The sequence below is a fragment of the Pseudomonadota bacterium genome (assembly GCA_039028155.1).
GTDB lineage: Bacteria > Pseudomonadota > Alphaproteobacteria > SP197 > SP197 > JANQGO01.
This window is the reverse complement of record JBCCIS010000039.1, coordinates 1-47,084: the sequence shown is the minus strand read 5'-3', so window position 1 is coordinate 47,084 and position 47,084 is coordinate 1. Positions and strand designations below refer to the sequence as shown.

Below are 47,084 nucleotides of genomic sequence, written 5' to 3'. Positions count from 1 at the left end.
CACGGGGCCGGCTGCGGTCACCGACACGGTGGACATGCCGCGTGCGTCACGCTGACAGCGTGGCGGCTGCTTCGACCGGCGAACCGCGCGCGCTGACGCTAGTCGCTGCTCTCGGTCGATCGTTTCAGAATCATGCGCCCGGCCAGGGCGAACTCACCGGACTCCAGCATGGTCATCGCCATGGTGTCGTCGTCGATCAGCACGATCCGATGAAAGCCTATGTCGGGCGTGTCAGCAAAAAGAATGGTTTTGCTGTCCCAGTCAATGACGCCGACCAGTTTTTCCGTTGCGGTTTCGGTGAGGTCCTCGCCGTCGTGGCCGTGCACGCCCGACGGGTTTGTGTAGACCATGACAGCGGATAGGAGCGCACCTATCTGTTCGTCGATGTCGATACGCATCGTGTGACCGTCTCGCGCCACCTCCATGGGCGTGCCGTGCCAAAAGTGCAACTGCCCTTCGGTGGCGACCCAACTGCCGACCAGATCGGGCAGATCGGGCAGATCGTCCGCACGTACAGCGCTCACTGCAAAGTTGGTGGAGATGACTATTACGGTCAGCGCGCAGGTGCCCACGATCAACTGGCGGATAAATCTCATTGTCGACCTCATGCAGTTGGTGTTTCTGGAGCTGACTGCTCACGCGTTGTGCGTTACGCCGCCTCGGCTTCGGTCATTCCGCGGCACGACGCATCCAGCGATGACCTAGCTCCTTCTCAAAATCCCCTCTGCACTCTTAGTTTGCAGCACATGATTGGGTCGTGTCACGCGCTTGGGGTCAACCATGTACTTGCGACAGCGTGCCGCGGCCTGCGGTTGCATGCGATCGGACGAGACGATGCACCCACCCGGCTGATGGCCCAAAGGGCGGCCTTCGCCCGGCCGGGTGCGTCCGCCAACACGTTGGGCATGTCCCGCATGACATGAAACAGAAGACGGTCGCGGTGGGCTGGCGGGCCCGACGCCCCGACGCCGACCACGCCCGCAAGGAGGTGATCCACGGCGTGGGCTACGTGGGAGGATGCAGGATGCGACGTCCTAGACAATCACGGCAGGGGCTTGCTCGTGGTCCCTGGCCGCCATGGCTTTCAGCGTGACTCGGTCGACCTTCCCGGTGGCGTTGAATGGCATCTCGTCGAGCACGACAACCACTTCCGGTGCTTTGTAGCCGATACGCGCGCGGGCGAAGTCAATCAACTCTTGCTCCTTAAACGTCTCCACATCGTCTTTCAGGGTTACGTAGGCGCGAACGTTCTCGCCGTGCACCAAGTCATCCACGCCGACAACGCCGGCCAGTTCGACAGTCTCATGCTCCAGAAGGACTTCTTCGATCTCCTGCGGCGAAATGTTCGAGCCGTCGTGAATGATGATCTGCGACTTGCGGCCAGCGAACCAGTAATAGCCGTCGTCGTCGACGTACATCACGTCACCAGTATCCAACCAGCCGTCGACGAGTGTCGTCGCCGTGGCCTCAGGGTTTCCCCAGTAGCCGATCATGTTGGCGGGCGAACGCACGAAAAGCCGCCCCTTTTCGCCACTCGGCACCTCAATGCCATCGTCGTCGCGAATTGACAGCTCAAAGCCCGCACAAGGGAGGCCGACCGAACCGTCACGACGCTTCTTTCCGTAGCAGAGCGTAGCAAAACCAATCTCGGTCATGGCGTAATTGGTGGAGATCTTCAACCCCGTTAGCGCACCGACCTCATCCTCAAGGACGTGCGACACCTTGTCGCCGCCGCTCAGGCACATGCGAAGCGATGTAAAGTCCTCAGGCTTGGCGTCATGGTCGCGTATCAGGCGGAACAGAAACGCCGGCAACATGCCCAATATCGTCGGGCGTGTCTCGCGAAGTAGCCGCAAGAGTTCCTCGTCTACGTAGGTTCGCGCAATATCGACGCGCGCCCCGGCCGCGAGTGCGGCCAACCCGAACCCGATCCCGCCCATGTGCGATATTGACAGGCCGGGCAACATGATGTCGTCGGGTGTGAGATGGAAACTGACGACCGTGCTGGCCAGGACATTACCGATCGTCTTGTGGGTATGGGTGACCCCCTTCGGATTGCCGGTACTGCCCGACGTAAAAAGTACAAACGCCGGCAAATCCGGCGCGGGCGTCGGCAGGTCCGGCATAGCGGAATCTGGGTCCATCAGGGTATCGAACGTCAGGCCGCCTGATGCGGGCTGACCGGGGTCGTCGTACCAAATGATACCCTTCGGCAAATGCTCCGCCAGTTCGCTCGCGGCGACGTCACCGGCACGTTCCCGGTGAACCAGAATCACGGACGCTTCACTGACGCGAAGGGCGTGATCCACCTCCGGTGGCATGTAGCGATAGTTGAGGGGTGTGGCGACAAGGCCCGCCTTCAGGCAGGCTAGATAGTGAACCACCAAGACGACACGGTTGGGCATCAAGGATGCGACCCGATCGCCAGGTCTCAACCCAAGCCCCAGGTAGTTGCCGGCAAGTCGACGGGCCGCCACGTCCAGCTCGCGCCAAGTCCACCGGACCTCTGTTGAAACCAGAGCCGGTTCGTCAGGTTTGAGTTGCAGACCGATCTCCAGAATATCACTGACAACGACCCGCCTATCGAGCGAGGGCCCGGAATGCGGCATGTTTCCCCCCTTTATGAACCGCCGGCCTAACGGGACACTATCACGGCTCATTGTCGCGCCGCAGCCCGGCTCAGCGTGATATGACGATAGAAAGGCCTATCCGGGCATACTCGCTCGTTGTTGATGGCCCATCTGATCCAGGCAATCCGCATGCCGCCATTGGGGGAAACATGAAGCCGATAAAGGGCGTCTACCTGAGCGATACCCTTGACTTGAACGCCTACTACTCGGACGCCTTCGCGCCCTATGACGGCGACGTCTTGATGCACGACCCATCGGAGATTGAGGCCACAGGTGACATCGAGTTTGCCCTGTGCTGGGAACCTGCCGACGACGCTTTCAACGCCTATCCCGCGCTCAAGCTGGTTTCGTCAATTGCCGCGGGCGTCCACAACATCCTGCGATGCTCCAGTCTGCCAGAGACGGTATTGGTCACACGCGTCCGCGACCCCCAACAAGCCAGAGACATGGCGGCTTTTGCCGTAAGGCAGGTTGTTGACGTGCACCGCCGTATGGCCGAGCTCACCCAGCAGGAAGCCGCACGGGTCTGGAAACGGATGCCATATGCGTCGACACAAAGCTACCGCATCGCGGTTCTGGGCTATGGGCTCATGGGGCATGCGGTTTCGGATACTCTGTCAAACCTTGGTTACCATGTGGTTGCGTACGCCAAGAACACGCGCAGCCCCACCGGATCGGTCCGGGTCTTTTCTGAGAGGGAAGGTGTGCTGGTCGCGGTTCGTGACGCGAATGTCGTCATCGATCTGATGCCGGCGACCGACGACACCAACGGGCTTTTGAATGCCACCCTGTTTTCCGCTCTCGCGGACAGCGCGACGCTGATCCAACTGGGCCGCGGACCGCACTTGGTGGAAGACGATCTCTTGGCGGCCCTCGAATCAGGCAAGATCGGCCATGCTGCGCTTGATGTTTTTGCAACGGAGCCACTGCCGAAGGACCATATCTTCTGGTCTCATCCAAAAATCTCCGTCACCCCGCACATCGCCGCTGAGTCGCGCAAAGACAACGTCGCGCGACTGGTGGTCGACGACATCCGCAGCGTATGGAGCGGCGCGCATCCCGTCGGGCTCATCGACCGGTCCCGCGGTTACTAAACCCTCGGGCACTGTCACCGCGGCCAAGGATCCATGGTGCTTAACGTGATGATTCCGGTCCCCGTCGAATGACCGCATTGAGTCGTCAATCGTGGGCCACTGCGGGCCCAATCCACGCTGACGTTCCGACATGGGCAGGCGATATCACGCCACCTGGTTCGTGCGGTTCAGGCGCAATGCGGCCTGCCGCGACGTCATCCCAATGCCGCGATCACCTCTCGCGCCGCGCGTTCGCCGCTGTCCCAGGCGCCGCCGCAGGTCGCGTAATAGGCACCGGCTGCTGCTTCGCCGGCCCAGAACAAGCGATCATCAAGCGGGCGGGCCAGTTCGGCACGTGCACCATGGGCGCCAGGCCGCAGCGCCGCATAGGCGCCCAGCGTCAGCGGATCGCTCGCCCAGTGGGTCAGCGTACCTTTGACAAAACTATCACGCGCCTTGCTGCCGACCATGGTTTCGACCTCGCCGAGCGCAAAGTCGACGGCGGCATCAGTACCTGCCTCCGACATATCCCAGGCGAAATCGCCACCCATGAACCCGATCATGAGGTTCTGATCGAACGGCCAGGTCAGGAAGAAGCTGGCCTCGGCCGGTACTTCCTCGGGCACGAGGTAGGTCAGCCACTCGTTGGGGCGGAAGCCGAGACGCGAACCCTCGAACTGCAGCGCGACTTTGGCCAGAAGACCCATCGGCAGGTCGGCGATGGCCTGTTGTTTGGCGGCCGGCAGGGCGGGGTCGAAATCGATGGAGCCGGCATTCAACACGCCGGTGGAGACGGTGACGATGCAGGCCTTCGCGCGAATGTCGCCGGAGGGCGTGGTGACCGTTACGCCATCGCTACCCCACGCGATCTTGGTGGCGGGTGTCGAGAGCATGACCGGGACATCGGCGCCCAGGCGCGAGACCAATGTGCCAAAACCCTGCTTGATCAGATAGGTCGTTCCGGCATCCGCGCCCGACCACCAATCGAGTGTCGACATCTCGTCCATGTCGACGCTCATTCCCATCGCGATCCAGGATTGGGAGGTCACCGAGAACGGCATCTTGGGCATCACCGTCGAGGCGGCGACATCCTGTCCGCTGCGGCCGGCATCAGAGATGGCGCCGACCACCGCATCGTATGCGTCCCCGTACTGGCCATACTCGGTATCGTTCGCCTCACGATCGCCGACATAGAGTGCTTCATCGGCGCCGGAGTGTGGCTGAACGTCGAACCCGTAGGACTCGGCTGCTTCAAGGAACATGTCGACCTTCGCGGTCTGGATCCACGAACAGCCATGGTCGAAGGGTACGCCGAAGGTCTCCGATTCCGTCCAGGCCCGGCCGCCAATGCGGTCGTTGGCCTCCAGCACCACGACCGACCGGCCGTCTGCGATAAGCCTCTTGGCCGCGGCGATCCCGGCGGATCCAGCGCCAATCACAACGACATCAGGCTCGGACGTGACCTGTGCTCGCGCCACAGCCGGCAAGGCTATCGCCGCGAGGGAGGACGACAACAACATGCGTCGGGACAGGTTCGAGAATGGGTTGCCTGGTGTCATCGGTGAGCCTCCTTCGCCGGTCCGCACGGGCCAAGCCCCGTAATTCTACACCGTAGAAATAGTCTCATTCAGGTGTGATTTCAACCCTCATACGCCACATGGGCTCTCGCGAATGTCTGATGCGGGCGTCCCGGCATCGATCGTGTCATGGCGGCGGGAAGGGTGCCGTACTTGCCCTTAAGGCCGCAGTTAGGTCTTGTCGGCACCAGGGGACCGCGCTCATAGTTCTTGTTCTACAGGGCGCCTTAGCCAATGGGGGTTCGCAGTCCCATGCTTATCGTGTCGTCTGTTAAGCGAATCATCGTCGTCCTGGTCGCTGTTTTGCTCGCTGGCTGTGGCCAGGAGATTTTGGTCTTCGATGGCACGCGTTATACGCCAGAAGATTCGACCGATGGACCGATACCCGGCGATCCCGATGGCGACCAAATCATTCTGACCGAATGCTCGCCTGATCCGGAGATCACCTTTTTCCCGACAACGCTGACTGAACCAACGCTCGGTCTTGAAATCCGAAAGCGCTGCCAAGCGTTCTTCGAGGTGGTGCCGCACGACTTTGCCAACACAAGTTCGCAAGTCTATCGCATCAGCTGGCTTGGGCAGGGAGACGAAGCAATCATAACACCCATCTTCGCGGGGACGACCGATAACTCGGATGCTACGATTGAGTTTATTGCGGGTTTCCATTTCGCGTATTGGCCGCCTGGACATAACGCGCCGGAAGCCTTTGCAAGCATGGATGGCTTGGGTGCTGCACACAGAATCACCATCACGGTTCCAAGGGTATCAGGGCGCGTCGAAGTGCGCGCTGAGAGTTTTGATGAAGGAGAGCTTCAGAACGACGCCGTTGAGTTTGAGATGGTTAAACCCAACAACGCACTGAACCTGGCGGGACTCCTGATCCTCGTTCCGTCTGGGTCAAACAGGCCTTACGTCATTGCCGACGTCTTTGTGACCATCGACAGCATCTAGCCCGCGGTACCGTTGGGAGATTGACAAGTGGGACCCAGGTTAGGTCGCCATTGCCTGCCGCCCAGCAACGGGGCAGATTGCAGACAAGGGAGTGCGCAATGGCAAGAGTAAGGATCGCCAACGGTCTAATGTTGGACTACCTGGAATGCGGCGATCGCCAGGGTGCCGCTATTCTATTCGTTCACGGTTACCTCGACAGCTGGCGGGTTTGGGAGTCAAGCTTGCCGTTCTTGCCCCACAATCATCGTTTGGTCTTTGTGACGCAGCGCGGATTCGGTGACTCCGACAAACCCGAACAGGGCTATCGGCAGATTGATTTTGTCGAAGACATCAAGGCCTTCATGGACGCCGTCCAACTCGACCACGCCGTTATCGTCGGCCATTCGATGGGCGGGCTGATCGCCCATTACCTCGCACTCCTGTACCCAGAGCGGGTCGATGGCCTGATCCTTGTCGCCACCTCGGCAAGCGCAAGCGAACTAGTCGAGGACTGGAGTATCGGCGACCATGACGTCATGTCGCTGACGGATCCTATCGATCCGGACTTCGTCCGGCAGGCGCAATCCGAGGACGTTCGCGCACCCGTGCCGACCCATCGTCTCGAGGGTCAAATCTTTGAAGCTATGAAGGTTCCCGCTCGCGTGTGGGGCCAGTCCATGCAAGGCATGTTTGACGAAGACCATCGCGACCGGTTGGGGGACATTAACGTACCCGTACAAATCCTCTATCCCGAACTGGACATGTACTTCACACGCGACCAGCAAGATGAGCTCTTGGCCTTGTTGCCCAACGCATCGCTCAAGGTCTATCCCGGCGCTGGGCACGGCTTGCAATGGGAGTTCCCGGAAGAGTTTGGCGCAGATGTCTCGGCGTTTGCCAATGATCTGGCTCGCCGCATCGCGTAGCCTACTAGCTCGGTGCGATGAAGTAACCGCGCATGATTGCGTGCTGCAAACCGGAGGGCGGCCCCTTTGGATTCTCTCCGGTATCGACGCAGAGCTGCGCGGTCGGGGCCAGGACAAAGCCGCTGGTCATGGCTTCGCTGGTTCCACCTTCGCCCTCGTCATTCAAGAAGATCGTGGATTCGAACACACGCTCGCGTTCGTTCGGGTTCGCGAGGTTCTGTATGAAGACACGAAGGACAACCCGCGTACCGGCCTCCGCCGCGCCGTTGGGATGTCTGTACTGCCAATCGACATCGGTGACGACGAGCGACCTGTCCGGCGGCATTTGAAACGGCTGGAGGGCGCCGTTGCCATCCTGAAAGACGCGCCGGAATGTCGTGCCGGCTGTTGAGCCTGTGCACCCGGTATCCCCCGATGCCGACTCAATGACAACATGTGCATCCGAGGTCTGGCCGAGGTGGGTGCCCCCGGCACATCCGGCTAGTAGCAGGAATCCAAAGATCGACACAATGCGGGTCGTGGACATCACCAATTCCCCCGACGTCATCTGTCCCTCGGCTGAACGATTATCGGCCACGATCTACCTTGTGTCGAGAATTCGCCGAGGTTGACCGGTTGCCGCCTGAACATCGCCGTCACCCATCATCCAGATAGTCGTCACGGATGTCATACTGTTCATAGAGAACGTCGTAAAAGGCCGGGCCGTCGTCGTCGGCAGCATAGTCATTGGCCAGCTCTTCGCCTGTCTCGATGTCCCGTGTTGCGACCAGTGAATAGCGGTCGTCGTGAAGCGCCGCGGCCACCTCGTCAAGATAGCGGGGAGACCTGACATCGAGCGACACCCTTGCCGGGCCGGATTTGTTCGTGGCCAGGTTCGGTTGGCTTGAGTGGTTTATCAGGATGCCGTCATCGAGAGCTCTGATCAGGCAACCGGGAAACTCTTCAAAAGCGTGGACGTGCGTTAGCTCATAGATCACGTCCGCAGATGCCATCCCTTCGACCTTCGCCAAAAACGACGGCTCATCGTAGACGACAAAGACACCGGGACTGTGGCGCCAAACGACACTTCCCTTCTTGATCGGTTCACCAGCAAAGACACCAAGGCCCTTGTCCTCTGTCTTTTGGACGCTGTAGGAAAAGCGAAATCCAGTTTCCGTGTCGGGCATGTCAGACACTCCTGAGGTCGGGAGAACTCAACCGGCCTGGACACTGGTGTACCGTGACCCTTGGCCAGGGGACAGCGTTGAACGTTGCGGGCGGTCAGCAACCATGTTCGCCTTTCGCCATCAAGGCCGATGAGACACGCGCGTCTATCCCACCTTCATGGCGCTGTTGCACGTTAGACCATGACGCACGGCTAAAGCGCCCGCGTCATCAGCAGAATGTCACCGCCGTAGCGAATCTTCTCATGGGCGACGGCCGGTGCGCGCGCGCTTTCCTTATAGCCAAGCGATTGATAGAGCCGGACGGCGCCCCGGTTCTCGGCGAACACGTTGAGACTCATCTCCTTGAAGCCCTTGGTCTTCGCCGCCGCCTCGACCTCCGCCATCAGACGTTTGCCGACGCCGGCGCCTTGAAACTCAGGATAAACCGCCAAGGCCATGACGTAATAGCTGCCGTCAGCGTGCATGGCCATGAAGGGTGCGTAGACATAGAGGCGATCGTCGGGCGCAAGCGGATCGGGAGGGCCATCGCCCATCGCATCCATGGGAAAGGCGTGCACGGAGCCTAGAACGCTCTCGTCGTTTTCTGCGACCATGCAGTTCGAGAAGGCCGTTGTCGCACCGGACCGGGAGAACAGATGTTCGACAATGACGTTGGCGCTGCGGCCCGGGATGACACCATCGTAAACGGCTTCCACCAAACCACCCGACGCCTCCATGAGAGCGTGGGCCAAATGCGGGATGTCGGCAACTGCCGCGGGTCTGATTGAGGTGCTCATGGCGGTTGACTCTCACGTTGAAGAGATCGTGGCGGTCTCTCTACAGTGCGACTCTAGCGCGGCGCTGGATCGAGATCTAATGGGAAGCCCCGCCAGTTTCCTCGTCGCCACTTGACAGGTCAGCAAGCAGCCATCGCAGGCGGCTCCATTGAACAAGCGAGCGCACACCATATGTGTCGCCGCCTTGGCAGTACGAGAAGGCCGTTGAGACCATGGCGTCGCTTAGGCAACCCGCAACAACGCGCTGCCAGCCGGACAGTCGATGACAGCGCGCCTGGCGCGTAGTTAAATGCTTGAGCAACGAAACCGAGAAACAGTAACGGCAAGCAGGGGTAATCATGTCGGGAGCAGCAATCGCGCCGGCCGTGTCGACAGGCGCGAAGAGATTCGAAGGCAAGTCCGTCTTGGTGACGGGCGGCGCGGCAGGCATGGGCCTGGCAGCCGCGCGGATGTTCGCCGCGGAAGGCGGCCGCGTGGCCGTCCTCGACATACAGGATCAGGCCGGTCAGGCGTTTGTCGAGGAGGTCAAGCAGCTAGGCGGCGACGCGTTCTTTCACCAAGCCGATCTTTCCAAGCCGGCCGAGGTCGAGCGTGGCCTTGGCGCCGTGATCGAGGCGATGGGCGGCATCGATGTTCTCTTCAACCACGCCGGCAGCATCATCGTGAAGCCGTTTCATGAAACGACGGACGAGGATTACGACCGCTTGATGGATACAAACCTGCGCTCTGCCTTCGCGGTGACGCGTGGGGTCGTCCGGCACATGATGAACAACGGCGGCGGATCGATTGTGTGTACGGCGTCGATCGGCAGCGAGCGGGCGTTCGTCTTTGAATCGCTGTACTGCATGACAAAGGCGGCCGTGCTGATGCTCTCGAACTCGATCGCCGTCGAGTGCCGCGATTACGGCATTCGCTGCAATGCCGTCTGCCCGGGTTTCGTCAAAACGGCGCACGGGCTTCGCGAGATCGACGAACTGGACGGTCTCGGCCAGCAGTGGCAGGAGGCCGATCTGGCGGCGACCCAGGTTCGGATCTGCGAACCGGAGGAGGTCGCCGCGGCGGCGCTGTTCTTGGCGTCCGACGAGGCAAGTTTTATCAACGGTGCGTCGATCTATGTCGACAACGGATGGTTTGTGAAAGGGTGAGGGTGCAGGTCGCGCGTGGTGGTCAATGCGAGAGCCGGGAGCGTCGATCATATGCAATCTACCGAAAGCAGTGGTAAACGCAGGTGGGTGAAAGCATGACGTGGGATGAGGGTCATGGCGGTTTCACGCCGACCAGTTGGACCAATTGGGTCGGCAATCAACGGTGTGAGCCCGCCAAGATCGTTGAGGCGGGCGATGAGGACGCGATTGTCGCTGCGGTAAGACAAGCGGCCGACCATTCGCTTGCCGTAAGAACGCCTGGAACCGGGCACAGTTTCACGCCGAATGCGTTGAGCGATGGGATCCTGTTGAACACCCGTGGGCATAATGGGATCGTCGCGATCGAGCCAGAGGCCAAACGCGTCATCGCGAAGTCGCATACGACGATCGGTCAATTCGGTGAGCCTCTGTGGGCGTCCGGTCTCTCGTTGAAGAACCAGGGCGACATCGATACGCAGGCTATTGCCGGTGCGATCGCGACATCGACGCACGGCTCCGGCAAGGACTTTCAGAGCTTCTCTGGCGCGCTCAGGGCATGCCGCCTTGTCGACGGACGGGGCGAGGTTCGCACCCTGTCAGTCGAGAGTAACCCGGAGCTTTTCGGTGCGGTTCAGACGTCGCTCGGGATGCTGGGGATCATGACCGAGGTAACGGTGGAGGTCATGGACGCCTACCATCTTCACGAGCAGATCGTCTTCATGCCAGCGGGTGAAGTCATCGAACGATGGGACGACCTGATCCAGACCTACCGGCATTTTTCGTTCTTCTGGATGCCAACGGATGGTTCATCGGTTCTCTACGGCTTTCCCGAAGCCGAAGCCGACATGTGTATGGTCAAGCTCTATCAGGAGACCGATGAAGAGCCGGGCGCTAACGAGCTGCCGGACGGCGAGAGAACCGACCGGGCCTACCGGATCTATCCGCATGTGTTTGAACCGAACTTTCATGAACTCGAGTACTTCATGCCGGCTGAGGAATCCTTGGACGTCTTCCTCGCGCACCGCCGACTGATGCTCGACTCTCTGCCCGACAGTGTCTTTCCCATGGAGGTCCGCTTCGTCGCCCGTGACGACGCCTGGATCAGTCCGAACTACCAGCGCGACAGCCTGGTCATCTCCGTTTCCGGTAAGCCAGGGACCGACTACTGGCCCTATCTCAGGACGTGCGATCAACACCTCTTGGAACGCGGCGGACGGCCGCATTGGGGCAAGCTGCATTTCTCGACGGCCGAGCGCCTGTCGGAGAGCTTCCCGCGCTATGAAGACTTCAAACGGGTGCGCCGGGAGTTCGATCCGAAAGGGATCTTTCTGAACGACCACCTTCGGCCCCTGTTTGAATAGCGCCTTGATGTGAACGCGGCATCGTCCAAAGCGCCTCGCAAGCGCTTGTCGCGTCACAAGGCCACGGGTCTCTCCACAGACCTCAAGCGCCATGCTGACGTCGGTCTGACAGCCAAGGCTGCTATTGGGTTGCCGCTCTCGCGCGATGGAGCCCCGTCGTTGTGCAGCGCAGCAACAAGACTGGGCATTGATCCATGCTCGTCAAATGGTCTAGCGTGGCAAAAAAACAAAGGGGAGGACTGATCGATGTGTCAGATCTTTGCGGGGCAAGATCCCGAGGTCTATGAAAGTGAGACGCGTTCGCTGCGCCTGAACGGCCAGTGCACGTCCATTCGTCTGGAGACCGCTTACTGGGAAATGCTGGACGGCATCGCCGAGGCCGAGGGCTTCAGGACGCCGGCGTTCATTTCTAAGCTACACTCCGAAGTGCTTGAATTGCATGGCGAGGCGCGCAACTTCACATCGCTCCTGCGTTGTGTCTGCCTGCAGTTTCTCAGACGCGAGGCCGGGCTTCTGGATGGCCCATCCGTTGCCGCCGAGTAGTAGCAGCGTAGTATAGGAGTAACACCAAGTACGTGTTTCGCCGGCCATACTGAACACAGTATCAGGCGGGGCGGGCGAACCTTGGCTAAAGCAATCCATTCCATGATCCGCGTCTTGGACGAGGCGCGGTCGATTGAGTTCTACAAGACGGCCTTGGGACTGGACGTCGCCGATCGAATGGACTTCGACGGCTTCACGCTGGTCTATCTACGCAATGCCGACGCCGACTTCGAGGTCGAACTGACGGTCAACAAGGGCCGTGAGGAACCATACGACCTCGGTGATGGCTACGGGCACATCGCTTTTTGTGTCGACGATGTCGATGCCGAGCATGAGCGCATGATCGCAGCCGGCCTTTCTCCACGAAAACTGGTCGACTTCGCGCCGGGTGGCGACGTCATCGCCCGCTTTTTCTTCATTCAGGACCCCGATGGTTATGAGATCGAGGTCCTGCAACGTCACGGGCGCTATCGATGAATCGCCCCAACCAAAACTCTACGGAAAAGGGAGGAGAGCTATGAACCTGTCTCGACGTGTCGTGTTGCTGGGGACGGCATCGGCGGCGGTCATGACATCCGCGATTGCCGGCATCAAGGCGGAGGCGGCGATGCAAGTGGGGTCGGACGCAGAAAGCAAGACGGTCCTGTTGCGCATGGTCAGGGTGATGTATCCCCACGACAAGTTCAGCGATGCCCCTTATCTGCGCACGTGCGATGCGGTGATCGGGGCCGCCAACGGCAGCGTTGGTCAGGCGCTCATGTTCTCCGACGGCATACAGGATCTGAAGGCCTCAGGCTTCACCGACATGGACGATGCCGCCGCCCTGGCGCATCTGACGTCGATCGAGGGCACACCGTTCTTCCAGCTGGTTCGCGGCAACGCCGTTGTTGCGCTCTACAACGATGGCGAGGTCTGGGAAGCCCTCGGCTACGAGGGCGCCAGTTTCGACAAGGGTGGCTACATCAATCGCGGGTTTAACGACCTCGATTGGCTGCCCGAACCGCGAATCACAGAGGCCTGAGATAGGGGGATATCATGAGCACGATTGCACACGATGATGCCGTCGTCGTCATTGTCGGCTCCGGCGCCGGCGGCGGCACGATGGCCTATGAGTTGACCAAGGCCGGAATCCCCTGCGTTCTGCTTGAAGCCGGTCCGTTCCTGAAACCGGCGGACTACAAGAACGATGAATGGGAGGCTTTCGGCCAGATGGCGTGGCTCGATCCGCGCACGACCAGCGGATCGTGGCGGGTGTCGACGGATTTCTCCGGTTTGCCGGCCTGGCTGGTCAAGGCAGTCGGCGGCACGACGACCCATTGGGCCGGTGCCACGCCGCGCTTCCTTGGCTATGAGTTCGAGGCGCTGACGACCTATGGCGAGGTCGACGGGGCGACATTGATGGATTGGCCGATCTCGTTGTCGGATATGGAGCCGTACTACGACGCCGCTGAGAAGGCGATCGGGTCGACCCATGTGCACGGCCGGCCGCCGCTGCCGGCCAACAACAATTACAAGGTCTTCGCCAATGGCGCCGAGCAGGTTGGTTACACGCGCTATGCCACCGGGCCGTATGGCACGAACGCCGAGCCTTACGACGGCCGTCCGGGCTCGGTCCAGGACGGGTTCAATTTCCAGGGCGACAAGAATACCTCGAAATGGAGCACGGCCGTGCGCGAGATTCCGCGCGCGGTGGAGACCGGACTGTGCGATCTACGACCTGAATCCCATGTCGTCAGGATTACCCACGACGCCTCCGGCAGGGTCGACGCGGTGCTCTATGTCGACAAGGACGGCAACCTGAACCGTCAGGCGGCGAGGGCGGTGTGTGTCGCCGGTAACTCGATCGAGACGCCGCGTTTGCTGCTGCTCAGCGAGTCCAACATGTTCCCGAGCGGTCTGGCCAACGGCTCCGACCAGGTCGGGCGCAACTACATGCGCCACATGACCGGCTCGATGTACGCCTGGTTCGATCAGCCGGTGAAGATGTACCGCGGCGAGACCATGGCCGGCATCATCAAGGATGAGGTCCAGAATGACCCGTCCCGCGGCTTCGTCGGCGGGTACTACATGGAGACGCTGTCACTGGGCCCGCCGTTCCTGGCCAGCTTCATCGAACCTGGCATGTGGGGCCCGGACTTCACCAACATGATGGATCACTACTCCAGCATGGCGGGCATGTGGATTGTCGGTGAGGACATGCCGCAGGCGACCAACCGGATCACGCTGTCAGATACGGTGACCGATCAATGGGACCTGCCGGTCGCGAACGTCCACTTCGACGATCACCCCAACGATGTCGCCATGCGCAACTATGCCTACGAGAAGGCCGAGGCGCTCTATCAGGCGGTCGGCGCGGTCGGTACGCATCGCACGCCGCCCTATCCCTCAACCCACAATCTGGGCACCTGCCGGATGAGTGCGAACGCCGAGGACGGCGTGGTCAACAAGTGGGGTCAGGCGCACGAGGTGCCGAACCTCTTTATCTCCGACGGATCCGTCATGACCACCGGCGCGGCGGCCAACCCGACACTGACGATCGTCGCATTGGCCATCCGTCAGGCCGAATATCTGACGGGAGAGGTCAACAACGGCAACATCTAGTCTGCCATTGGAGTCGATATAGCAGGGCCGGTGTGGCTGTTGTGGCCACATCGGCCCGCTTTTTTGGCCGCGGCAACGGCGATCGGCCGCGACCGGGATCGCCGGGCGGATGCTACTTGTCGGTGCTGGTGGCGGGCGACTAGTGCTGACCCGACCGAGCGATTGTCAGGTCCTACCGCTGAATACGTCATCATTTGATCAGCTCATACGATGAATCGTTTGGTTGCACAGGGTGTACGGTGCGGCGTTTGCAAACGGGACACGCTTCGGTACTGTTTTCGACGTACTCTACCGCGTGATTGACGCCATCGCGGCGGCCACGCGTGCGCGACCGGGTTGGACGAGAGGTTTTGTTACGTGCGGGAAAGTCGTCATGGATGACATCGACTACAGTGAAAAGGTTCGGCTGGTCGCATCCTGGTTGCCCGAGGGATATGAGGACATCAGCCTGGCCGAGGCGGTGATCAAGGTAATGGCGCTTGAATCGCTGCGCGACGACATGAACGTCGGTATTGTTTTGAAGGGTCGCACGACCCTGACCACACGCAAGCAGATCAAGGCGATTTTCGACAGGCCCGACTTCCCCTCGGGCGCGGAGCGCAACCGCTAGGGTGCCGTTGCGACTGCAGGCCGGCACAACAAGACAGAGTATCCGTCGCCTACTTTTCTGCGAGTTTCCGGTGTTTTCTTCGCGTTTTCTTTGGGCGGAGTTAATCTGAAGTTTCGCGATGACTTGGTGATTGCCAAGATCTGCTGTAAAACAGACCACATGTCTCATGCTGGGAGGGGCGAAGATGTCCCAGTTGAAGACGTTCAAAGTGGTGTTGATCAAGCCGTCGCACTACGACGATGACGGCTATGTCATCCAGTGGCTCAAGTCCATCATTCCATCGAACACACTGGCGGCGCTCTATGGCGTCATCGGCGATTGCGCCGCGCGCAAGGTGCTGGGTGATGATGTCAGAATCGAAATCGACGCCTACGACGAAACCAACACCGTCATCCCAATCAAAAAGATTATTCGTTCTCTGGGAGCTTCTGATGGCGGTTTCGTCGGGCTGGTCGGCGTGCAGTCGAACCAGTTCCCGCGTGCCGTCGATCTGGCGCGTCAGTTTCGCGCCCACGACCTGACGGTCATCATCGGCGGGTTTCATGTCGCCGGCTGTCTGGCCATGTTGCCCGAAATGCCGCCCGAAATCGGCGAAGTCCAGGAGATGGGGGTTTCGCTCTATGCCGGCGAGACCGAAGGCCGGATGGACGAGGTGCTGCTTGACGTTTGGAACGGCATCGTCAAGCCGCTCTATCGCTATATGTCGGATCTGCCGGACATGGACGGTACGCCGGTGCCCTATCTGCCCGATGACTTGATCGCCAAAGCAGCCGGCAACTACACAAGCTTCGATTCGGGCCGCGGTTGTCCGTTCCAGTGTTCGTTCTGCACCATCATCAATGTTCAGGGCCGCAAGTCCCGTTACCGCTCGCCGGACGATATCGAGCAGATTATCCGGATCAACGAAGCCCAAGGCATTCGTCGCTACTTCATTACCGACGACAACTTCGCGCGGAACAAGAATTGGGAAGCGATCTTGGATCGCATGATCTATCTGCGCGAAGAGGAGAAGTTCCGGTTCAAGTTCATTATACAAGTCGACACGCTGTGCCATCGAACGCCCGGCTTCGTGGAGAAAGCGGCGCGCGCCGGTTGCAACCGCGTATTCATCGGGTTGGAGAACATCGACCCCGACGCGCTGATGTCGGCCAAGAAACGCCAGAACAAGATCTGGGAATACCGCGACATGATGCAGGCCTGGAAGCACGCGGGCGTCATCACCTATGCCGGATACATCCTGGGTTTTCCCGACGACACGCCGGAGAAGATCAAGCGCAACATCGAGATCATTCAGCGTGAACTGCCGCTTGACCTGATCGAGTTCTTTTATCTGACGCCGCTGCCCGGTTCGGAGGATCATCAGACCCTGCACCGCGACGGCGTGTGGATGGATCCCGATCTCAACAAATATGACCTGAACCACCGCGTCTCACATCACCCGGTCATGACCGACGAGGAATGGGACCGGATCTACCTTGACGCCTGGAAGCTCTACTACACGCCCAAACACTTCGCGACGGTGATACGACGGCAGGCGTCGCTGGGTTTGAAAACCAAGTCGCTCTTCCATGGCATGGGCGGTTTCTACGCGTCGATCATGTATGCGAATGTCCATCCCCTGGAGGCTGGTTTCTGGCGCCGCCGGGTGCGCAAACAACGCCGGCACGGTATGGCGCTGGAAAACCCGCTGATCTTCTATCCCAAACGAACGTGGATGGAGTTCTGGTCACACGCCAAGTTCCTGGCTCTTTATCTTCGGCTGAAGTGGATTCACGATCGTGTCGTTAGTGATCCATCCGTACGCGACTATTCGGATCTGGCGATGACACCGACGGCGGCGAACGAACGCGACGACCTCGACCTGATCCGGGTTTTCGAGGATCAGATTCCCGACACTTATGGCGCTCCGGTGAAACGAAAGAAAAAGGATAGCGCAGCAGAGGCCACAGCGGTCCCTGCCGAGTAAACCCTTCGCCTGTACAAGACATGGGCTGGGGGATGGGTCGGTCTGTGGTACCTTGGCCATCGCAAGCAGCATGGGTCGGGGTAGATATGGCAAGATCGTTCGTGACGCCGGCAAACAACATGCCGGTACAGGCGCCGCTCATTCCCGATCCTTTCGTGCCGTACCACTGCCCGGGCAACCGGTCGGTCTATGCGGTCTGCCGCGGCGATGAAGCGTCCCTGCGCGCTATTCTGGAACCCACGCCCTTCGACTTTGTCGACGATCGGTTTGTGGTGTCGGTTACCGATTTCAGCAACTGCGACAAGGTACCGTTCTTCGATGCGGCGATCGTGCTTCCCGTGCGCTACGGCGACATGGTGGGCGGTCACTATATCTTCGAGTATGAGGACGATGATCGTGCGATCGCCGCCGGTCGCGATCTGTGGGGATACCCGAAAAAGTACGCTGCGATCTCGTTGGAACGGCATGACGATCTGGTCCGCGGAACGGCGGTGCGCCACGGCGCCACCGTGATCGATATCGAGGTCCCACTTGAATACGGCGCCAAGGCGCCGGCCAAACCGACCGTCGTGCCGCACCTCAACATTCGCTCGGTGCCGGCGCCGGACGGGCCGGGAACGTCGTTGCGTCAGGTTATCGCCAGGGACACATCGCCCGACTTCGTGCTCTCCGAGGAACTCTTCGGCCGTGCCAAAGTCTCGCTCTACGCCATACCGGGTTGTCCCCTGGACATCTTTAAGCCGGTCCAGGTGTTGGGCGGCGGTTTCATCACCGGCGATTTCCACGCGACCGAAGAAAACGGCTGGGGCCGTGTCGTCGCAACGCTTTAAGAGTTAGCGCGAGAGCCGCCAGCTGGGTGACATCCACGACAAGTCAGATGGCATTGCTGCCCGCGTTGATCGCCCAGCCAGCTCTGCTGCAGTTGAGCGGCCAGGTTACGATGTCGATGCGATGGGAAGTTCCGCCTGCGGCCGCTCGCGCGACAAAACAATGATGCCACACATGGCGCCACAGTGTTCGCGCAACAGCGCCGAAAGATCGGCGATGGCGGCTTCCAGATCACCCGGGCCCAGGCTCTGGATCGTCACCACGGCCCGCGTCGTCTGTGGCGTCACCGGACTACGCGCGTCCTGGTACCAGTTCCAACGCCGGCACAGCACTTTCTCGTCATCGGCATAGACGATCTCACCCAGCTTCGGCGGGTCGTTCGTTTCGGGTTCTTGCCCGAGGGCGTAGAACGTATCGTTCTCGCGCGATGGTCGGAACGACAGGTCACCTGCTATCCGGTCCAGATCGTCGGCGCCGAGCGGAAACACGTGGGCAAGCGACACCGCGTTATAGGCATCGACAAAGGGATTGATGCCGGCGAGTGCGCCGTCGCGCGCGACCTTGCGCACCAGGCGCTCAACGGAACAACGGTAGCTTGTCTTTTTGATGCCGAAGTCCTTGTAGGCTTGGCGCCACACGGCGACACCGGGGATGTCCGGCATGGCGACGTCGCGAAACCGGGCGGCGGCGTCCGCCTCGACCGCTTTGATGTGGTCGTCGAGAACCGCTGGCCGGTGCTCGGGTATGGTGAGCCCGGTCGCCGTTACGAAAGCAATCTGCAAATCTGGGAAGCGGTCGGCGATGGCCGATATGTCTGCGCGCATGGTCGTCCCGATAAAACAGGTTGGCGCGCTTTCCTATCGTCATTCGCGGCGATGTCCAAGCCGTCGTCTACTCCTCTCCTGGCGAATTGGCAGCCTAGGCGAGAGGCTTCTCCATAACGAAATTGGCCAGCGTTTGGCCGCCGCGCGACACCTCCTGACGTTTCACGACGCTGTAGCCGTGTCTCTCGAAGACCGGCCGGGCAGTCAGGCTGGCTTCGGTGGTCATTTTTGAAAGACCGTGGGCTCTGGCCTCGTTCTCCGCATGGGCCAGAAGAGCGGAGGCAACGCCACGGCGTTGCCGGTCCTTGGCGACGAACAGCATCTCGACATGCCCGGTGGAGGTGAGTTCGGTGAAACCGGCGAGCGAACCGTCGATCTCCGCCAGATAGCAGGTGTTGGCAGCGATACGTTTGGCCCAGACCGTCTCGTCGATGATGTCGGGCGCCCATGCGCGCACCTGGTCTTCGGTGTAGTCGCCAAGGTTCACCGAGCGCACGGTGGTGCGGAACAGGTCGATCAACGCCGCGACGTCGCCGTCGAAGGGCCGGACTGTGAGCATGTTCGTGTCCACCGGTGTCATAACGGCCGGACGTTACCGGCACCTTGTCTTCGCGTCGACGAGAACGACAATTGGCCCCGCCGGCAACCGGCGAGGCCATGTCATCGATGCAGATCGGTACCGCTTATTGGGGGTGGGCGATACCGTGGGGGTTGTAGTCGGGATAGTCGGCGTGGCGCGAGATTTCGGCCGCGCCTTCGGAAAGGCCCGTCTTCAGGCCGGGCCAGTTCTCATGCGCGCTGGCAATCCGGTCATCGGCTTCCTCCACGAACGCATCTTTCGTGTCGACGTCCCAGTTCAGGTAGAGCTTGCCGTCCTGGATCGACCAACCGTCAATGACATCGACCTCGGCGATATAGTCATCCGACGCCGCATAGGAACACCAGCCGCCGTGCTGCGGCGCATAGGCCGCGGGGTCGGCAGTGAAGGTGTCGCGGTTTTCGGCGGAGGCAAAGTGCCAGGTCGCGCCTTCCCATTCTGCGGTGTAGGCGGCGTCACCCTTGGTCGCGGCGCCGGTCGTAAAATAGGCGACGGTATCGTAGCCGTCGATGGCGACACCTTCAGGCGTCGTGTTGATGTGCTGGTTGGATCCGGCTTGAGCCGTGGCAGCAAAGGCGATGACGGCCGCGGCAGCAAGCGCCGTGGTCGTGCCACGCGCCCAGTTCAAAACACCTAACATGTTATGCAGTTCCCAATGGCCTGAGTGAGTGTCAAGCCACCCGATCGCTTGATAGATAGGGGAATTGTGTGTGGCTTGTCATCACAAGGTGATGGCAGCTTCTCACGAATGCGCGAGGGAAAGCCGCCATGCGACCACGGCACTGGCGTTGATCCACGTCAACGCGCGCGATGGCGTCAGCAGTCAGGATCGGACCATGACGAAGGATCTCATCGCGCGATATGGCCGGCGCCTGCCGCGCTATACCAGTTACCCCACCGCGCCCCACTTCCATGATGGAATCGGCGGCGAGGTTTACGGCACCTGGCTCGATGCGTTGGCAGCCGATGAGCCGCTGTCCCTCTATCTGCATGTGCCGTTTTGCGACAGCCTGTGCTGGTATTGCGGCTGTCACACCAAGGTCGTCAACCGATACGCGCCGATCGCCGGCTACCTCGCCGATCTGATCGACGAGATTGCTCTGGTTGCCGACCGGCTGGGCACCCGCCATCCGGTCACACATATCCACCTGGGTGGTGGCTCGCCAACTGTGTTGCGGCCTGATGATCTGGAGCTGCTGGGTGACGTCCTGCGCGAGCGGTTCGAGATCAACGACGACGCGGAGATCGCCATCGAAGTCGATCCGCGCGGCCTGAGATCAGCGACTGTTGCCGCGTTGCGCGCCATCGGGATCAACCGGGTCAGTCTGGGCCTGCAAGACATCAACCCGACCGTGCAGATGGCTATCAACCGGTTTCAGCCGCCGGCGACCAACCGCGATGCCGTGACCATGGTCCGTGACGCCGGGATTAAGGACCTCAACCTCGATCTGATGTACGGCCTGCCGCGTCAAACGTTGGAATGCGTCCTGGCGACCGTCGATCACGCGCTTACCCTGAAGCCGGACCGTATCGCGTTGTTCGGCTACGCCCATGTTCCCACCATGAAGCGTCATCAGCGCCTGATCCCCAAAGCCGCCTTGCCGGACGCTGCCGCGCGTCTGCAGCAGTCTGAGGCAGCGGCGAGGCAGCTGGTCGACGCAGGGTTTGTGCGCATCGGCTTCGATCACTTCGCACGTCCCGAAGATCCCATGGCCCAGGCGGCGACGGGGCGGGGCCTGCAACGGAACTTCCAGGGCTACAGCACCGATGTGTCGGAGACCCTGCTTGGCTTTGGCGCGTCATCGATCGGAACATTGCGGCAGGGTTACGTCCAGAACGCCACGGATGTCGGGAGCTGGCGCGACAACGTGAGGCGCGGGGCACTGCCGACAGCGCGTGGTATCGCCTTGACACAAGACGACCGGCGGCGGCGCGCGATCATCAACGACCTGATGTGCCATCTCTCGACCACGCTTGTGTCAGGTGAGTTCGAGACGGAGCGACAGATGCTGGCGCAGTGCGAAGCAGATGGTCTCGTCCGCCTGAACGGCGACACGGTTTGTATCACCGAGCGTGGCCGCCCCTTGGTGCGCAACATCGCATCGGCCTTCGACGCCCATCTTAGCCAAACCGGTGCGCGACACGCCCAAGCCATCTAAGGAAGAGATAAATTCGTTCCGGGTCCAACTTGAATGGGCTTGGCCGACCGCGTATCCGTGTTTGCACCATTCCAGTCAGGGGGTTTGCAGCCATGGAACAACGCAGTATCAACGCGCCGGACGCACCCGGGGCAGCGGGCGGCTATGCCCAGGCGCGTGAGGTCTCCGGCGAGCGCCGCACGCTCTACATCAGCGGCCAAATCCCGGTGCGGGCCGACGGCACCACGCCGGACGATTTCGTCGAGCAGGCCCGCGTTGCCTGGACCAATGTCGAGGCGCAATTGCGCGCCGCAGGCATGAGCCTGGAGAACATTGTCAAACACACGACGTTCCTTGCTGACCGCCGATACCGAGACGATAATCGAACGGTCAGGAACGAGGTTCTCGGCGATCTGGATCCCGCACTCACCGTGATCATCACAGGCATCTTTGACGAAGCCTGGCTGTTGGAGATCGAGGCGGTCGCGGTCGCCTGAACAAGCAGGTTGTCGGCCAGATACCGGGCAGGCAGGTTGGCCTGCCATTTCAAAGGAAGGGTTGATGACGTTCTACCACGAAGGCATGCGCGAACTTCAGGACCGTTACGAGGGACGCGCCGTACCGGACAAGCTCGAAGAACACCGCTTGCGCACGGTTTTCAATGACGAGGACCGCGAGTTCATTGAGGCGTCACCGTTTTTCTTTCTCTCGACGGCCTCGCCGGACAGCGTCGACTGTTCGTTCAAGGGCGGCGAACCCGGTTTTGTGCGCGTGACCGGCGACAATACGCTGGCGTGGCCTGACTATGACGGCAACCGCATGTACCGCAGCCTCGGCAACATCATGCGGAACCCGCGTGTCGGCCTGCTGTTCATCCGCTTTGACGGTAAGCTCTACAACGCCGGGGCCCGCCTGCGCATCAACGGCCATGCCCAGATCGACGATTCGCCGGAGGCCATCGAGGGGCTGCCCGGCGCCAAGCGGCTGCTTCGTGTCACGGCCGAGCACATCTTTCCAAACTGTCCGCGCTACATTCCCAAGCTGGCGATCGAGGAACCGTCTGTCTATGCGCCGCGCGACGGTTATCAGCCGCCAGACCCCGACTGGAAGTCCAGACCGTACCTGAAGCCGATCTTTGACAAGGAGCGCGAGCGCTCCGACCGTGACGGACGGTAGCGGCCGTCGCCGAGGGGCGAGGAACTATGGCAACACCACACGCCGAACAGCTACGCGAAGAAGGCTACGCGATCGTACGCGGATTCGTGCCGCCCGATGAGATGGCCGCGATCGAGCGCGCGGTCGATGACGTCTATGCCCAGGGGATGAAACACCGCAAGACCTTCCGTCACGGCAACCTGATGTTCGAGCTGTTGAACGATCCGGACGCGGGGAAGAAGATCGTCCTGCAAGCCTATTGGTTCGCCTGGATCAACCGGATCCTGGAAGAGCAGCGTCGTCATCCGCGTTACTTGGAGGCGCTGGGACCTATGCTGGGGCGCGACATCAAACACATCTCGAACCAGATCCACTGGAAGCACCCGGGTGCCAAGTACACGTTCTACCGCTATCACCAGGACGTCCGCTTCCGCGAAAACAAGGCGGTCTATCTGGGCCTCGACGACCTGGAGTCATCGTGGATCACGACCGGCTTGGCGGTGAACGCGCAGGATGGCGCCAACGGCGCCTTGCAAGTGTTCCCCGGCAGCCACAAGCGCGGTTACCTGGGTTTGTCCGAAGGCGGCACGATCATGGCCGGCGAGACGCCCGAGCAGCACCTGATTGACGCCGGCCTGGATCCCGCCGACATGGTGCAGTGCAAACTGGAACCCGGCGACCTCGTGCTGTGGACGCTCTATACGGTCCACGGCTCACCGCCCAACACCTCGGACCGCGAGCGCAAGTTTATCCTGAACGGCTATGCCCGCGCGTCGGCGTCGCCGGAGCGTGGCGAATGGGCGTTTCGCGACGGCATCTCGACACCCTTGGGCGACGAACAGCAGATCTGCAAGTTCGAACGCCTGCGCGAGGAACCCGACCCCGTCTACATCGACGACACCTGGACCGACGAGGCGCGACAAGTCTGAGTCGAAAGCGTGCTCTAGTCACGGGATCTACAGCGAGAAGAGCCAATTCCTGAGCAAGCGGATCGGCGCCCTTTCTTGATCGCCGTTGCGACAAACAAAATAGAGCGCGCGGTCCAGCGACACGATCGTGTCATCCAGTCTGACGACGCGGCCGGCGTCCAAATCATCGCCCACAAGAACACGCCGCGCCAGGGCCGCGCCTTGACCATCGATTGCCGCGGTGATCATGACCGCTGAATCCCGATAACTAACTTCCGCGGTGGCGACCTCTGACGGGTCCAGTCCCGCCGCGACGGCCCATTTGTCCCAGGATGGACTGAATTGATCGTGAAGCAGCGGCAGGCGTGCGATCGCCGACGGCGTCATTGGTAGCGTTTCACTCGCGACCAGCGAAGGCGCGGCGACAACGATCTGATCTTCACCGAACAGGCGTTCGCAGTGCAGGCCTTGCCAATCGGGAACACCGAACCGAAGGGCGACGTCGACTTCGCTGCTATCGAGGTCAATTACCTCATCGTTGGTATCGAGAAACAGAGCAATGCCTGGGTGCTGTGCTCGAAAGGCGGGGAGCCGCGGCACCAACCACTTGATGGCGAGCGACGCCGACAAGGATATCGTGACCGTGCGACCATCGTGCGCGCGTTGGACGTTCCTCAGGCCGCTTTGAAGCGCGGAAAAGGCTTGCCGGGTCGCCCTGTGCAACTGCTCGCCCGCCTCGGTCACGTCCACCCCGCCGGGGTGTCGATGGAGCAGTTGAACGCCGAGATAGGTCTCGAGCTGCTTGATCTGCCGGCTGACGGCGCCATGGGTGACGCCCAGGGACTGAGCCGCTTTGCTGAGGCTCATATGCGTTGCGGCGGCGTCGAAGGCCTGCAGCGCGCGAAGGTGGCGAACATCCGACATCCTATGAGTTTTTCTGACAGTGGTGTTCCATAAACTCGATTTACGCTGCTGGATCTCCTGCTAACCTGTTGAGGCATATGTTCCATTTTCTCATAGGTGAGACAATGAAAAACGGTAAGCTGAGCACGAGCGATGTTGGTGACGCTGGGGACCAGCACGCTGGCCCGTCAGGCATCAAGGTCGCACTCATGACAGGCACCGGGCAGGGTATTGGTCGGGGTTGCGCCATCGAGATGGCGAAGGCCGGTTACACCGTCTCCCTCATGTCGCCTTCCCGGCGGAGTATGGAGCTCGCCGAAGATCTCGGCGGCATTGGCCGCAGTGGCTCGGTCCTCGACACCGACGATTTGCAGGCGATGGTCGATGAGACCATGAGCCGATACGGCCGCATCGATGCGGTCGTCAGCAACATGGGTCACGGCGGCGGTGTGCCGGAAGCCATCAAAACCGTCGGTTTCGATCCCGACTTCGACGGACCATTGCTCGAACTCACGGATGAGCTGTGGCACGAAAGCCTCGACATGTATGTGCTCAATGTCGTGAAGCTGGCTCGGATGGTCACGCCCATCATGATGGAGCAGGGTGGTGGCGCTTTCGTCAACATATCGTCGATGAACACGGTTGAGCCGCGCGCGCCTTACCCCATGAGCATGCTTCGTGCCACCCTGCACAGCTTCGCCAAGCTCTATGCGGATCGCTATGCCAGACACAACATCCGCATGAACAATCTGATGCCGGGGTTCTGCGAAAACGTGAACCTTTCCGAGTTCGCGCTGAAATCCATCCCGGCCCAGCGTCCCGCAACCTTTGAGGAGATTGGTCACGCCTGCGTCTTCCTGGCATCCGAGAATGCGAGCTATATCAACGGACAGAACATTCTCTCCGACGGGGGAATGAACCGTGGTGTTCGATGAGAGAGTTTGAGTGGAGGTAGTAAATGATCGTTCGATCTCTCGAGGACGTCGTTGGATCAGACAGAGACGTCGAAGGCCCTGGATGGAAAAGCCGGCGATTGCTGCTTGCTTCCGATGGTTTGGGATTCTCCCTCAATGACACGGTTGTTATTGAGGGAACCTCGCTCACCCTGGAATACAAACATCACCTGGAAGCCTGCTACTGCATCGAGGGGCAAGGCGAGATCACGGCACTCAGCGATGGCAGCACGCATCAACTGGAGCCCTTTACCGTTTATGCGCTCGATCAGAACGACCGCCACACGGTGCGCGCGACCAAGGGAGACATGCGGCTGGTGTGCGTGTTCAATCCACCCTTGACTGGCCGGGAAGTCCATCGTGAGGACGGAAGTTACGCACCGCCGCTGCGCGACCCATAAGCCGTGGTCGAAGCAGTTCGATCTAGCTCGCCTGCTCCAGAAGCCTGTCTGCAAGCGCGCGTTTCTGGTCCGCCGACATCTTCTTGATCTCGTTGTCGATCGTGCGCTGGTTGACCATCTGGTTCCACAGATCGAGCGCATCAAAGCCTAAAAGGCCGGCCTTTCCGATAAAGTTGCGGATGACCTCGTTGGTCGGCGCCATCAGCCAGCCCGCCTTGCCGTCGCGCAGGTAACGCTCCAGGCCGAGACCGGCTTTGTAGCCGGTGCCGCCGGCGGCGTGCAGCATCTTGTCGCCGACCTCGGAGACGTTCGCGGCGGCGAAATACTTGGCCTGCCAGCTCCAGGCGGCGGTATCGGCGCGGGGGCAGTTCGTGACATCCGCATGGATCGACCAATCGCAGCCGTTCGTGATGTCGTCCATCAGGCGGCAGACCTCATAGTTCAGCATCCGGCTGGTATTGGTCGCGATAATGGCTTCGCCGACATAGTCCTGAATGGTCGGGTAGTCGCAAACCCGCAAGCCCACATCGACATGCTTTTTGCGCGTCGTGTGTTTCTTCACGATATCGATCATCCCCAACGCGATGCCGTTCCAGCAGGCCGCCGTGCCGAACAGAAAGAAGGGGTCAGTCGCCTCCTCGTTTGATGCCGATCCGTCGCCGACCGGGCCGACCAGACGGTCGGCGGGTACACGCAGTTTGTCGATCTCGATCGGGCCGGACTGATTGCCCTTCAACCCCATGCCGTCCCAAGAGCCCGGGTGGGCGGTAATCTCGTCGCCCATGACGAGCCAGGTCGAGAAGTTGTCGTACTCGCCGTTGAAGTCGGGGCTGGTCGTCTGGGCGATGTACCAGTCGGCGAAACCGCCGGATGTCGTCCACGACGCTTTCTTGGAGATCCGCCAGCCGTCGCCGTCCTTTTCGGCTTTCGAAGAGATCAGGAACCAGACATGGCTGCCGGTCGCCGGGTCCGACAGCGACAGCGTGCCGACCAGGCAGTCGTTGTCGAGCCGGCGCATCAGACCCTGGATTGCCTGATTGTCGTGATGGCGCAGCATGGCGCCGGCGACCGCCGCACAGTGCATGACGTAACACATGGCGGTCGAGGCGCAGCCGTAGCGCGCGATGGTCTCAACCACCATGGCCGTCGCGACGTGGTTCTCGCCCAGCCCGCCGAGCGACTTCGGTACGTTGATGCCGAGCAGGCCGAGGCCGGCCAGTGCCTCGAAGTTCTTGCGTGGGAAGACGAAACCCTTGTCGCTCTCGATGGCATTGGCGCGCAGGGTGGTGCGGCACAGGTCGATAAGCTTGGCGCGCAGATCCTTCTGCGCATCGCTCAAGACCCAGTCTGGATCGAAATCCGATGTCAGGCCGCGATAGCCGTCATCGTCCCACATGTCATCGGCGCTCATGGTGTCTCCCCGGTTCACTCGGGTTGCCTTTGTAGAGGCTTGGTCACCACACGCAAGAGGCGTGGACTAATGGCGGAGGATGTGGGGCAGGCCCATGGCGACAATGCGGTAGAGCAAGCGCCGGTTGGCGGGGTTGTCGGCCGGCCCGATCGGCGCTGCGCAGTGGAGCGTCGCCGTGTTGTCCCAGAGCGCCAGGTCGCCGGCGCGGTACTTGTGGCGATAGACGAAACGCTCTTCGATCGCGTGCAGCTTCAGGCATCGCATCAGGTCGCTGGCTGCGTCGTAGCTCAGACCCTCCACCTCGGTCCATGTCCCGGCGGGTGAATAGAGCACGGTCTCGCCGGTCACGCTGTGCTCCCTAGCGATCGGGTGGCGGCCAGGCGGCGGTAGTTCTTTGGCCTGGTCGTCGGACATGGGATGAACGTCGTGCTCCCATTCCTCGCGTTCACCGCCGCCATAGCGATGCGCCGCCACGAGGCCAGCGATCTCAGCCCGCATGCCGTCATCCAAGGCGTCATAGGCGGCGACGAGATCGGCGAAATAGGTCTCACCGCCTTCCGCCGGCGCGTGTTCGCAGTAGAGCATGGTGACGGCATTGGGATCGGCTGAATAAGCGCGGTCGGTATGCCAGAACGCAGCGCCATTGCGGAACTCCGGTGTTTCCAGAGGGCCGCCGACATTGCCGACCGCCATGACGGCCGGATGACCGGGCTGGGCCATGTTGTCATACGGTTCCAGGAACAGCTCGCCCCAGTTGCTGGCGAACGCCTCATAGGCGTCGAAGTCCAGGTCCTGATCACGAAAGATCAGCAGACGTCGGCGATAGAGCGCGTCCGTCAACGTCCGCATGGCGTCGTAATCGAGAGGCTGACGCAGATCGAAGCCCGAAACAACGGCGCCCAGTGGTTCGTCGATGGTATCGATTTGCGGGTTGTTTCGCGTCATTGCTGGTTGTCCATGGTTCAACGATCTGCGGCGGCCGCCGGTGTCTCCACGTAGTCGCGAACAATCTGCTGCAATCGTGCGGTATGGGTCTCCATTTTAGGCGACAGGATGCCGGTGTCATAGATTCCGGCTTCCAGGTTCTGCTGCACGGTCTGACAGATGCCCAGATCCTCGCGCACAATCGTCTCGGCCCACGCGAAGGCATCGGCGCGGGCCTTGTCGTCCAGGCCACCATACCAGGCCCAACTGGTTGAGCGCAGGGCACCGGGGCCCACCGGGTCGATCCGCTCGGCCTTGAAGCCGGTTGGACCCAGGACGGCCTGGAAGCCGGGGACGCGGTAGAACCAGATACCGCCGCCGCCGCGCACGCCCGTGTCCAACCCGTGATAGCCGACGTGGAAGACAACGAGATGCCCGTTCTGATAAGACCTGATGGCGGTTTCCGTCTGGTCAACGATCTTGGTCAGGCGCTGGTGGACGAAAGGCAGGTGATAGCCTTCGACCGTGTTGTCGCAATAGGTCTTCCAGTTCGCCGGCCCGTCGACGACGAAGCTGCCGTGATAGTCGAGATCATCTGTTGTGGGGTATGGCGCGGCGAGGTCGGGAACATCGCCCAACCAGGTCGTGAGGTCCGGTGCGTCGTTGGAAAGGCAGACGAACACCAGGCCGGCCCACACCGCGACCCGGACCGGGAAGAGGCCGAACACGTCGCGCGAAAACCCGTCGGGATCGCCGAACTTCGGCGTCAGCTTCAGCGATCCATCGAGATCGTAGGTCCAGCCGTGATAGGGGCAACGGATGGCGCTGCACTGCCCGGTCTGGCCATCGGACAGCAGGGCGGCGGCGCGATGGCGGCAGACGTTGTGAAAACCGTTCAGGTGGCCGTCGGGGTGCCGCACCACGACCAGCGGCCAACCGGCCACCGTGTCGGCACGCCATGATCCAGGTTCGGCGACATCGTGCTCGGGCCCAAACAGAGCCCAGTTGTCGCGGAAGATGGTCTCTCGCTCGCGCTGCAGGATCGCCGGGTCTGTGTACCAGGCCGCTGGTAGTGTTCGTGTCATGGTGAAGACCTTGCAGGATAGCCATTCCCAGAGCAAGGTGCCGGCGGGTCCTCAGGAGACACTTCATGGCTTCGTCCAACAACTTTCAACCCGTCGATGCGACGATCACGCCGCGCTTCGGCGATATCCCAACGTTCATGCGCCTGCCTCACGTGAGGGACCCCAGCGAGGTCGATATCGCGCTGATCGGCGTGCCGTGGGATGGCGGTACGACGAACCGTGCGGGCGCGCGCCACGGCCCGCGCGAAATCCGCAACCAATCGAGTTTCGTGCGCAAGGTTCACCATGTCAGCCTTATTGCGCCCTATGACCTCGCGCGTATCGCCGACCTCGGTGATTGTCCGGTCAACCCGATCAACCTGGACGACACACTCGACAGGGTCGAGCGTTTCTACGGCAAGGTGCATGCGGCGGGTGCGGTGCCACTGTCGGCCGGCGGCGATCACCTGATGACCCTTCCGATCTTCCGCGCCATCGCCAAGGACCGGCCGATCGGCATGGTGCATGTCGACGCACACTCCGACACCAACGACCGGTACTTCGGCGAGAACCTCTATACCCACGGCACACCCTTCCGCCGTGCGGTCGAGGAGGGGCTTCTGGATCCCAAGCGCACGGTCCAGATCGGCATTCGCGGTTCGATCTACAGCCCCGATGACATGGCGTTTGCCGAAGAGAGCGGCATGCGTGTGATCTATATGGAGGAGTTTTGTGAACTCGGCGTCGCCGGGACGCTCGCCGAGGCGCGCCGCGTGGTCGGCGACGGGCCGACCTATATCAGCTTCGATGTCGACAGCCTTGATCCGGTCTTTGCACCGGGAACGGGCACGCCGGAGATCGGCGGCCTGACGACGCGCGAGGCCCAGCACCTGTTGCGCGGACTTCAGGGCCTCGACCTGATCGGCGGCGATGTTGTCGAGGTCGCTCCGCCATTTGATCCCAGCGGCAACACCGCGCTGGTCGGCGCCACCATGATGTTCGAGATCTTGTGCCTGTTGGCCGACTCCGTGGCGCAGCGTCGGGGATAAGCGGTCGTGGCGCCGCGCCGTCTGCCGACCCTGAGCGCGCTGCGCGCGTTTGAAGCGGCGGCGCGCCACGGCAGTTTCAAGCTTGCCGCCCACGAACTTGCCGTCACGCCGACATCGATCAGCCATCAGGTGAAGTCGTTGGAAGAGCAGCTTGGTCTTAAGCTCTTCGATCGGTTCAATCGCAGAGTCGAACTGACCCAGGCCGGCGAGCACTACGTCGCCACCCTGACACGGGCATTCGACGACATCGACGCGGCCACGCGTCAGTTGAAAGAGTTTGATGAGGGTGAGGAGGCCGGACAACGCCTTGTCATTGTCTCTAACCCCGGCTTTGTTGATTGTTGGTTGCGCGCGCGGTTGGCCGATTTTCAGTCCCGCCACCCCGGCTTGTGGCCGGAGATAATCCCGTCCGATTCAACCCGCGAAGAATTGGCCGGCGGTGCGCATATGGCCATTCACTACGGTCATCCGCTTAATGGCCTGCGTTGCGACCTCCTGACAAAGACGACGTTCTTTCCGGTTTGCAGTCCCAATCTCATGGCGGGACCGCATGCGCTGACATCGCTCGCCAACCTGCGTCACCACACCCTGCTGCATGAAGCCGCCCCACAGCATTGGGGTCGCTGGTTGAAGGAAGCCGGTGCGCCGGTTGGTATTGACTGGCGTGCCGGGCCGGTCTTCCACAGCTCCGTTCTTGCGATCGAGACTGCTGTGGCAGGGCAGGGCGTCGCGATGGCTGATGAACTCATCGCCGGCGATCATTTGGAGGCCGGCCGTCTGGTCAAGCCCTTTGGTCTAACCCTGGATGCGACGCAGGCTTGTTACCTCGTCGCGCCAAGAGGTGGCGATGTGCCGCAAGGCATTGCCGTGTTCCGCGGCTGGCTGGTCGATCAGATCCGCCAGTTCAAGCCCGTCATGAACGCCCTTGCCAAGAACGCACCCTGCTTTCGAGCTGTCAGCACCACCACCCCGCATGAATTGAACTCACCCGAGCGACTGCGATAAGCTCGTTTGTCGCGACGGGTCGTGAACCCTAGTGTTGGGCCAGCGGATGGGTCGCCGCGGTTCGTGTTGGAGTGTGTCATGCAAGAGAGTTTTGCCCTGCGGGCCGGTATCGCGCCTGAGCGATTGCGGGAACTGACCAAGAAGTCCGATTGGCGCGGCTGGTGTCAGCTTGCCAGTCACGCGCTCGCCATTGTCGCGACCGGCTGGCTGCTGTGGCTGACCTGGGGCACGTGGTGGGGCGTGCCGGTCTTCGTGGTCCACGGACTTTTGATCAACTACCTCTACGCACCCCAGCATGAAGCGAGCCACGAAACGGTCTTTCGCGCCCGGTGGATGAACGAGTGGCTGGGGCGTTTCACCGGCTTCGTCTTGATGTATCCGCGCGACTACGACCGCTGGCAACACATGGCCCATCACCGCAACACGCAAGACCCGGAGAAGGACTCAGAACTGCTGTCGGAAGGAATTGGCAGCGGGTTGTTCGGCTATCTCTTGGCGATCAGCGGTATCAGCCTGTGGATCGGGTTGGGCAAAACCATGATCCAGCACGCGCTTGGCAAGGCGCCTGCCAACAAGTCCGAGTATTACCTGACCGACCAGCAGAAACGGGCGGTGATTGCCGAGGCGCGCTGGCATCTTGCAGGTTATGCCGCCATCGCGATCGTTTCGGTCCTGTTGCAGACCTGGGCGGCCGTCATTCTTTGGGTGGCCCCGACCATGGCGATGGCGTGGTCGCATCAACTGCAGAACTATATCGAACACACAGGCCTGCCGACCGGTGGCAAGGACATCTGGACCAATACCCGCACGGTCAAGACCAACGCCTTCATGCGCTGGCTCTCGTGGGGCATGGTTTATCACGCCGCTCACCATACCTATCCGGCGGTCCCGTTCCACCGTCTGAAAGACCTGAACGACGCCTTGGTCGAAGCGCGCGGAGGTCCGTCGGCGACCGACAGTTATCTCGCGTTCCAGGTCAAGACGATCGGCGGGTTGGCGCGCGGCACAAAGGACGCTGACGCCTACGTTTAGCGACCGGGCGAACCTGAGCGGGCTTTTCGGCGCCCGATCGGTGTCTTCACGCAAAATCTGCTTGCTTTGCGAAGCGATCCATGTCGTTTGAGCGCCGGATTTCCTACTATGCCGGCGAAAGGACAATCGATTGTTACGCAGAGCGTTCTTGAAGTGCGCGGTGGTGCTGTTCGGCATTGCCGTATTGTCGTCCCCTACTACCGCGGAAGATATGGAAAACATGCTCTATCTCGATCTCAAGGATGGCCGCGTTGTCATCAAGCTGCGCCCTGATCTGGCGCCCAATCACGTTGAGCGGATCAAGGAACTGACCCGCCAGGGTTTCTACGATGGGATCGTGTTCCATCGCGTCATAGACGGCTTCATGGCCCAGACCGGCGATCCAACAGGCACTGGCATGGGCGGCTCCGGCCAGAACCTCGACGCCGAGTTCTCCAGCGCACCCCATGTTCGCGGCGTGTTGTCGATGGCGCGCGCCCAGGACCCCAACAGCGCCGACAGTCAGTTCTTCATCGTGTTTGAGGATTCGAGATTTCTTGACGCCCAGTACACGGTGTGGGGCGAGGTGGTCGAAGGCATGGAGTTCGTCGACAACATCAAACGTGGTGATCAGAACAACAACGGCGCCGTGACTGATCCCGACAAGATTATTCGTATGCAAGTCGCCGCCGACGCCGATGCGGAGAGCAGCTAGACCGCTGGTATTGCGGCGCGACGCCAACTAGACTTCGCGTATTCGTTGGGACCGACTTGGCGCCAGCCGGGTCGGTCCCTTTAATTTTTTGGAGATTTTGATGAGCCAGGCAAAAGATGGCGACACGGTAAAGGTTCACTACACCGGCACCCTGGACGACGGCCGCCAGTTCGACAGCTCCGCGGGCGGTGATCCGCTAGAGTTTACACTGGGCGCCAGGCAGGTCATCGCTGGTTTCGAAAGCGCCGTGACCGGCATGACCGTCGGCGACACCAAGACGGTCAGCATCGAGGCCGAGGATGCGTACGGTAACCACAACCCCGCCATGGTGCAGACGGTCGGCCGCGATCGTTTCCCGGCCAATGTCGATGTCGCAGTCGGCATGCAGTTTCAGGCGAGCGGTCAGGACGGCCAGCCCCTGGCCGTGACGGTGGTCGAGGTCACAGACGATCAGGTCACCGTGGATGCCAACCACGCGCTGGCTGGCCAACGGCTGACCTTCGCCCTGGAACTCGTCGAGATAGCGTAGATAGAGTTACTCGCTTATACGCGCCGCGGCGACCGGCTGGTTGACGTGGCGAACCAGGTCTTCGGCCTTGTCCGCGGGCACCGGGCGGCCGAGCAGGTAGCCTTGCGCGAGGTCGCAGCCAAACGCCTCCGCTAAAACACGCTGCGCGTCGGTCTCGACCCCTTCTGCGACAACACTCATGCCGATTTTGTGGGCGAGGTCGGTAATGGCCTGAACGATGACGCGGTTGCCGCGTTTGTTTTCCATATCCGCGATGAAGCTTCGGTCGATCTTCAGCGCGTCATAGGGCATAGCGTGCAGGTGACCAAGCGACGTATACCCCGCGCCGAAGTCGTCGATCGAGATATGCAGGCCCATCGCGCGCAGCGCGTCCAGCGAGACCGACGCCAACTCGGGGTTTTCGACCATAAACGTCTCGGTGATCTCCAAGCGCATCTTCTCGGGCGCGACACCATGCTTTTCAATGATGCTTCGAATGTCGTCGACCAGATCGTTATCGGCGAATTGGCGCGGCGAAATGTTGACGGCGACAAACAGGTCATCGTGGATCTTCGTCCATGCCGCGATTTGCGCCGCCGCCTGGTTCAGCGCCCAACGCCCGAGCGGGATGATGAGATCGCTGTCTTCGGCGATCGGGATGAACTGGTCCGGTGGAATCGGGCCGAGATCAGCGTGATGCCAGCGGGCCAACGCCTCGAACCCGGCCAGGTGTCCGCGCCTTAGATCCAGTATGGGCTGATAGTAGAGCTCAAGTTCGTCGTTCTTCAGCGCCAGGCGCAAATCGTTGTCGATGCGCAGGCGTGTTTCCGTGCGGTCACGCATCTCCGCGTCAAACATGGCGATGCCGTCATGGGATTCATAACGTGCGCACTCCAGCGCTACCCGCGCGCCGCGCAGCAGCTCGTCGAGGTCGGTTGCCTTGCCGCTGCCCAGAACGATGCCGATTGCCGGCTGCAGTGCGAACTCGCCGCTGCCGACTTGGAACGGCTCGCGCAGAGAAGCGTGGACGCGATCGGCGATCTCGCGGCACTCCTCGACGTCGCTGACGTCGTCCAGCAGGCAGGCGAAGGTGCATCCCTGCAGGTGCGCGACCGTGTCATCGGGCCGCAGCACGTGTTCGAGGCGTCGCGCGGCGGCGATCAGACCGTCATCGCCCGGTCCGACCGGCAGGCCGCGCTCCGTCGCCGACCGGCCGGCCAAATCGACCAAGACGATCGAGAACAGGTGGGTCCTATCGCGCACGCAGCGCCTGAGCGCCTGAAGCGCGCGGTCACGAAACAAGGTTGTGTTGGGAAGTCCGGTCGTCGGGTCGTGCAGAATGCTGTGTTCCAGGCGCCGTTCGCGCACCTTTCGTTCGGTGATGTCGCGGTAGCAGATGATGCGGCCGCCATCGCCTGTCATCCGGGTCGAGACGTGCAGCCAGCGCCCGGTTGGCGCCATCTCCTCGTAATCGCATGGCGCCGCTTGGTGCAGGGCCATGCGCCGGACAGCGGCACGCTTGTGGTCTGGAAGATCCGCCGTACCCGCATCGGGCATGCGGATGACCTGGCGCTGGCCGTCACGCATGACAATCACGTTTGTCGGCAATTCGCTATACTGCGCGCCGTGGATCGCCAGTTGCTCGACCAGTTCGGTCATGGTCATACCGATGCGAATGTCGGACGCGGCGCTGCCGAACAGCCCTGCCAAACGGCTGTTGGCGGCGACCACCCGGTCGTCGCGATCCAGGATCAGCAGGCCATCGGGCAGGCTGTCGAGGACGGTGACCAGAGCCTCATGGGGAATACCAGCCAGAACATCGGCCGATTGCGATGCGTTCAGAGTGGGACCAGGCGGACCGTCCGGCGTTGCCGTTTCGGTGCCTTTCGCAGTGTTTTCAACGGACATACGACTATCGATTTTGCTGCGCGTCATTCACGTTTGAAGAACCACGGCAACGACCTGAATGGTGTAGGTCGAATTACTGAGAAGTATTTATACACGATTTCAAGCAGTTAGCAAAGTTTCCTAATATTGTCATCAAAGGGCGCCGTCAAGCGCCGGTCGAAACGCATGCCGCCGGTCCTCATGAGCCCTACCACTTTCGGGTAGTTTTTGGCGGTCGGGACCAGCCCCCGGTGGGCCGGCGCTGCACTACACCGTGCGCTCGGGCTCGGGCTCGGATCAGGCTCGCGGCCGGGGTGGCATACCGCGTCGGTTGTGGGCCAATTCGTGGCCACAAGCGTTGCCTGAAATACCGTAAACTGCGGACTGGACATCAGCCGGGGACGGGGATTTCATGCCGCTATGCGCTTCATCATCGGGGTGTAGCCCATGCTCAACGAGAGGACGTTCCCATGACAGACAAAAAGGGTTTGCCGCTGACACGTCGGCAGTTCGGTAAGGGCGCCGCAGCGGCCGGTGCCGCGGCGGCGGTCGCGAGCGGTGTGCCGAGCCATGTCGAGGCAGCCGACGATACGCTGCGCGTACGGAATTACTCGGATATTCAGGTTCTCGACCCCGGCTACATCCTGGCCGCGCCGGAGACGGACGTTAATCTCTGCATGCTTAACGGCCTGGTCACCTACAAGGCCGGTGACGACTGGGGTTGGCAAAAGGATGCCGCCGCCGAGATCGAGCAGGTCGACGATACCCACATCACCTTCACCCTCAGGAACGATCTGGGCTGGACCAACGGCTTCGGCGAAATGACTGCCGATGACGTCAAGTTCTCCTATGAGCGTATTGCTGATCCGGCCATGGAGTCGCCCTACTCAGAGGACTGGATCGCGCTGGACAAAGTCGAAGTAAATGATGACCGATCCGGCACGATCGTTCTGAAGGAGCCCTATGCGCCGCTATGGACGACGACCTTGCCGACGGGGCGCGGGATGATCGTCAGCCGCAAGGCGGTCGAGGCCCTGCCGAACAAACGTTATGAGGCCGAACCGCCCTGCGTGTCGGGACCATACGAGATCAAGGAATGGGTGCCCGCCCAGAAGCTGACCCTAGGTGCGGTCGACGGTTACGCCGGTCCGTTCGCCAATCCCGACTTCACGTCGATCGAGGTCTATCCCATCACCGACGAGGCGTCCGCCGAGGTGGCGTTCTTGGCCGGCGAATTGGATATCACGACCGTGCCGATCACGTCGCTGCCGGAGCTTGAGTCCAATCCGCCGGAGGACGGCACACTGTTCCAGGCGCCGTCGCTTAAGTATGTCTGGATGGGCATCAACCAGGACAACGAGCAGTTCCAGGATATCCGGTTGCGCCAGGCCGTGCAGTATGCGGTCAACGTCAACCAGATCATGGAGGCCGCCTATTTTGGTCTTGCCAAGCCGGCGACTGGGATCGTGCCGCCTGGATTGGTCGGTCATCGTGACGCGCCCCTGATCGCGTACGAAGGTGACCCCGACTATTCCCGCCAGCTGCTCGAGGAGGCCGGCATGTCCGGCGGCTTCGATTGCCGTATCGACACGCTGAACAAGCAGAGCTATCTGGCGGCCTGTCAGGTCATTCAGGCGAACCTCGCCGAGGTCGGCATCAATGCCGAGATCAACGTGCATGATCCCGGCGTGTGGTGGACCATGGGTGACGAGCAGGCGGGTGAAGACTGGAAGGAACTCCAGATCATGTACAGCCGCTTCTCCTCCAACCCGGATCCCGGCTGGTACACCATGTGGTTCACGCCGCAACAGGTTGGTGTCTGGAACTGGGAGCGGTTCAACAACACCGAGTTCGCCGATCTGCATGCCGAGGCGCTGGTCACCATGGATCCGGCCGTGCGTCAGGGCATGTATGTCGAGATGCAGGACCTGATGGAAGAGTCAGGCTGCTATCGTTTCATCACCAACGAGCTGACGCCGACGCTCTACAGCAACGCTGTCGTACCGGCCTTGGGTCCGGACGGGCGTATGTTCTGGAAGGAGTTCAAGAAGGCGTAGTTCCGGTTCGGTCGATCACGACAACTCGAGTAAGCAAAGGCCGGGAACCCTGGAGTTCCCGGCCTTTCTTTTTGTCTATCGGTGCTTAGCCCATCTTTCCGTCGTCATTACGCCGGACCGAGATGATGGTCGAGCGCGGCACGCTCGAGCCGCCGTCCGGGAAGTGGCTGTTACCCCATTCACCGGGATGTTGTATGCCGACGAACATGGTGCGGCGATCAGCGCTCCAGGCGATGCCGGTAATCTCGCATTCGCGCGGGCCGACCATGAAGCGACGTATCTCACCGGTTTCGGGGTTGGCGACCAGCATCTGGTTGTTGCCCATGCCGGCGAAGTCGCCTTCGTTGCTGTAGTTGCCGTCGGTCTGGATCCACAACAGGCCGACCGAATCAAAGGCGATGCCATCGGGAGAATTGAACATATTGTCGGCGGTGATGTTGGACGATCCGCCATAGGCATCGTTGTGCACCGTCGGGTTGCCGCACAGGACGAAGAGGTCCCAGGTAAAGCTGTCGGCGGTATGGTCGCCGCCGTCAGGTGCCCACCGCACGATCTGACCATACTGGTTCCTGGCCCGCGGGTTCGGTCCGCCTACCGGTGTCTCGTCGCCGCCGGCATTCGGTTTGACGCCGCGGTTCTTGTTGTTGGTCAAGGTACAGTAGACCTCGGCCTTGTTCGGGTTGGCGCTGATCCATTCCGGTCGGTCCATTGTCGTGGCGCCGACCGCCGAACCGGCTTGGCGGGTCAGGATCGCGATCTCGGCATCCGACGACATGCCGGTCGCCTCCGGCGTCAGGGCAAGCCACGTGCCCGTGCCGTCGTCGTTGAACTTGGCAACGTAAAGTTGACCGTTGTCGAGCAGGTCGGTGTTGCTGCCGCCGGTCACGTACGGATTCTCGGTGACGAAGCGGTAGAGGAATTCGCCGCGCTCATCATCGCCCATGTAGACGACGGCCCGGCCGTCGCCGTTGATCACAAGTTCGGCGTTCTCGTGTTTGAAACGGCCCAGCGCGGTGCGCTTCTTGGGCGTCGAGCTGGGGTCGAGCGGGTCGATCTCGACGACATAACCCGCGCGGTTTGGTTCGTTCGGGTTCTTCGAGATATCGAAACGCGCGTCATATGGTGCCCAGCCGTAGCCGTCCTCTTCACGCCCCACGCCATAGCGTTCCATCTCCGGTGTCGGCCTAAAGCTCGGGTCGTTGGACGAGAACATGTCATCGAAGTTCTCTTCACAGGTCAGGTAGGTACCCCAAGGCGTGCGGCCGTTGGCACAATTGTTCCACGTGCCCAGGGATGTTGTTCCCGTCGGATCGGCGTCGGTCTTCACCATGTCGTTGCCGCGCGCTGGGCCGGTCAGGTCCATCGGTGTGTCCGGTGTAATGCGCCGGTTATAGGGTGAGTCGATCACCACGTGCCACTTGCCGTTTTCCTCGGCGATCTCCATCACGGAGACGCCCATGGCCGCCTTGCTCTTGCGGACGTCTTCGGCGTTCTCAGGCTTCAACGACGCGCGATCGCCATGGATGATATCGACGTTGGTGTATTCGTTGTTGGCTGCCAGGATGCTGCGCATGCCATCGGTGAACAGCGCCATGCCGTCTGTGTTGTCGCCAAATGCGAGTTCCTGGCTGGCGCCGTCGCCGCGCGTCACCTGGTCAAAGTGGGGGCCGTGTGACCACAAGGGATCGCCCCATCGGATCAGGACTTGCCAGGAATAGCCCTCGGGCAACGTCACGGTGTCCAAGGTGTTGGCGGGAACCGCGTCAAACCCCAGTCGGTTGGCCGCGCGCGCCTGCAGCGGCGACAACGTCGTTGTTGCCACGACAAAGGCGGCGGCGCCTATGGTGGCGCCGCCCATGAGACGGCGCCGGGAAAGCGCGCGTTCGGTGAGTCGTTCAAAATCGGTCGGCGCCAGGTCGCTGCCGCCCGCAGCGTCCTTCTTGGCATCCAACGCGCGATTGGTTGGTGTGTCGAGCATCGTAGGCTCCCAAGGTTTCGAACGTGTCATGCGTCAGAATGGGGCCGCGTCGCATGACGTTGGGAGCCTAGGACGGGCATGTTGCAGCGCCGTGACACTTCGGCGTCACCTGTGTGGCGCGCCGTCGTAGGCGGTTGAAGCAGGCCTGCCCATAGCGAACCGCCATCTAGAAGTCGACTTGGTCGCCGCCCTTCAGCGCCAGCATCTCTCGCGCCTCGCTGGGTGAGGCGACCTCCAGCGATAATTCTTCCAGGATACGGCGGATCTTGGCGACCTGATCGGCGTTGGATTCGGCGAGCTGGCCCTTGCCGATATAGAGACTGTCCTCCAGGCCGACACGGACGTTGGAGCCCATCACCGCGGCCATGGTGCACAGCGCCATCTGGTGACGGCCACCTGCCAGGGTCGACCAGTAGTACTGGTCCCCGAACAGCCGGTCCGCGGTATCTTTCATGAAGACGACGTTCTGCGGGTCGGCGCCAATACCGCCCAGAATGCCGAAGATGGTCTGCAGAAAGACCGGCGGCTTGACCAGGCCGCGATCGAGCAGGCTCGCCATGTTGTAGAGGTGGCCGACGTCGTAACACTCGAACTCAAAACGCGTGCCGCAACCTTCGCCTAGTTCTTTAAGAATATATTCCATATCCCTGTAAGTATTGCGAAATATGAAATCCTTAGAACCTTCTATGTGTTGGCGTTCCCACTCGTACTTGAACTCCTTGTAGCGGTTCAGCATGGGAAACAGGCCGAAGTTCATGGACCCCATGTTGAAGCTGCACATTTCAGGTTTTGCCTTCAGCGGCGCGGCAAGCCGTTCTTCCGGGCTCATGCCGGCACCGCCGCCTGTGGTGATGTTCACGACGGCATCGCAGTTCTGTTTGATGCGCGGCAGGAACTCCATGAAAACGGCGGGATCGGGGGTCGGACGGCCGTCCTTGGGGTCGCGCGCGTGCAGGTGGATGATGGCGGCGCCCGCCTCGGCGGCGGCAATCGACTCACGTGCGATGTCGTCGGGGGTGATTGGCAGGTGAGGCGACATGGTCGGGGTATGGATCGACCCCGTTACCGCGCATGTGATGATGACCTTCTGCTGTGACTTCGCCATGGCTTCCCCCGGTTCGGACGATTTGAATGCGGGCCAATCCTAGAGCAGATCGCCTTCAATCTGAATCGCTTACGATCCAGATTGAAGGCGTCAATCTGCTCTAGCCAGTTGATCGAGAGCGGATTCACGCGATTAAGCAGAGCCGCTGACTGGCTCTGCTTAATCGCGACCCGCTCTAGCCTCAGCAAGTCGGTCTGTCCGCACCGTTGGCGAGTGGACTGGTGGATCGCACAAACCCTGTGCTGTCGTTGCGGCTGATGAGGTATGCTGATCCTACAAGGCCCATGTGTGGGCTGGGTGGCGGTCAGGCCCGTGGCCGCCTGGCAAGGGGAGGGTCATATGGACTTTGCCGCGATCAATGTCATCGCCGTCGTTGTCGCGACGGTGGCGAGCTTCATTTTCGGCTCGATCTACTACATGGCGGCCGCCAAACCGTGGCGCAACGCGATCGGCAAGACGGAAGCCGAAGTTAAAGAGAACATGAAGCCGATGCCGTTCATCGTGGCGGTCGTCGCGCAGCTTGTCATGGCCTACATGCTGGCGGCGGTGATGATCAGTCTGGGCGAGGTAACGCCCGAAGCCGGCCTCTATACCGGTTTTCTGATGTGGTTCGGCTTCGTCCTGACCTCGATGGCGGTCAACCACGGCTTCCAGGGGGCCAAACGCAACCTGACCGTCATTGACGGCATCCACTGGCTCGCCGTGCTGCTGGTTCAGGGCCTTGTGATAGGCTTGTTTGGAGTTTGACAACGATGCCTCGAGCGGCGGCGTCGGCCCGCGGGCAAATAGATCGACCACGTCTCGCGTCCATCAGGCCTCCACATCGGGCACTCATTCGGCAGGCGCCGTTGAGTTGCCGAAGACCATGAAGGCGCAAAGCGCTGCGGCGCTGAGCGACAAGGCGGCGGCGAGCACGAACATGTGCGGCCATGAGAAGCCTGCGGCGATGCCGGCAAGTACGGCGCCAAGCGCGCCAATACCGTCCAGCAGTGCGAAGGCAAGGCCCAGCGTGGTCCCCTCGCTGCGGCCGGCGTGATCGACCGCTCCGGCGAGAACGGCGGCGCGGATCGCATCTAGCGCGGCGACCGCGATTATCATCGCGGCGAGCATGACCCAGAGCGATGGCTGAAACACCAGAAGACCGATCGCCAGCGCCGCCGTCAGATTGCCAACCACGATAACCGGCCGGTGCCCGACGATATCGGAGATCTTGCCGACCCAAGGCTGCGCCACGGTGCCGACGATCAGCATGGCCGAAAACGCGATGCCTGCCGCCTCCGGGCCGAAGCCATGACGCTCCGCCAGATAGAGCGGGATCATGCTGAGCAGGGCCATGAGCGCCATGTTGTAGAGGCAGATCATGATCACCATGCGCAGCCCGTTGCCCCGTCGCCACGTGTTCAACAGGTGGAGCATGTCTTGTTTGTTGACCCGCTTCCTTTCGACCCGCGGGACCGCGCGCACGACCCAAAAGAAACATACGCCCACGAGCGCCGCGGGGAGAACCGACATTGCCAAGGCGCCGCGCCAGTCGACAAAGGCGAGCAGGAAACCGGCGGCGAGCGGCGCCAAAACCTCGGCCAGCGAGCCGCCGATGGCATGAATGCCGAGCACGTGGGCGCGGCGCCCCTTGTTCTCACGGGTCAGCACACCGGTTGCGATGGGATGCCACGCCGCGTCGCCCATGCCGGCGAGTGCAAGCAGCAGGGCGAGGCTCCAGTACTCCGGCGCCATGGCGGCGAGCAGATAACCGACAACGACCCACCAGAACGTCGCGACCAGCAGCCGGCCCCGGTTGGAAACATGATCGGCCACGATGCCGGCCGGCAGATAGGCAAGCGCGCCGCCGATGTTGCAGATCGTGAACAGCAGGCCGACTTCGGCTGGCGACAGCTCCATGGCGATGCCGACCGTCGGCACGATCAGCCACAGCGAGGCGATCGGCAAGTCGTTGGCGAAATGGCCCAGGGAGAACCATGTCAGGAGGGTGCGGTTTTTCATGACAGCGCAAGACTCTGGCGGGGAAGGGCGGAGAAATCTCCCAAAACTCTTGCGCACACTAGGTCAGAACGGTATGTCGCTCAGTCGATATCGAGACGACTTGGGTCGAAGAATCGTCAAAGACCATGACCAATCCGAGACACCATCCTCTCAGCAAGGCCGGTGACGCGCGCGTCCCGCGTTATCTGGGCGAGACCATCAGGCCGAAAGCTGGCGAAAGCTACGATTGGCACACCCATGACTTCGGACAGCTGATCTCTGCTGCTTCGGGGTCCATGTATGTCGGCACACCGGGCCAAGTGCTGTTGCTCAGCCCGGCGATGGCTTTGTGGATCCCACCCGACGTTGAACACTGGATGCGATACGGTTCGAACAACGAGATGCTCTATGTCGACGTGCCGAAGGACGAAGCCACGAAAATCGGCGCTGAGTGCCGGACCATGGCCATGACGCCGCTTCTGAGCGCCCTGATTTCCGAAACCATGCCGGACAACGGAACTGACCGCGCGAACGATCACAACACCACGCTTCACGATCTCCTGCGCCATGAACTCGTCACCGCCCCGGACGTAACGCTCTCGATCACCATGCCACACGACCAACGCATCCGCCGATTTGCCGAAGCGGCGCTGAACGATCCGGGGGGCATCGAGTCGGTCGATGCCTGGCTTGCCGAAGCGCCTGCCAGCCGCAAGACCATCGAACGGCTGTTCGCCGCCGAAACGGGTATGCCGCCCTCAATGTGGTTGCGTCACGCCCGCATCTTGCATGCGATCTCGAAGATAGCCGCCGGCGAGAAGATCAGCTCCGTCGCGTTCGATATGGGCTATGCGTCTTCAAGCGCGTTCAGCTACATGTTTCGCCGCGCCATCGGGCGCAGCCCGAGCGATTTCTGCGCTTAAGCCTCACGGCGCCGGTTGCCGGCCCGACAAATCAGCAACCAGCCGGAAGGCAATGAAGGGTGTGGGGTCTAGTAGTTCGGCCGTTCCGGGCAGTCCGGTTCCAGCGGATAGATCGGCCGGCGCACCTTTTCGAAGGTGAAGAGCGAATTGTCGCTACTGGTGACGCCGACGCCGTTGCACGGAATCTCGTGGCGCGCGATGGCGGCGAAACCGGCGCGGTGGTGGATGCGTGACTTCAACACCAGATAGCGCTTCTCGGTCGGTTCGATGCCGACGCTGCGGAAGCAACCGAGATCGTAGGGCTCGGTGTGCTGCGATATCACGACGATCTGCACGTTGCCGGTATCGAGTACGGCGGTCTTGCCCATCGACATCGTCGTGCCGCGACCCATGGGCACGGTCACGACAAAGTCGCCGTCGGTCAGCGCGCGCACCTTGCCCGTCACCTCGATGGGTTCGCCCATCTTGCCGATGGTTGGCATGTCGACCTTGCCGCCCAGTGACAGGGTAACGGTCGCGCCGACCCCTGCCGCCGCCATCTCGTCGACCGCCTGGGGATCGCAGATCGCGAAGAACGCGACATCCTCAAGCCCCTGGTCGATGACTTCTCTGAGAACCGCCGTCGTCTCCTGTGTGCCGCCGGAGGCTGAGTTATCGGCATGGTCCAGCAGGACGACCGGACCGTCGCTGAGCGACTTGGCCTGGGCGATCGTGTCGCTGAGGGGCTCGGAGTGAAAGATCCACTCGGCCCGTTCCTGCCACGCCTTCTGCAGCATCGCCTCGCACTGTTGTTCGGCCGCGATCCGGTCGCCGTCGGCGATGGTGACGACCGACAGGCCGGCGTCGTGAAAGTCGGCGAGGGGAAAGCCACCGAAGATCGACGCCGCCAGCAGACCGTCGCTTTCGGCCTGGCGCGCCATGGCCAGCATGGTCTTCATCGGTTCGTCGTCGTGACCCATGCGTAGCGTCTGTGCCAGGATCGGGCGGTTGCCCCAGACCATGACCGGCGACACCTCGCCCGCAAGCGCGCGCACCATGACCTTGCCGGCATGGGCGCCGGCCTCGTACATGTCGACATGCGGATAGGTCTTGTAGCCGACCAGCACTGTGCAGTTGTCGACAATGTCGTCGGTGATGTTGGCATGCAGATCCAGGCTGATGCCGATCGGCAAATCCGGCGCGATGGTGCGGATACGCTTCAGTAGCGTGCCTTCGCCGTCATCGGTCGTCTCGGCGACCATGGCGCCGTGAAGGTCCAGGAAGCAGACGTCGCAACCGGCTTCAACGGCCGCGCAGATCGCGTCGCACATGGCGGTGTAGGCGGCGGCGTCGACCTTGCCGCTGGGTGCGGCGTTGCCGGCGATCGGCGTCACCATCTCCATGCCCGCTTCATCGGCGACATCAAGGAACGCACCCAGGCCCGTTCCGGTCCCCTTGTAACGTTTATAGACGTCCTTGCCGGTTGGCACGTCCGGACTGCCGAAACGCGCCAAAGGTGTCGGCACCGGCGAGAACGTGTTCGTCTCGTGCTCCATCATCGCGATGACCGCGCGCAACGTCATGGTTGTCTTCCTGGTTAAGTGTCTTAGGGGCGGTAGGCTTCGCCGACAGTCAGGGTCCACCGCACGATTTGCTTCAGCACCTTGCCCAAGGCTTCGTCCATGGCCTCGACGATCGGCAGGATACTGTCAGCCCTTGCCGGCTCGATCGCCTCGAAACTGGCATTGGCCACGATCAGGCGGTCCGGCATCTCGACCAGCTTGCAGTTAATGCGGACGTGAGCGTTGGGAACGCCGCCGTTGCTGTACTCCATCTGAAACTCACGAACCTCGACCAACAATACGAAGTCACTGCGCAGGCCGACGGACTGGCGCCCGACCGACGTGATCATGCCGGAGTTCTCGAACGATTCGACGATCAGACCCTGGACCATCAATGGCGCGCGGTCTGTCCAGTTCGAGTTGGCGTAGTACTCGACCTGGATCATGTTGCGCGTCAACGCGATGCGCTGCGTGTTGATGCCTGCCGGCGCCACTGGAATGTCGACGACCAATTGCCAGTTCACCGGCACGAGGTCATCGCCAAACGTGCTCTTTGGCGTCAGGCGATAGAGGTTGGGCGGCGTTTCGATCTTCTGAATGAACGACGATGCGCCGCATCCGGCCAACGGCACGGCAAGCAGTCCGGTCAACATGGTTCGGCGCGCGAGAGATGAAGACTGCATGATCAAAGACCGCTGTTATTGAGTCTGATAGCCGGACTGATTGCCGCCCAGGAGGAACGACGCTGGGTCGCGCTCCAGCTGTTGCGCTATCTGCGTCAGCGACGCAATCAGCGCGCGGCCATCAACCAGGAACTGACCGAACTCATAGAGGCCGGTTTCCGTGAAGTCGCGAATGGCGACACGGTTCTCGTTGAGGATGGCCGTGGCCGTATCGGCGGTCTGCGTGAAGCTGCTCAGCATCGCGTCGAGCTTCGGGTTCGTTTCTTCGACCGCCGTGTTAACCGTCGTCAGTGTCTTATCAAGCTCGCTAAGCGTCGCGTCGAAGTTCTTGGTGATGGTGTCGAGGCTCTGTCTGAAGTCGGCCGTCAGCTCCTTGATCTCCGCGGTCGTCTTTTCGATGTTCTCGAAGGTCTGGCGGCCATCCTCGATGATTTCGCCGATCGACGCCCGGTGTTTCGAGAGCTCTGCGGTAAATGCTTCGACATTTGCCAGCATGTCGGAAACGGCCTTACGGTTTTGTTCGTCGAACAGCATGTTCGCGCGTTCGAGCAGTTCGTGGGCGGACTTCAGCACCTCCGGCGCCGACGTAAAGAGTTGCTGCAGCGCCGACTCCTCCGACTTGATCGTCGCGATGTCTTGGCCGGGATCCGGCTCCAGGTCGGGTGCGCCTTCGGTGCCGGCCTTGATCTGAATGTAGGAGACACCGGTGATGCCCTGCATTTCGACGGATGCCACGGAGTCTGTCTTGACCGGTGTGTCGCTTTTGACCTGCACGACGACGCGGACGAGGTCGGGATCGAATGGATCGATTTCGATCGTGCGTACCGTGCCGACGGGAATGCCCAGATAGCTCACCGTGCTGTCGACGGCTAATCCGGTGACGGCGCCGGAAAACAGGATCTGATAGTTGGTGAAGCGCTCGGTTGTGTCGAACTTGGCAAGCCAGATGACGAAGCCCGCCATAGCCACGACGAGCACCAGCACGAATGTACCGACCAGAGTATAGCTAGCGCGGGTTTCCATGGGTTTTACTCGCCAAAAGCTGCGCGCGCCCGGGGGCCGCGGAAGTATTCCTGGATCCAGGGATGATCCAGCTTCAGGAGTTCCTCGATCGTCCCCACAACGATCTTCTTGTCGATCAGCACGGCAATACGGTCGCAGATCGCGATCAGACTGTCCAGATCATGCGTGACCATAAAGACCGTCAGGCCAAGGCTTTCGCGCAAACTGCCGATTAACTGGTCGAAGTTTG

General features: G+C 61.3%; 47 protein-coding genes. 26 read left to right on the top strand and 21 right to left on the bottom strand.

The window, feature by feature from the left end; all coding sequences use genetic code 11:
- Window positions 1-98: 98 nt before the first annotated feature.
- Window positions 99-596 (bottom strand): hypothetical protein, encoded by a 498-nt coding sequence (locus AAF563_18310; protein ID MEM7123241.1) that lies wholly within the window; start codon window positions 594-596, stop codon window positions 99-101.
- Window positions 597-1,034: 438 nt separating this feature from the next.
- On the bottom strand, window positions 1,035-2,609 hold the full coding sequence (locus AAF563_18305; GenBank protein MEM7123240.1) for a class I adenylate-forming enzyme family protein: 1,575 nt from the start codon (window positions 2,607-2,609) through the stop codon (window positions 1,035-1,037).
- A gap of 50 nt (window positions 2,610-2,659) precedes the next feature.
- On the opposite strand from AAF563_18305, the gene AAF563_18300 reads away from it, so the two are divergent.
- Window positions 2,660-3,724 carry an NAD(P)-dependent oxidoreductase gene (locus AAF563_18300; GenBank protein MEM7123239.1) on the top strand — a complete coding sequence of 355 codons (1,065 nt, stop codon included), beginning with the start codon at window positions 2,660-2,662 and terminating at the stop codon, window positions 3,722-3,724.
- 194 nt (window positions 3,725-3,918) lie between these two features.
- On the opposite strand, the gene AAF563_18295 is transcribed toward AAF563_18300, so the two are convergent.
- A complete protein-coding gene (locus AAF563_18295) occupies window positions 3,919-5,262 on the bottom strand; it encodes an NAD(P)/FAD-dependent oxidoreductase (GenBank protein ID MEM7123238.1) in 1,344 nt (447 codons plus the stop codon).
- A 270-nt stretch (window positions 5,263-5,532) separates the two neighbouring features.
- On the opposite strand from AAF563_18295, the gene AAF563_18290 reads away from it, so the two are divergent.
- The gene (locus AAF563_18290) at window positions 5,533-6,231 is read left to right on the top strand and encodes a hypothetical protein (GenBank protein MEM7123237.1); all 699 of its coding nucleotides are present in this window, start codon (window positions 5,533-5,535) and stop codon (window positions 6,229-6,231) included.
- Between the two features lie 98 nt (window positions 6,232-6,329).
- On the top strand, window positions 6,330-7,136 hold the full coding sequence (locus AAF563_18285; GenBank protein ID MEM7123236.1) for an alpha/beta hydrolase: 807 nt from the start codon (window positions 6,330-6,332) through the stop codon (window positions 7,134-7,136).
- Between the two features lie 4 nt (window positions 7,137-7,140).
- Here the strand turns inward: AAF563_18285 and AAF563_18280 are convergent, their stop codons facing one another.
- The 3 genes from AAF563_18280 to AAF563_18270 form a co-directional block, all read right to left on the bottom strand.
- Entirely contained in the window at window positions 7,141-7,461 is a 321-nt protein-coding gene (locus tag AAF563_18280; protein MEM7123235.1) for a hypothetical protein, read from the bottom strand.
- A 310-nt stretch (window positions 7,462-7,771) separates the two neighbouring features.
- The gene (locus tag AAF563_18275; protein MEM7123234.1) at window positions 7,772-8,302 is read right to left on the bottom strand and encodes an SET domain-containing protein-lysine N-methyltransferase; all 531 of its coding nucleotides are present in this window, start codon (window positions 8,300-8,302) and stop codon (window positions 7,772-7,774) included.
- A 191-nt stretch (window positions 8,303-8,493) separates the two neighbouring features.
- Window positions 8,494-9,078, bottom strand: a complete 585-nt coding sequence (locus AAF563_18270; GenBank protein ID MEM7123233.1) for a GNAT family N-acetyltransferase — start codon at window positions 9,076-9,078, stop codon at window positions 8,494-8,496.
- Window positions 9,079-9,416: 338 nt separating this feature from the next.
- Between AAF563_18270 and AAF563_18265 the strand changes: the two genes are divergently transcribed.
- From AAF563_18265 to AAF563_18225, 9 genes are all read left to right on the top strand, one after another.
- Window positions 9,417-10,223, top strand: coding sequence for an SDR family oxidoreductase (locus AAF563_18265; GenBank protein MEM7123232.1), 807 nt, complete (start codon window positions 9,417-9,419; stop codon window positions 10,221-10,223).
- A gap of 95 nt (window positions 10,224-10,318) precedes the next feature.
- Entirely contained in the window at window positions 10,319-11,563 is a 1,245-nt protein-coding gene (locus AAF563_18260) for a D-arabinono-1,4-lactone oxidase (protein MEM7123231.1), read from the top strand.
- 246 nt (window positions 11,564-11,809) lie between these two features.
- On the top strand, window positions 11,810-12,106 hold the full coding sequence (locus AAF563_18255) for a ribbon-helix-helix domain-containing protein (GenBank protein MEM7123230.1): 297 nt from the start codon (window positions 11,810-11,812) through the stop codon (window positions 12,104-12,106).
- 81 nt (window positions 12,107-12,187) lie between these two features.
- Window positions 12,188-12,583 (top strand): VOC family protein, encoded by a 396-nt coding sequence (locus AAF563_18250; protein MEM7123229.1) that lies wholly within the window; start codon window positions 12,188-12,190, stop codon window positions 12,581-12,583.
- A 40-nt stretch (window positions 12,584-12,623) separates the two neighbouring features.
- Window positions 12,624-13,127 carry a hypothetical protein gene (locus AAF563_18245; protein ID MEM7123228.1) on the top strand — a complete coding sequence of 168 codons (504 nt, stop codon included), beginning with the start codon at window positions 12,624-12,626 and terminating at the stop codon, window positions 13,125-13,127.
- Between the two features lie 14 nt (window positions 13,128-13,141).
- On the top strand, window positions 13,142-14,707 hold the full coding sequence (locus AAF563_18240) for a GMC family oxidoreductase (GenBank protein ID MEM7123227.1): 1,566 nt from the start codon (window positions 13,142-13,144) through the stop codon (window positions 14,705-14,707).
- Window positions 14,708-15,080: 373 nt separating this feature from the next.
- Window positions 15,081-15,317 (top strand): hypothetical protein, encoded by a 237-nt coding sequence (locus tag AAF563_18235; GenBank protein ID MEM7123226.1) that lies wholly within the window; start codon window positions 15,081-15,083, stop codon window positions 15,315-15,317.
- Between the two features lie 184 nt (window positions 15,318-15,501).
- Entirely contained in the window at window positions 15,502-17,283 is a 1,782-nt protein-coding gene (locus tag AAF563_18230; GenBank protein MEM7123225.1) for a radical SAM protein, read from the top strand.
- A gap of 86 nt (window positions 17,284-17,369) precedes the next feature.
- Window positions 17,370-18,113 (top strand): acetoacetate decarboxylase family protein, encoded by a 744-nt coding sequence (locus tag AAF563_18225; GenBank protein ID MEM7123224.1) that lies wholly within the window; start codon window positions 17,370-17,372, stop codon window positions 18,111-18,113.
- Between the two features lie 105 nt (window positions 18,114-18,218).
- On the opposite strand, the gene AAF563_18220 is transcribed toward AAF563_18225, so the two are convergent.
- From AAF563_18220 to AAF563_18210, 3 genes are all read right to left on the bottom strand, one after another.
- Entirely contained in the window at window positions 18,219-18,935 is a 717-nt protein-coding gene (locus tag AAF563_18220; GenBank protein MEM7123223.1) for a phenylalanine--tRNA ligase beta subunit-related protein, read from the bottom strand.
- A 94-nt stretch (window positions 18,936-19,029) separates the two neighbouring features.
- Window positions 19,030-19,494 carry a GNAT family N-acetyltransferase gene (locus tag AAF563_18215; GenBank protein MEM7123222.1) on the bottom strand — a complete coding sequence of 155 codons (465 nt, stop codon included), beginning with the start codon at window positions 19,492-19,494 and terminating at the stop codon, window positions 19,030-19,032.
- A gap of 124 nt (window positions 19,495-19,618) precedes the next feature.
- The gene (locus AAF563_18210; protein MEM7123221.1) at window positions 19,619-20,173 is read right to left on the bottom strand and encodes a YHS domain-containing (seleno)protein; all 555 of its coding nucleotides are present in this window, start codon (window positions 20,171-20,173) and stop codon (window positions 19,619-19,621) included.
- Window positions 20,174-20,369: 196 nt separating this feature from the next.
- On the opposite strand from AAF563_18210, the gene hemN reads away from it, so the two are divergent.
- The 4 genes from hemN to AAF563_18190 all read left to right on the top strand — a co-directional run bounded on the left by hemN (window position 20,370) and on the right by AAF563_18190 (window position 23,755).
- The gene (gene hemN, locus AAF563_18205; GenBank protein ID MEM7123220.1) at window positions 20,370-21,692 is read left to right on the top strand and encodes an oxygen-independent coproporphyrinogen III oxidase; all 1,323 of its coding nucleotides are present in this window, start codon (window positions 20,370-20,372) and stop codon (window positions 21,690-21,692) included.
- 92 nt (window positions 21,693-21,784) lie between these two features.
- Window positions 21,785-22,168, top strand: a complete 384-nt coding sequence (locus tag AAF563_18200; GenBank protein MEM7123219.1) for a RidA family protein — start codon at window positions 21,785-21,787, stop codon at window positions 22,166-22,168.
- Window positions 22,169-22,232: 64 nt separating this feature from the next.
- Window positions 22,233-22,847, top strand: coding sequence for a pyridoxamine 5'-phosphate oxidase family protein (locus AAF563_18195; protein ID MEM7123218.1), 615 nt, complete (start codon window positions 22,233-22,235; stop codon window positions 22,845-22,847).
- 26 nt (window positions 22,848-22,873) lie between these two features.
- Entirely contained in the window at window positions 22,874-23,755 is an 882-nt protein-coding gene (locus AAF563_18190; GenBank protein ID MEM7123217.1) for a phytanoyl-CoA dioxygenase family protein, read from the top strand.
- A 27-nt stretch (window positions 23,756-23,782) separates the two neighbouring features.
- On the opposite strand, the gene AAF563_18185 is transcribed toward AAF563_18190, so the two are convergent.
- The gene (locus AAF563_18185) at window positions 23,783-24,658 is read right to left on the bottom strand and encodes a LysR substrate-binding domain-containing protein (protein MEM7123216.1); all 876 of its coding nucleotides are present in this window, start codon (window positions 24,656-24,658) and stop codon (window positions 23,783-23,785) included.
- Window positions 24,659-24,846: 188 nt separating this feature from the next.
- Between AAF563_18185 and AAF563_18180 the strand changes: the two genes are divergently transcribed.
- Together AAF563_18180 and AAF563_18175 are read left to right on the top strand one after the other, a co-directional pair.
- Window positions 24,847-25,572, top strand: coding sequence for an SDR family oxidoreductase (locus AAF563_18180; protein MEM7123215.1), 726 nt, complete (start codon window positions 24,847-24,849; stop codon window positions 25,570-25,572).
- A gap of 23 nt (window positions 25,573-25,595) precedes the next feature.
- Complete coding sequence (locus tag AAF563_18175) at window positions 25,596-25,991, top strand: ectoine synthase (protein ID MEM7123214.1); 396 nt, start codon at window positions 25,596-25,598, stop codon at window positions 25,989-25,991.
- A 22-nt stretch (window positions 25,992-26,013) separates the two neighbouring features.
- On the opposite strand, the gene AAF563_18170 is transcribed toward AAF563_18175, so the two are convergent.
- The 3 genes from AAF563_18170 to AAF563_18160 all read right to left on the bottom strand — a co-directional run bounded on the left by AAF563_18170 (window position 26,014) and on the right by AAF563_18160 (window position 29,411).
- A complete protein-coding gene (locus tag AAF563_18170) occupies window positions 26,014-27,402 on the bottom strand; it encodes an acyl-CoA dehydrogenase family protein (GenBank protein MEM7123213.1) in 1,389 nt (462 codons plus the stop codon).
- Between the two features lie 66 nt (window positions 27,403-27,468).
- Complete coding sequence (locus AAF563_18165) at window positions 27,469-28,347, bottom strand: TauD/TfdA family dioxygenase (protein ID MEM7123212.1); 879 nt, start codon at window positions 28,345-28,347, stop codon at window positions 27,469-27,471.
- A 17-nt stretch (window positions 28,348-28,364) separates the two neighbouring features.
- Window positions 28,365-29,411 carry an aromatic ring-hydroxylating dioxygenase subunit alpha gene (locus tag AAF563_18160; GenBank protein ID MEM7123211.1) on the bottom strand — a complete coding sequence of 349 codons (1,047 nt, stop codon included), beginning with the start codon at window positions 29,409-29,411 and terminating at the stop codon, window positions 28,365-28,367.
- Window positions 29,412-29,476: 65 nt separating this feature from the next.
- On the opposite strand from AAF563_18160, the gene speB reads away from it, so the two are divergent.
- From speB to AAF563_18135, 5 genes are all read left to right on the top strand, one after another.
- Complete coding sequence (gene speB / locus AAF563_18155) at window positions 29,477-30,439, top strand: agmatinase (protein MEM7123210.1); 963 nt, start codon at window positions 29,477-29,479, stop codon at window positions 30,437-30,439.
- A 6-nt stretch (window positions 30,440-30,445) separates the two neighbouring features.
- A complete protein-coding gene (locus AAF563_18150; protein MEM7123209.1) occupies window positions 30,446-31,444 on the top strand; it encodes a LysR substrate-binding domain-containing protein in 999 nt (332 codons plus the stop codon).
- Between the two features lie 78 nt (window positions 31,445-31,522).
- Window positions 31,523-32,476, top strand: a complete 954-nt coding sequence (locus AAF563_18145) for a fatty acid desaturase (GenBank protein MEM7123208.1) — start codon at window positions 31,523-31,525, stop codon at window positions 32,474-32,476.
- A 211-nt stretch (window positions 32,477-32,687) separates the two neighbouring features.
- Complete coding sequence (locus AAF563_18140; protein ID MEM7123207.1) at window positions 32,688-33,170, top strand: peptidylprolyl isomerase; 483 nt, start codon at window positions 32,688-32,690, stop codon at window positions 33,168-33,170.
- A 100-nt stretch (window positions 33,171-33,270) separates the two neighbouring features.
- Window positions 33,271-33,699 (top strand): peptidylprolyl isomerase, encoded by a 429-nt coding sequence (locus AAF563_18135; protein MEM7123206.1) that lies wholly within the window; start codon window positions 33,271-33,273, stop codon window positions 33,697-33,699.
- Between the two features lie 6 nt (window positions 33,700-33,705).
- Here the strand turns inward: AAF563_18135 and AAF563_18130 are convergent, their stop codons facing one another.
- Entirely contained in the window at window positions 33,706-35,586 is a 1,881-nt protein-coding gene (locus tag AAF563_18130; GenBank protein ID MEM7123205.1) for an EAL domain-containing protein, read from the bottom strand.
- A 449-nt stretch (window positions 35,587-36,035) separates the two neighbouring features.
- On the opposite strand from AAF563_18130, the gene AAF563_18125 reads away from it, so the two are divergent.
- Entirely contained in the window at window positions 36,036-37,622 is a 1,587-nt protein-coding gene (locus AAF563_18125) for an ABC transporter substrate-binding protein (GenBank protein ID MEM7123204.1), read from the top strand.
- An 85-nt stretch (window positions 37,623-37,707) separates the two neighbouring features.
- Here AAF563_18125 and AAF563_18120 read toward each other — a convergent pair whose 3' ends face one another.
- Window positions 37,708-39,600 carry a PhoX family phosphatase gene (locus AAF563_18120; protein MEM7123203.1) on the bottom strand — a complete coding sequence of 631 codons (1,893 nt, stop codon included), beginning with the start codon at window positions 39,598-39,600 and terminating at the stop codon, window positions 37,708-37,710.
- A 166-nt stretch (window positions 39,601-39,766) separates the two neighbouring features.
- A complete protein-coding gene (locus AAF563_18115) occupies window positions 39,767-40,705 on the bottom strand; it encodes a 3-keto-5-aminohexanoate cleavage protein (GenBank protein ID MEM7123202.1) in 939 nt (312 codons plus the stop codon).
- A gap of 339 nt (window positions 40,706-41,044) precedes the next feature.
- Here AAF563_18115 and AAF563_18110 point away from each other — a divergent pair, with 339 nt between their 5' ends.
- The gene (locus tag AAF563_18110; GenBank protein ID MEM7123201.1) at window positions 41,045-41,452 is read left to right on the top strand and encodes a DUF1761 domain-containing protein; all 408 of its coding nucleotides are present in this window, start codon (window positions 41,045-41,047) and stop codon (window positions 41,450-41,452) included.
- Between the two features lie 84 nt (window positions 41,453-41,536).
- Here the strand turns inward: AAF563_18110 and AAF563_18105 are convergent, their stop codons facing one another.
- The gene (locus AAF563_18105; GenBank protein MEM7123200.1) at window positions 41,537-42,706 is read right to left on the bottom strand and encodes an MFS transporter; all 1,170 of its coding nucleotides are present in this window, start codon (window positions 42,704-42,706) and stop codon (window positions 41,537-41,539) included.
- Window positions 42,707-42,831: 125 nt separating this feature from the next.
- Here AAF563_18105 and AAF563_18100 point away from each other — a divergent pair, with 125 nt between their 5' ends.
- On the top strand, window positions 42,832-43,608 hold the full coding sequence (locus tag AAF563_18100; protein ID MEM7123199.1) for a helix-turn-helix transcriptional regulator: 777 nt from the start codon (window positions 42,832-42,834) through the stop codon (window positions 43,606-43,608).
- 68 nt (window positions 43,609-43,676) lie between these two features.
- On the opposite strand, the gene AAF563_18095 is transcribed toward AAF563_18100, so the two are convergent.
- The 4 genes from AAF563_18095 to AAF563_18080 form a co-directional block, all read right to left on the bottom strand.
- Entirely contained in the window at window positions 43,677-45,164 is a 1,488-nt protein-coding gene (locus tag AAF563_18095; GenBank protein MEM7123198.1) for a M81 family metallopeptidase, read from the bottom strand.
- Window positions 45,165-45,193: 29 nt separating this feature from the next.
- On the bottom strand, window positions 45,194-45,832 hold the full coding sequence (locus AAF563_18090; GenBank protein MEM7123197.1) for an ABC-type transport auxiliary lipoprotein family protein: 639 nt from the start codon (window positions 45,830-45,832) through the stop codon (window positions 45,194-45,196).
- 15 nt (window positions 45,833-45,847) lie between these two features.
- The gene (locus AAF563_18085) at window positions 45,848-46,855 is read right to left on the bottom strand and encodes an MlaD family protein (GenBank protein MEM7123196.1); all 1,008 of its coding nucleotides are present in this window, start codon (window positions 46,853-46,855) and stop codon (window positions 45,848-45,850) included.
- Between the two features lie 5 nt (window positions 46,856-46,860).
- Window positions 46,861-47,084, bottom strand: a 224-nt coding sequence (locus AAF563_18080; GenBank protein MEM7123195.1) for an ABC transporter ATP-binding protein, incomplete at its 5' end; no start/stop codon positions are given.

Coding starts and splice junctions, on each gene's coding strand:
- AAF563_18255 (MEM7123230.1), top strand. CDS start 11,810: ATGTGTCAGATCTTTGCGGGGCAAGATCCCGAGGTCTATGAAAGTGAG.
- AAF563_18295 (MEM7123238.1), bottom strand. CDS start 5,262: ATGACACCAGGCAACCCATTCTCGAACCTGTCCCGACGCATGTTGTTG.
- hemN (MEM7123220.1), top strand. CDS start 20,370: ATGACGAAGGATCTCATCGCGCGATATGGCCGGCGCCTGCCGCGCTAT.
- AAF563_18210 (MEM7123221.1), bottom strand. CDS start 20,173: ATGTTAGGTGTTTTGAACTGGGCGCGTGGCACGACCACGGCGCTTGCT.
- AAF563_18180 (MEM7123215.1), top strand. CDS start 24,847: ATGACAGGCACCGGGCAGGGTATTGGTCGGGGTTGCGCCATCGAGATG.
- AAF563_18100 (MEM7123199.1), top strand. CDS start 42,832: ATGACCAATCCGAGACACCATCCTCTCAGCAAGGCCGGTGACGCGCGC.
- AAF563_18165 (MEM7123212.1), bottom strand. CDS start 28,347: ATGACGCGAAACAACCCGCAAATCGATACCATCGACGAACCACTGGGC.
- AAF563_18240 (MEM7123227.1), top strand. CDS start 13,142: ATGAGCACGATTGCACACGATGATGCCGTCGTCGTCATTGTCGGCTCC.
- AAF563_18140 (MEM7123207.1), top strand. CDS start 32,688: ATGGAAAACATGCTCTATCTCGATCTCAAGGATGGCCGCGTTGTCATC.
- AAF563_18220 (MEM7123223.1), bottom strand. CDS start 18,935: ATGCGCGCAGACATATCGGCCATCGCCGACCGCTTCCCAGATTTGCAG.
- AAF563_18245 (MEM7123228.1), top strand. CDS start 12,624: ATGAACCTGTCTCGACGTGTCGTGTTGCTGGGGACGGCATCGGCGGCG.
- AAF563_18310 (MEM7123241.1), bottom strand. CDS start 596: ATGAGATTTATCCGCCAGTTGATCGTGGGCACCTGCGCGCTGACCGTA.
- AAF563_18105 (MEM7123200.1), bottom strand. CDS start 42,706: ATGAAAAACCGCACCCTCCTGACATGGTTCTCCCTGGGCCATTTCGCC.
- AAF563_18280 (MEM7123235.1), bottom strand. CDS start 7,461: ATGCCGCCGGACAGGTCGCTCGTCGTCACCGATGTCGATTGGCAGTAC.
- AAF563_18225 (MEM7123224.1), top strand. CDS start 17,370: ATGGCAAGATCGTTCGTGACGCCGGCAAACAACATGCCGGTACAGGCG.
- AAF563_18125 (MEM7123204.1), top strand. CDS start 36,036: ATGACAGACAAAAAGGGTTTGCCGCTGACACGTCGGCAGTTCGGTAAG.
- speB (MEM7123210.1), top strand. CDS start 29,477: ATGGCTTCGTCCAACAACTTTCAACCCGTCGATGCGACGATCACGCCG.
- AAF563_18275 (MEM7123234.1), bottom strand. CDS start 8,302: ATGCCCGACACGGAAACTGGATTTCGCTTTTCCTACAGCGTCCAAAAG.
- AAF563_18305 (MEM7123240.1), bottom strand. CDS start 2,609: ATGCCGCATTCCGGGCCCTCGCTCGATAGGCGGGTCGTTGTCAGTGAT.
- AAF563_18175 (MEM7123214.1), top strand. CDS start 25,596: ATGATCGTTCGATCTCTCGAGGACGTCGTTGGATCAGACAGAGACGTC.
- AAF563_18195 (MEM7123218.1), top strand. CDS start 22,233: ATGACGTTCTACCACGAAGGCATGCGCGAACTTCAGGACCGTTACGAG.
- AAF563_18290 (MEM7123237.1), top strand. CDS start 5,533: ATGCTTATCGTGTCGTCTGTTAAGCGAATCATCGTCGTCCTGGTCGCT.
- AAF563_18265 (MEM7123232.1), top strand. CDS start 9,417: ATGTCGGGAGCAGCAATCGCGCCGGCCGTGTCGACAGGCGCGAAGAGA.
- AAF563_18145 (MEM7123208.1), top strand. CDS start 31,523: ATGCAAGAGAGTTTTGCCCTGCGGGCCGGTATCGCGCCTGAGCGATTG.
- AAF563_18110 (MEM7123201.1), top strand. CDS start 41,045: ATGGACTTTGCCGCGATCAATGTCATCGCCGTCGTTGTCGCGACGGTG.
- AAF563_18170 (MEM7123213.1), bottom strand. CDS start 27,402: ATGAGCGCCGATGACATGTGGGACGATGACGGCTATCGCGGCCTGACA.
- AAF563_18230 (MEM7123225.1), top strand. CDS start 15,502: ATGTCCCAGTTGAAGACGTTCAAAGTGGTGTTGATCAAGCCGTCGCAC.
- AAF563_18190 (MEM7123217.1), top strand. CDS start 22,874: ATGGCAACACCACACGCCGAACAGCTACGCGAAGAAGGCTACGCGATC.
- AAF563_18115 (MEM7123202.1), bottom strand. CDS start 40,705: ATGGCGAAGTCACAGCAGAAGGTCATCATCACATGCGCGGTAACGGGG.
- AAF563_18090 (MEM7123197.1), bottom strand. CDS start 45,832: ATGCAGTCTTCATCTCTCGCGCGCCGAACCATGTTGACCGGACTGCTT.
- AAF563_18215 (MEM7123222.1), bottom strand. CDS start 19,494: ATGCTCACAGTCCGGCCCTTCGACGGCGACGTCGCGGCGTTGATCGAC.
- AAF563_18135 (MEM7123206.1), top strand. CDS start 33,271: ATGAGCCAGGCAAAAGATGGCGACACGGTAAAGGTTCACTACACCGGC.
- AAF563_18285 (MEM7123236.1), top strand. CDS start 6,330: ATGGCAAGAGTAAGGATCGCCAACGGTCTAATGTTGGACTACCTGGAA.
- AAF563_18120 (MEM7123203.1), bottom strand. CDS start 39,600: ATGCTCGACACACCAACCAATCGCGCGTTGGATGCCAAGAAGGACGCT.
- AAF563_18130 (MEM7123205.1), bottom strand. CDS start 35,586: ATGTCCGTTGAAAACACTGCGAAAGGCACCGAAACGGCAACGCCGGAC.
- AAF563_18235 (MEM7123226.1), top strand. CDS start 15,081: ATGGATGACATCGACTACAGTGAAAAGGTTCGGCTGGTCGCATCCTGG.
- AAF563_18160 (MEM7123211.1), bottom strand. CDS start 29,411: ATGACACGAACACTACCAGCGGCCTGGTACACAGACCCGGCGATCCTG.
- AAF563_18185 (MEM7123216.1), bottom strand. CDS start 24,658: ATGTCGGATGTTCGCCACCTTCGCGCGCTGCAGGCCTTCGACGCCGCC.
- AAF563_18085 (MEM7123196.1), bottom strand. CDS start 46,855: ATGGAAACCCGCGCTAGCTATACTCTGGTCGGTACATTCGTGCTGGTG.
- AAF563_18270 (MEM7123233.1), bottom strand. CDS start 9,078: ATGAGCACCTCAATCAGACCCGCGGCAGTTGCCGACATCCCGCATTTG.
- AAF563_18260 (MEM7123231.1), top strand. CDS start 10,319: ATGACGTGGGATGAGGGTCATGGCGGTTTCACGCCGACCAGTTGGACC.
- AAF563_18200 (MEM7123219.1), top strand. CDS start 21,785: ATGGAACAACGCAGTATCAACGCGCCGGACGCACCCGGGGCAGCGGGC.